This window comes from Corynebacterium sp. 5QC2CO, assembly GCF_024580435.1.
Taxonomy (GTDB): domain Bacteria; phylum Actinomycetota; class Actinomycetes; order Mycobacteriales; family Mycobacteriaceae; genus Corynebacterium; species Corynebacterium jeikeium_D.
Map to the genome: position 1 here is coordinate 170,327 of NZ_JANIKI010000001.1, position 57,671 is coordinate 227,997.

The 57,671-nt window shown below is 58.4% G+C and carries 46 protein-coding genes (2 of these 46 running past the window's edge); 27 read left to right on the plus strand and 19 right to left on the minus strand.

Annotation, left to right across the window (positions count from 1 at the left end):
- From typA to NQ014_RS00875, 7 genes are all read left to right on the plus strand, one after another.
- Nucleotides 1–111: the final stretch of a translational GTPase TypA gene (gene typA, locus NQ014_RS00845; protein WP_070429521.1), read on the plus strand. It extends 1,803 nt beyond the left edge of the window; only the last 111 of its 1,914 coding nucleotides appear in the window; the start codon falls outside the window, past its left edge; its stop codon occupies nucleotides 109–111.
- An 82-nt stretch (nucleotides 112–193) separates the two neighbouring features.
- Nucleotides 194–2,344 (plus strand): ABC transporter family substrate-binding protein, encoded by a 2,151-nt coding sequence (locus tag NQ014_RS00850; protein WP_257073101.1) that lies wholly within the window; start codon nucleotides 194–196, stop codon nucleotides 2,342–2,344.
- A gap of 8 nt (nucleotides 2,345–2,352) precedes the next feature.
- Entirely contained in the window at nucleotides 2,353–3,306 is a 954-nt protein-coding gene (mshB, locus tag NQ014_RS00855; RefSeq protein WP_257073102.1) for an N-acetyl-1-D-myo-inositol-2-amino-2-deoxy-alpha-D-glucopyranoside deacetylase, read from the plus strand.
- Nucleotides 3,299–3,820 carry a hypothetical protein gene (locus tag NQ014_RS00860; RefSeq protein ID WP_257073103.1) on the plus strand — a complete coding sequence of 174 codons (522 nt, stop codon included), beginning with the start codon at nucleotides 3,299–3,301 and terminating at the stop codon, nucleotides 3,818–3,820. Before mshB ends, NQ014_RS00860 begins: the two co-directional genes overlap by 8 nt.
- Nucleotides 3,821–4,064: 244 nt before the next feature.
- On the plus strand, nucleotides 4,065–4,388 hold the full coding sequence (fdxA, locus tag NQ014_RS00865; protein ID WP_005509435.1) for a ferredoxin: 324 nt from the start codon (nucleotides 4,065–4,067) through the stop codon (nucleotides 4,386–4,388).
- A 54-nt stretch (nucleotides 4,389–4,442) separates the two neighbouring features.
- Nucleotides 4,443–5,570: a succinyldiaminopimelate transaminase gene (gene dapC, locus NQ014_RS00870; protein WP_257073105.1), complete on the plus strand. Its 1,128-nt coding sequence runs from the start codon at nucleotides 4,443–4,445 to the stop codon at nucleotides 5,568–5,570.
- An 89-nt stretch (nucleotides 5,571–5,659) separates the two neighbouring features.
- Nucleotides 5,660–6,601, plus strand: a complete 942-nt coding sequence (locus tag NQ014_RS00875; RefSeq protein WP_257073106.1) for a pseudouridine synthase — start codon at nucleotides 5,660–5,662, stop codon at nucleotides 6,599–6,601.
- Here NQ014_RS00875 and dapD read toward each other — a convergent pair.
- The 3 genes from dapD to NQ014_RS00890 form a co-directional block, all read right to left on the minus strand.
- On the minus strand, nucleotides 6,598–7,569 hold the full coding sequence (gene dapD / locus NQ014_RS00880; protein ID WP_257073107.1) for a 2,3,4,5-tetrahydropyridine-2,6-dicarboxylate N-succinyltransferase: 972 nt from the start codon (nucleotides 7,567–7,569) through the stop codon (nucleotides 6,598–6,600). The two genes, NQ014_RS00875 and dapD, sit on opposite strands and share 4 nt — an antisense overlap.
- A gap of 116 nt (nucleotides 7,570–7,685) precedes the next feature.
- Nucleotides 7,686–9,089: an amino acid permease gene (locus NQ014_RS00885; RefSeq protein ID WP_373467691.1), complete on the minus strand. Its 1,404-nt coding sequence runs from the start codon at nucleotides 9,087–9,089 to the stop codon at nucleotides 7,686–7,688.
- Nucleotides 9,090–9,213: 124 nt separating this feature from the next.
- Nucleotides 9,214–10,206, minus strand: a complete 993-nt coding sequence (locus tag NQ014_RS00890; RefSeq protein WP_257073109.1) for a succinyltransferase — start codon at nucleotides 10,204–10,206, stop codon at nucleotides 9,214–9,216.
- Nucleotides 10,207–10,289: 83 nt separating this feature from the next.
- On the opposite strand from NQ014_RS00890, the gene NQ014_RS00895 reads away from it, so the two are divergent.
- From NQ014_RS00895 to NQ014_RS00920, 6 genes are all read left to right on the plus strand, one after another.
- The gene (locus NQ014_RS00895; protein WP_257073110.1) at nucleotides 10,290–11,180 is read left to right on the plus strand and encodes a hypothetical protein; all 891 of its coding nucleotides are present in this window, start codon (nucleotides 10,290–10,292) and stop codon (nucleotides 11,178–11,180) included.
- 5 nt (nucleotides 11,181–11,185) lie between these two features.
- Nucleotides 11,186–12,322: a succinyl-diaminopimelate desuccinylase gene (gene dapE, locus NQ014_RS00900; protein WP_257073111.1), complete on the plus strand. Its 1,137-nt coding sequence runs from the start codon at nucleotides 11,186–11,188 to the stop codon at nucleotides 12,320–12,322.
- Between the two features lie 69 nt (nucleotides 12,323–12,391).
- Nucleotides 12,392–13,219, plus strand: coding sequence for a TIGR00730 family Rossman fold protein (locus NQ014_RS00905; RefSeq protein WP_257073112.1), 828 nt, complete (start codon nucleotides 12,392–12,394; stop codon nucleotides 13,217–13,219).
- Between the two features lie 45 nt (nucleotides 13,220–13,264).
- Complete coding sequence (folP, locus tag NQ014_RS00910) at nucleotides 13,265–14,077, plus strand: dihydropteroate synthase (protein ID WP_257073355.1); 813 nt, start codon at nucleotides 13,265–13,267, stop codon at nucleotides 14,075–14,077.
- A 223-nt stretch (nucleotides 14,078–14,300) separates the two neighbouring features.
- Nucleotides 14,301–14,468 carry a DUF3117 domain-containing protein gene (locus tag NQ014_RS00915; protein WP_005509573.1) on the plus strand — a complete coding sequence of 56 codons (168 nt, stop codon included), beginning with the start codon at nucleotides 14,301–14,303 and terminating at the stop codon, nucleotides 14,466–14,468.
- A 305-nt stretch (nucleotides 14,469–14,773) separates the two neighbouring features.
- Entirely contained in the window at nucleotides 14,774–15,649 is an 876-nt protein-coding gene (locus tag NQ014_RS00920) for a methyltransferase domain-containing protein (protein WP_038629489.1), read from the plus strand.
- Between the two features lie 3 nt (nucleotides 15,650–15,652).
- Here the strand turns inward: NQ014_RS00920 and budA are convergent, their stop codons facing one another.
- The 3 genes from budA to glgA all read right to left on the minus strand — a co-directional run bounded on the left by budA (nucleotide 15,653) and on the right by glgA (nucleotide 19,455).
- Nucleotides 15,653–16,402 carry an acetolactate decarboxylase gene (gene budA, locus NQ014_RS00925; protein ID WP_038628349.1) on the minus strand — a complete coding sequence of 250 codons (750 nt, stop codon included), beginning with the start codon at nucleotides 16,400–16,402 and terminating at the stop codon, nucleotides 15,653–15,655.
- 130 nt (nucleotides 16,403–16,532) lie between these two features.
- On the minus strand, nucleotides 16,533–18,056 hold the full coding sequence (locus NQ014_RS00930) for a cellulase family glycosylhydrolase (RefSeq protein WP_257073115.1): 1,524 nt from the start codon (nucleotides 18,054–18,056) through the stop codon (nucleotides 16,533–16,535).
- 202 nt (nucleotides 18,057–18,258) lie between these two features.
- Entirely contained in the window at nucleotides 18,259–19,455 is a 1,197-nt protein-coding gene (gene glgA / locus NQ014_RS00935; RefSeq protein ID WP_257073116.1) for a glycogen synthase, read from the minus strand.
- Nucleotides 19,456–19,567: 112 nt separating this feature from the next.
- Here glgA and glgC point away from each other — a divergent pair, with 112 nt between their 5' ends.
- Complete coding sequence (gene glgC / locus NQ014_RS00940; protein WP_042388575.1) at nucleotides 19,568–20,785, plus strand: glucose-1-phosphate adenylyltransferase; 1,218 nt, start codon at nucleotides 19,568–19,570, stop codon at nucleotides 20,783–20,785.
- A gap of 293 nt (nucleotides 20,786–21,078) precedes the next feature.
- Here the strand turns inward: glgC and NQ014_RS00945 are convergent, their stop codons facing one another.
- Nucleotides 21,079–21,753 carry a class I SAM-dependent methyltransferase gene (locus tag NQ014_RS00945; protein ID WP_257073118.1) on the minus strand — a complete coding sequence of 225 codons (675 nt, stop codon included), beginning with the start codon at nucleotides 21,751–21,753 and terminating at the stop codon, nucleotides 21,079–21,081.
- A 158-nt stretch (nucleotides 21,754–21,911) separates the two neighbouring features.
- Here NQ014_RS00945 and sigE point away from each other — a divergent pair, with 158 nt between their 5' ends.
- The 4 genes from sigE (at nucleotide 21,912) to tatB (ending at nucleotide 25,033) form a co-directional block, all read left to right on the plus strand.
- Nucleotides 21,912–22,565 (plus strand): RNA polymerase sigma factor SigE, encoded by a 654-nt coding sequence (gene sigE, locus NQ014_RS00950; RefSeq protein WP_257073119.1) that lies wholly within the window; start codon nucleotides 21,912–21,914, stop codon nucleotides 22,563–22,565.
- 78 nt (nucleotides 22,566–22,643) lie between these two features.
- A complete protein-coding gene (locus tag NQ014_RS00955; RefSeq protein ID WP_016422410.1) occupies nucleotides 22,644–23,009 on the plus strand; it encodes an anti-sigma factor in 366 nt (121 codons plus the stop codon).
- Nucleotides 23,009–24,328 carry a trypsin-like peptidase domain-containing protein gene (locus tag NQ014_RS00960; RefSeq protein ID WP_257073120.1) on the plus strand — a complete coding sequence of 440 codons (1,320 nt, stop codon included), beginning with the start codon at nucleotides 23,009–23,011 and terminating at the stop codon, nucleotides 24,326–24,328. Before NQ014_RS00955 ends, NQ014_RS00960 begins: the two co-directional genes overlap by 1 nt.
- 111 nt (nucleotides 24,329–24,439) lie before the next feature.
- A complete protein-coding gene (tatB, locus tag NQ014_RS00965; RefSeq protein WP_257073121.1) occupies nucleotides 24,440–25,033 on the plus strand; it encodes a Sec-independent protein translocase protein TatB in 594 nt (197 codons plus the stop codon).
- Between the two features lie 244 nt (nucleotides 25,034–25,277).
- Here tatB and NQ014_RS00970 read toward each other — a convergent pair whose 3' ends face one another.
- The gene (locus NQ014_RS00970; protein ID WP_049190060.1) at nucleotides 25,278–26,411 is read right to left on the minus strand and encodes an Mrp/NBP35 family ATP-binding protein; all 1,134 of its coding nucleotides are present in this window, start codon (nucleotides 26,409–26,411) and stop codon (nucleotides 25,278–25,280) included.
- Between the two features lie 334 nt (nucleotides 26,412–26,745).
- Here NQ014_RS00970 and NQ014_RS00975 point away from each other — a divergent pair, with 334 nt between their 5' ends.
- Nucleotides 26,746–27,228, plus strand: coding sequence for a general stress protein (locus NQ014_RS00975; RefSeq protein ID WP_038628373.1), 483 nt, complete (start codon nucleotides 26,746–26,748; stop codon nucleotides 27,226–27,228).
- Nucleotides 27,229–27,271: 43 nt separating this feature from the next.
- On the opposite strand, the gene NQ014_RS00980 is transcribed toward NQ014_RS00975, so the two are convergent.
- The gene (locus tag NQ014_RS00980) at nucleotides 27,272–28,495 is read right to left on the minus strand and encodes a magnesium and cobalt transport protein CorA (RefSeq protein WP_257073123.1); all 1,224 of its coding nucleotides are present in this window, start codon (nucleotides 28,493–28,495) and stop codon (nucleotides 27,272–27,274) included.
- A gap of 43 nt (nucleotides 28,496–28,538) precedes the next feature.
- On the opposite strand from NQ014_RS00980, the gene NQ014_RS00985 reads away from it, so the two are divergent.
- Nucleotides 28,539–29,294 carry a hypothetical protein gene (locus tag NQ014_RS00985; protein WP_257073124.1) on the plus strand — a complete coding sequence of 252 codons (756 nt, stop codon included), beginning with the start codon at nucleotides 28,539–28,541 and terminating at the stop codon, nucleotides 29,292–29,294.
- Nucleotides 29,295–29,682: 388 nt separating this feature from the next.
- On the opposite strand, the gene NQ014_RS00990 is transcribed toward NQ014_RS00985, so the two are convergent.
- The 3 genes from NQ014_RS00990 to NQ014_RS01000 all read right to left on the minus strand — a co-directional run bounded on the left by NQ014_RS00990 (nucleotide 29,683) and on the right by NQ014_RS01000 (nucleotide 38,242).
- Nucleotides 29,683–33,351 carry a multifunctional oxoglutarate decarboxylase/oxoglutarate dehydrogenase thiamine pyrophosphate-binding subunit/dihydrolipoyllysine-residue succinyltransferase subunit gene (locus NQ014_RS00990; RefSeq protein ID WP_257073125.1) on the minus strand — a complete coding sequence of 1,223 codons (3,669 nt, stop codon included), beginning with the start codon at nucleotides 33,349–33,351 and terminating at the stop codon, nucleotides 29,683–29,685.
- 103 nt (nucleotides 33,352–33,454) lie between these two features.
- Nucleotides 33,455–37,270 (minus strand): ABC transporter ATP-binding protein, encoded by a 3,816-nt coding sequence (locus NQ014_RS00995; RefSeq protein ID WP_257073127.1) that lies wholly within the window; start codon nucleotides 37,268–37,270, stop codon nucleotides 33,455–33,457.
- A 105-nt stretch (nucleotides 37,271–37,375) separates the two neighbouring features.
- Nucleotides 37,376–38,242 (minus strand): hypothetical protein, encoded by an 867-nt coding sequence (locus NQ014_RS01000; protein WP_038628387.1) that lies wholly within the window; start codon nucleotides 38,240–38,242, stop codon nucleotides 37,376–37,378.
- A 129-nt stretch (nucleotides 38,243–38,371) separates the two neighbouring features.
- Here NQ014_RS01000 and NQ014_RS01005 point away from each other — a divergent pair, with 129 nt between their 5' ends.
- Together NQ014_RS01005 and NQ014_RS01010 are read left to right on the plus strand one after the other, a co-directional pair.
- Nucleotides 38,372–39,193, plus strand: a complete 822-nt coding sequence (locus NQ014_RS01005) for a (2Fe-2S)-binding protein (protein WP_257073129.1) — start codon at nucleotides 38,372–38,374, stop codon at nucleotides 39,191–39,193.
- Between the two features lie 198 nt (nucleotides 39,194–39,391).
- Nucleotides 39,392–40,222: a hypothetical protein gene (locus tag NQ014_RS01010; protein WP_070601567.1), complete on the plus strand. Its 831-nt coding sequence runs from the start codon at nucleotides 39,392–39,394 to the stop codon at nucleotides 40,220–40,222.
- A 28-nt stretch (nucleotides 40,223–40,250) separates the two neighbouring features.
- Here NQ014_RS01010 and NQ014_RS01015 read toward each other — a convergent pair whose 3' ends face one another.
- Nucleotides 40,251–40,805: a hypothetical protein gene (locus tag NQ014_RS01015; protein ID WP_257073130.1), complete on the minus strand. Its 555-nt coding sequence runs from the start codon at nucleotides 40,803–40,805 to the stop codon at nucleotides 40,251–40,253.
- A 298-nt stretch (nucleotides 40,806–41,103) separates the two neighbouring features.
- Between NQ014_RS01015 and NQ014_RS01020 the strand changes: the two genes are divergently transcribed.
- Nucleotides 41,104–42,165: a hypothetical protein gene (locus NQ014_RS01020; protein WP_049194128.1), complete on the plus strand. Its 1,062-nt coding sequence runs from the start codon at nucleotides 41,104–41,106 to the stop codon at nucleotides 42,163–42,165.
- Between the two features lie 255 nt (nucleotides 42,166–42,420).
- Nucleotides 42,421–43,560, plus strand: a complete 1,140-nt coding sequence (locus NQ014_RS01025; protein WP_257073131.1) for a S1 family peptidase — start codon at nucleotides 42,421–42,423, stop codon at nucleotides 43,558–43,560.
- Nucleotides 43,561–43,657: 97 nt separating this feature from the next.
- Here the strand turns inward: NQ014_RS01025 and NQ014_RS01030 are convergent, their stop codons facing one another.
- Both NQ014_RS01030 and NQ014_RS01035 read right to left on the minus strand, forming a co-directional pair.
- The gene (locus NQ014_RS01030; RefSeq protein ID WP_257073132.1) at nucleotides 43,658–46,546 is read right to left on the minus strand and encodes a DUF3427 domain-containing protein; all 2,889 of its coding nucleotides are present in this window, start codon (nucleotides 46,544–46,546) and stop codon (nucleotides 43,658–43,660) included.
- Between the two features lie 41 nt (nucleotides 46,547–46,587).
- Nucleotides 46,588–46,980 carry a (deoxy)nucleoside triphosphate pyrophosphohydrolase gene (locus NQ014_RS01035; RefSeq protein WP_149420935.1) on the minus strand — a complete coding sequence of 131 codons (393 nt, stop codon included), beginning with the start codon at nucleotides 46,978–46,980 and terminating at the stop codon, nucleotides 46,588–46,590.
- A 120-nt stretch (nucleotides 46,981–47,100) separates the two neighbouring features.
- Here NQ014_RS01035 and NQ014_RS01040 point away from each other — a divergent pair, with 120 nt between their 5' ends.
- Nucleotides 47,101–48,483 carry an MFS transporter gene (locus NQ014_RS01040; protein ID WP_257073133.1) on the plus strand — a complete coding sequence of 461 codons (1,383 nt, stop codon included), beginning with the start codon at nucleotides 47,101–47,103 and terminating at the stop codon, nucleotides 48,481–48,483.
- On the opposite strand, the gene NQ014_RS01045 is transcribed toward NQ014_RS01040, so the two are convergent.
- Nucleotides 48,480–49,412, minus strand: a complete 933-nt coding sequence (locus NQ014_RS01045) for a bile acid:sodium symporter family protein (RefSeq protein ID WP_257073134.1) — start codon at nucleotides 49,410–49,412, stop codon at nucleotides 48,480–48,482. The two genes, NQ014_RS01040 and NQ014_RS01045, sit on opposite strands and share 4 nt — an antisense overlap.
- A gap of 638 nt (nucleotides 49,413–50,050) precedes the next feature.
- Here NQ014_RS01045 and NQ014_RS01050 point away from each other — a divergent pair.
- A complete protein-coding gene (locus NQ014_RS01050; protein ID WP_373467689.1) occupies nucleotides 50,051–52,285 on the plus strand; it encodes a DEAD/DEAH box helicase in 2,235 nt (744 codons plus the stop codon).
- A 174-nt stretch (nucleotides 52,286–52,459) separates the two neighbouring features.
- Here the strand turns inward: NQ014_RS01050 and NQ014_RS01055 are convergent, their stop codons facing one another.
- From NQ014_RS01055 to putP, 3 genes are all read right to left on the minus strand, one after another.
- Entirely contained in the window at nucleotides 52,460–52,960 is a 501-nt protein-coding gene (locus NQ014_RS01055; protein WP_257073136.1) for a DUF2269 domain-containing protein, read from the minus strand.
- 108 nt (nucleotides 52,961–53,068) lie between these two features.
- A complete protein-coding gene (locus tag NQ014_RS01060; RefSeq protein WP_257073138.1) occupies nucleotides 53,069–53,710 on the minus strand; it encodes an HNH endonuclease family protein in 642 nt (213 codons plus the stop codon).
- A gap of 97 nt (nucleotides 53,711–53,807) precedes the next feature.
- On the minus strand, nucleotides 53,808–55,331 hold the full coding sequence (putP, locus tag NQ014_RS01065) for a sodium/proline symporter PutP (RefSeq protein WP_101687640.1): 1,524 nt from the start codon (nucleotides 55,329–55,331) through the stop codon (nucleotides 53,808–53,810).
- 579 nt (nucleotides 55,332–55,910) lie between these two features.
- Between putP and NQ014_RS01070 the strand changes: the two genes are divergently transcribed.
- On the plus strand, nucleotides 55,911–57,671 hold the 5' portion of the coding sequence (locus NQ014_RS01070; RefSeq protein ID WP_257073141.1) for a DEAD/DEAH box helicase. It continues 1,479 nt past the right edge of the window; 1,761 of the gene's 3,240 nt are visible here — the first part of the coding sequence; its start codon is at nucleotides 55,911–55,913; the stop codon falls past the right edge of the window.

Genomic DNA, 57,671 nt, shown 5'->3' on the forward strand with positions numbered 1-57,671 from the left:
GACGAGTGTGTTGAGGTCACCCCGGAGGGCATTCGCGTACGCAAGCAGATCCTCAGCGCCACCGATCGCGCACGCGCTCGTTCCCGCGCGAAGGCCATGAATAAGAAGTAATTCGGGTTGCTAAGGGGCTGGGCCATCTGAAAACCAGTCTCGGGGTAACTGACTCGGCCAGGTGTCGAGTAATCTCGTGAATATGTTTATTCGCAGCCGTCGTCACGCAGCTTCTCGTCGATTTTTCGTAGCATCGACACTCTGCGTGACGGCGGCTTTGGCGTCTTCGTGCATGGCTCGCCCCTCGGACGCTCCGACTGTGCCAGGGCAGCAGGAAGCGCCGGTGCAACAGGAAGACACCGCTGACCAGGCCCAAAAGATGCGTGAAGTCACGGTCGGTGTCGACGAGTTTGTCGAAGGCTTCAATCCGCATTTGCTTGCCGACGTCTCCCCGGTGACCAGCCTGGTAGCGCGACTGACACTGCCCAGTGTTTTCACCCCTGCGCCGGTTGAGGGCGAGGCTGGTGACGCTACTGTCTCCGCGCAAGCTCCCGGAGTGGTGGATAATGCTGCCAGTGCTCGCTCGGCAGGTGCTCCCCAGTGGCTGCTCAACTCCGACTTGCTGGATTCCGTGCAGGTCATCGAGAGTGATGACAGCAAAGACGGTGACGCCAGAAACGGAGCTGGAAACGGGAAAGCGGCCGATGTTGACATCACGGATCCGACGGTAGCGGCAGAGCATGTCCGCTACCGCATTCGAAAAGGGGCGCAGTGGAGCGATGGCACGCCAATCAGTGGCGAGGACTTCCGCTACCTATTTTCCCAAGTCACGTCCACGCCAGGATCGCTGGATACGGCGACTTATGAGCTGATTAAATCCATTGATGTCTCCGACGGTGGCCGTCAGATTGATGTGACGTTCACTCAGCCGATTACGCATTGGCAGCGCCTGTTTGCACATCTCTTGCCAGCGCATTTGATGCGGTCGAACACTGATGGTTTTTCCGAAGGGCTGGCCAGCCGTTTCCCGGCCTCCGGTGGGCAGTACACCGTCGAGTCGATGGATGTCGGCCGCAACATCATTCGACTGGTTCGAAATGACCGCTACTGGGGTGAGCAGCCCGCAGCCTCGGAGGTTATTACGCTGCGTGCCATGCGTAGTGCCATCGATGGTGCGGAGCAACTGCGTTCGAAGCAGGTCCAGGCCGTGCAGGTCCGTCCGACGGAGACGTCTGAGCTGACGTACGGTCTAGTCCCCGGTGTTGCTGAGTTCTTCCATGAGCCCAACCGGGAACTGGTTTTCAGCACCAATCTCACGTCAAGCAGGCTTGCCGACGAGTCCGTCCGCCGGGCCATTCTGAGCACCATCAACGTTGCAGAGGTCTCAGAGGTGGCCACCGGACGCCGAATTGCGGGTGGTTCTGGTGACGGTGGTGACCAGGAGCAATCTGAGGCACCACAGGCCGGTTTTACTGAGGACAATCCGCTACGAATCGGCATCATTAGCGACGGTATAGCGGCACGCGCTGCGGCTTTTGCGGTCGCTGACCAGTTGACTGCAGATGGTATCCCCGCCACCGTTGTTTCGTATTCTCCGGCGGACATGCTGCGGTCTTCGTTGCCCTACGGAACTGTCGACGCTGTGGTGGCATGGTCAGAGCAGCCCAATTCCGTCCAGGCGGCCCGGGAACGCTATGCGTGTACGGAAGGCTCGGTCAGTTCGCTACCGCCGAAGGACCTGGACGAAGCAGGCGCAGAGTCGGCTGCCGAGTCTGAGTCAGAGGCCGAGTCTGAGTCTGAGGGCGTTGACAGTTCGACAAAACCTGCGCCAAGTGAAGACCGGGAAAAGAGCGCTGAAGAGCAGAGCTCGCTGGACGGGACAACATCGTCTGAGCAGTCCACATCTTCTACCTCAGCGGAACCGGCTGATCTCAGCGAAGTACCTGTTGCTCCGAAATCGGCTGCTCGGAGCGAGAATCTCTCCGGCCTTTGTGACCCGCAGGTTGATGAGCTGCTCGCTCCCGACAGTTCTGCGTTGCCCGCTGAACTTGCCGATATCATTGCTGGTCACAGTATCGAGCTGACCTTGGTGAAAGACGGCTTGCTGACGGTGGTCAGTCCGGAAATTACAATTACCGGACGGAAGGACTCTTCGCAGTGGACTGATGACCCAGTGTTGGGCCGCCTCGGTGTTCTGGGCGAGGTTCGCCGAGTCGCGACGCAAAGCGGGACTCGAGAATCGTCTGAGAATTCTCAACCGGGAGATAGTCCGAGCGAAGATACTGAGCAGGACGGTTCGGGTCAGAACCAAGAAGTCCGCGATAACGCTGACCAGGAGAACAAGGGGAAGTAAGAAAGCCCGTGAAGTTACTTTTTGTTCACGCACATCCAGATGACGAGTCCATTTGGACAGGTGGTTTGATTGCGGCTGCCGCGCGCTCCGGAGCGTCGGTAAGTGTAGTGACCTGCACGATGGGCGAGCTGGGAGAGGTCATCGGCGCGCCGTACCAGGGGCTAGTTGCTGATGAAGCCGACCAGTTGGGAGGTTTCCGCGTCGCCGAGTTGCGCTCGGCGCTGCGTGCGCTGGGAGCCAATGGTCCGGACAATGTGCCGCATTTCCTCGGTGGTGCCGGGCGTTGGCGTGATTCCGGTATGGCAGGGGACAAGGGCAATGAGCATCCGCGTGCGTTCGTGAACTCAGGTGATGAGGCGGTAGCCCAGCTTCGCACCATCCTCGATGAGCTGCAGCCAGATCTGGTCATTACTTACGATGCCGATGGTGGCTATGGGCACCCGGACCACATTCGCGCACACGATATCACTGTCGCGGCGTGCGGAAATCGCTTTCCGACGCTGTGGGCGGTCACCGATCGTGAGGCAATGGCGGCGGGACTGGATGCCATTACCGTGGTGCCGGAGACCTGGCAGGCGTGCGATGTCGACGACTTCGCTACCGTGACCGGCCATTTCGAGGTTCAGCTGGATGATGCCGCTGTGGCTGCCAAGGTTGAGGCCATGCGCGCGCATGCGACACAAGTGTGGTTCGCCGATGGTTCCGTTAGCGAGATCAATCCTGATGCTGTCTATGGGCAGACCGACGGCTCTGGTCGTGCGCGAGCCGTCTGGGCGTTTTCCAATTTGCTGTGTCAGCCGGTGACACCGACTGAGGCATACCGTTTTGGTACGGCGACCGCTGCGTCCCTGGAAGAGCTGGGGGAGCTGGTGAATATCCAATTACCGCCAGAGCCGGTAGCGAGCGTCGACTCTGTACCGAGCGTGGATCTGGAAGCGGAGGGGAGTGCGGACGATGAGTAACCCTCAGCCTCACGAAAGCGAAGACTTGATTAACGCTGCTGGCGGAAAGCTGAAAAACGAGCGCTTGAGTATTGAAAAGCGCACGTTTGGAGATGAGCGCTATTGGGGCGATCCGGAACGTTCGCAGCCACGCGAGAACTTCCATCAGGGTGAAGTCACGGTAGCGCTGGTCTGGCTGTCGCTGGCTGCGCTGGCAGCGCTGGTGATTGAGGTAGTTTTCCTCGGAGCGTGGATTACCATCGGCTCGGTTGCTATTCCGTTGCCGTGGACTATTCCATTGGCCTATATTGCCAATCTGGTTATCACCAATACAGCGTTGCTGTGGACTCGTGATCGCTCTAAAGCTGCGATTCCGACTGTCATCTGGGTGCTGGGCTTTGCAGGCATTTTGCTGTGGGCAGTGCTGCCCTTCGGTGGTGATTTGGCAATGGGGCAGTGGTTGCGAACAGTTCTGCTGCTTGTTTGCGGTGTGCTGGGCGGTGCCTGGCCACTGCGCCATCTGCGGGCACTCTAACGGAAACTGCGGCGGAACCTACAGTCGATGCTGCAGGAGACGGTGGGGAACTGATGCAGGGCAGGCCTGCATGAATGTGGCCCTTTCTGGAGCCAGTTGAAAACAACACCTACGTTAGGTGTAGACTCCAATCTGAATATACCGCTCTGTCTATTTTGCTCTGTTTCTCGTCGGAACGGCATAATCGACAGATAGCGAAAGCCTCATCCCATATCTTGTGAGAAAGGTTCTTAAACCTAAAATCATGACTTACATCATTGCCCAGCCATGTGTTGACGTCCTCGACCGTGCCTGTGTTGAAGAGTGCCCGGTTGACTGCATTTACGAGGGCAAGCGCATGCTCTACATTCACCCTGATGAGTGCGTTGACTGCGGCGCTTGTGAACCGGTCTGCCCAGTCGAGGCCATCTTCTACGAGGACGATGTTCCGGATGAGTGGGTTGAATTCATCGATGCGAATGTCGACTGGTTCGATGAGCTGGGTTCCCCGGGCGGTGCCGCCAAGCTCGGCCCGCAGGACTTCGATGTGCCATTCGTGGCAGCTCTGCCGCCGCAGGCGGAAGACTAAACCCACAGAGGACTAAACCCATTTCTTTTCCCGGGAAGGACTTCATCACCGCCCATGTCAGCTGCCCGCAAGCGCGTAACTCCCGGTTCTCTTTTGCCTCAGTTTCCGTGGGATTCCCTCACGCAGGCGAAAGCCACTGCGGCTGCGCATGAAGAGGGCATGGTCAATCTCTCGGTCGGCACACCAGTCGATGAAGTCGCTCCGATAATTCGGCAGGGCCTTTCCGAAGGCGCTGCCGCACCGGGTTACCCTCAGACCGTCGGCACGCCTGAGCTACGCGCTGCGATTGTTGCAGCGATGGCGCGGCGCTACGGCGTGACGGGACTGGAGTCAGCGGTCAGCGGTGGCAATGTGCTTCCAGTCATCGGCACTAAGGAAGCGATTGGCTGGCTTCCCTTCCTCCTCGGCGTAGGCGCGGGGCATACCGTCGTCATCCCCGAGCTGGCATATCCCACCTATGAGGTCGGCGTTCGCATCGCAGGCGCTGAGCTGCTGCGTGCGGACTCGCTGACGCAAATCGGCCCCGCCTCGCCGACGCTGATGTTCATCAATTCCCCGGGCAACCCCAACGGCAAGGTCCTCGGTGTTGAACACCTGCGCAAGGTGGTTGAGTGGGCGCGTTCTCGGGACGTCATCGTCGCCTCTGACGAGTGCTACCTAGGGCTCGGTTGGACTGAACAGCCAGTCAGTATTCTCGACCCGCGAGTGTGCGACGGTGATTTCACCAATCTGCTGGCTATCCACTCGCTGTCCAAGACGTCGAACATGGCGTCGTACCGCACCGGCTGGTTCGCCGGCGATGCGGACCTCATCGCCGAGCTGGTTTCCGTGCGCCGCCACATGGGGCTGATGATGCCGGGACCCATCCAGCACGCCACGATCGCCGGGCTTAACGACGACTCCCACGAGGCCGAACAAAAGCAGCGCTACAGTGACCGCCGTGAGATTCTGCATGATGCACTGGTAGCCGCAGGTTTTCGTATCGATGACTCCGAGGGTGGGCTCTATCTGTGGGCTACTCGCGGAGAAGACTGCTGGCAGACGGTTGATTGGCTGGCCGAACGCGGTATTTTGGTCGCGCCGGGTAGCTTCTATGGCCCCAAGGGTGCGCAGCACGTGCGGGTGGGGCTCACAGCGACGCTCAACGACATCGAAGTGGCTGCGGCGCGCATTCGCGGCTAGCCCGGCCAGATATGCTGGCCCGATTAGGCCAAATGCCGCAAACGGTGCCGACATCGGGATAGGCCAAGACATAAAAAAGGGAGTGTGCCGTGGGACGTGCCGCAGGCAACCGAGATGCTTGGTGGGGCCTTGAGAAGAACCGTCAGGCAGCACAAGTCGATGCCGCCGCTCACGAGCGCGAGGAGTACATCCCCTTTGAGCCGGCAATTGTGGCCGACACCGATGAGTTTCTGGTCGTAGACAAGCCGCCTTTTCTGCCCGCGACCCCCAATGGCCGCATCGTGGCCAATACCGTGCAGGAGCGCCTGCGACGTAGCCTCGGGGAACCGGAGATAGTGGCCGTTCACCGTCTGGATCTGCTGACCAGTGGGCTGATGTTGCTTTCCCGGAATCCGGCTACCCGTGCGCGTTACCAGCAGCTTTTCCAAAACCAGGAAATCACTAAAGAATACGAATGTCTCACCGTGATGCCCGATGATTGGCATGTGGGGGAAACCCGGGATGTCACGCTTCTGCTCGATCCCAACCCTGCGGGACGCGGAGTAAAAGTCGTGGAGACCGACCATTCCGCTCGCGCTGCCGCGAAGAATCCCAAGTTCAAGCTCGCACGCACAACCGTGACTTTCCTCGGCCCGGTAGCAGCGGACATCGGCGATGTGCTGGCGAGCAGCCGTGGCGGTGGTGCGGCCAGCGCCAGCATTCCGCTGCACGCGGTCGGCTGTGGTTGCGGGCATTGCGGCAGCCGCATGCAGGTGGGGCACTGGCGGCTACAGCCCCATACGGGCCGCACGCATCAGCTGCGGGCGACGATGGACTGGCTAGGCTATCCCATTCTCGGTGAGGACACCTATGGCCGGGAATCGGGGGCGCAGGGGCCGTCGGCAAGCGTGGGCAGCGCGCCAAAGTACACGCCGCAGTTGCGATTGACGGCGACCGCGCTGGCCTTTGTCGACCCCGTCACTGATGAGCGGCGTGCCTACCGGAGCGCGCGGAATATCGCGGCCCCTGCAGACGTGCCGACCACCCTTTAGTTAGCGTGCAGCTCCGCGCTGAGCTTCACCTTTTCGGCAGCCCACGGCACAACCTCGACTGCACCAGAGAGCGAGTTGCGGCGGAAGAGCATATTCGATCCGCCCGAGAGCTCGCGGGCCTTGAGCGTCTTCTTCACGCCGTCTAGGGCAACGTGGCACTTGGTGCCGGCAGTGATGTAGAGCCCGGCTTCGAGTACGCAGTCATCGCCGAGCGAGATTCCGAGTCCAGCGTTCGCACCGAGTAGGCATCGCTTGCCGACGGACACAACTTCCTTACCTCCACCGGATAGTGTGCCCATGATGGACGCACCACCGCCGATATCGGAGCCGTCGTCGACGACGACCCCCTGAGAGATACGGCCTTCCACCATGGAGTGTCCAAGCGTGCCTGCGTTGAAGTTGACGAAGCCCTCGTGCATGACTGTGGTGCCCTCTGCGAGATGGGCTCCAAGGCGCACGCGGTCAGCGTCACCGATGCGAACTCCGGTGGGAGTGACGTAGTCGACCATGCGGGGGAATTTATCGATGGAGTAGACGGTGACAGGTCCGCGGCGTGACAGCTTGGCTCGGGTTACCTCGAAGCCTTCGACAGCACAGGGGCCAAAATTCGTCCACACCACATTGTTGAGCTTGCCGAAGATGCCGTCCAGGTTGATGCTGTTGGGGGTGGCCAGGCGGTGGGACAGCAGATGGAGACGCAGGTAGGCATCGATGGTGTCGACTGGTGCGTCATCGAGTGAAGCGATGGTAGCTGTGACCACACGGCGGGTGGTGCCACGGTCCGCATCGGCTACGGCCAGGTCTGCGAGGTAGATGAAATCTTCGGGCAGCGCGTCGGCGTCGATGGTTCCGGTCGTTGTGGAGGTTGTCACACGCTCTTCGATGAGCTTGGGGGCGGGAAACCAGACGTCGAGAACAGTATCGTTGTTAAAAGTGGCAATGCCGGTAGCTTGTGCTCCAAATTTCATGGAAAACAGGCTACCGGCATATCCCTATCTATGAAAAGTGTTCCGCAAATGTGTAGCAAGGAAATGTTCGGATAGGGGTAGCAGGGTGGTTAGGCCCTGCAGTCAGTTGCTAACGGCTAGTTGCTATCGCTGGACTCGAGAGCCTCGCGGGCCGCGGTGCGGCTCTTCTTAGTCAGTGCAGAGAGCACCGCGAGGAACGCAGTGACACACACAACGGCGATAACCTGCTGGCGAGCACCAGGATCGGTGAGCATGCCAACAGCGAGGCCCAGGATTAGGATGACCGCTACCCAGGACAGTGCCGGGTAAGCCCACATGCGAACGGAAAGCTCGTTGTTGGCCTCCATCTGCGGGCGCAACTTAATCTCAGACAGGGCGATGACCAGCCAGATCACCAGCAAGCAGCCGCCGACAGCGTTCAGCAGGAAGACCAGGACACTCGAGCCGTCGAAGACAACCTGCAGGCCAACGGAGACGAAGGCGAAGACCATCGACATGATGACCGCACGGTTCGGAACTGCGCCCTCATTGGTGTGGGCGAAGAAGCGCGGTGCCTCACCGCGGGTGGACATCGAGTAGACCAGGCGAGAGGTTGCGTAAATCTGAGCGTTGAACGCGGACAGCAGCGCCAGAACGATAATGGCCTCCATGAAGCCAACGGCACCCGGAATGTTCGCCTGCTTCAGAACCTGGGTGAACGGCGACTCAGCTGCGGAGTCAGCGCCGTCAATCTGGGAGTACGGCAACAGCAGGATGATGACGGTCACGCAGCCCAGGTAGAACACAGAGATGCGGAAGATTACCGAGCGGACAGCAGCAGCGATGGAGCGCTGCGGATCTTCAGCCTCAGCAGCGGCAATTGTGACAATCTCGATACCGCCGAAGGCGAAGGCCACGGCCAACAGACCAGCGGCAATGCCGGACACGCCATTCGGGAGGAATCCGGACTCGGCAATATGCGTCGTACCGACGAAGCTGGTGCCTGGCAGCAGACCGAAGAAAAGAAGAACGCCAATGACCAGGAACGCGATAATCACCGCGACCTTGATGAACGCGAACCAGAACTCGAACTCGCCGAAACCGCGCACATTCGCCAAATTCACTACAGCGAAGAAGACAACACAGATCAGGCCTGGAATCCAGCCCGGAATACCGAACCACGCACCCATGATGGCACCGGCACCGGTAATTTCAGCGCCGAGCACCATGATGAGCATGAACCAGTAGAGCCAGCCGAGGACAAAGCCAGCCGAGGAACCAAAGGCCATCTCGGCATAGGTGGAGAAGCTACCCGGTGTCGGGCGGGCAGCGGCCATCTCGCCGAGCATCTGCATGACGAGGACGACAATGAAGCCAGCGATGACATAGGAAACTAGAACACCCGGGCCAGCTGCCTTAATGCCGACGCCCGTACCAAGGAAAAGACCGGCACCGATTGCGGAGCCAAGACCCATCATGGTCAGGTGTCGAACCTGCAGCCCCTTGCCCAGCTGAGCTGTCTCGCCGGAGGTGGAGGTAATTTGCGATTCGGTCATGTCGCAAACATTACCTCGCTGATAACAGGGGCAATAACCGTATTACGGGTTTACCCCCATTCACCGTTTCGGGGCCAATTAATGTGCCTTTAAGAGCACCTAAAGTAGGTTATCCGGCCAGCTCATCCGGCACGTCGGCAAGCTGGGCGAAAGCAGCGGCACCTTCGTCGTTGCCCGGGCGTTCCGTGCGGCGGACGCACACCGCCGAGTGGTCCGGGTGATGGTAGAAGTGCATGTTGTCGCGGCCCGAGATTTCCCATGCCTGAATGCGGCGGTTCTCCGCGGGGACATCGATGGGCGTATCGGGGGCAATGAGGATGCTTCGGTCAATAATGCAGTCATTACCAAGGCTGACGCCGACGGTGCCGGCCGCGATATCGATGTGGCAGCGCTCGCCAACCGTGAGTGGCTCACGCTGACCGGAATCATCATGAGCGGCAATGATGGAGGCCGACAGCCCCACCTTCGTGTGCGCGCCAATGACGACACCGGAGGATAGACGTCCCTCAATCTTGCATGGGCCCAGAGTGCCCGAGTTCAGCGAGACAAATCCCTCGCGCAGTACGGACGTGCCCGGCGCCAGATAAGCGCCCAACCGCACGCGCTCGGCCTCTGCAATGCGGACACCGGCGGGTAGCACATAATCGACCATGCGCGGCATGCGGTCGATGGCGTAAACGTGAATCAGACCGCGGACGCGCAAGTGGGTACGCAGTTGCTCGAAGTTGTCCGGCAGACATGGCCCCTTGTTGGTCCACGCCACTACATGGAGCAACTCGTAGAGGCCCTTGGTGTTTAGCTGGTGCGGCTTGACCAGGCGGTGAGAGAGCAAATGCAAGCGCAGGTAGGCATCGTGCGGGTCGACAGCAGGCTTGGACAAATCCTCAATGGACGTGCGCACTGCCACCTGCTCCACGCGGCGATCCTCGTCCAAAATCACCTGACGAAGCAGCTGTGGGGTCAAATCAGCGGCGCCGAGCCGGTGAGTGCTCGATTCTACGACCTCATCGCTCAACTGAGGTGCGGGAAACCAAGTATCGAGAACTGTACCGTCCATTGCGATGTTGGCGATTCCCGTAGCGACAGCACCAGATGTAATCATGATTCTTAATATTAGTATCCCTTTAAGGAATCTTCGCGGAAGGATGAACTATGCCCCTAGCTGGCCTTGAAAGCACACAGAAAATGAAGCAGTGGTTCTTAGTTAGCCTCATCATTGCTGTCAGTGTGCTCGGACTCGGCTTCGTCCTGTCCCTGCCGGTGGTCTTCTATGTCGGATTCGCACTGCTGAGTGCTTGGATTCTTGCCGTAGCCAGCTTCTTTGGTTTCGTTTTGCCGCCGCGAGCAATGCCAATTGGCGCAGTCGGTGTGGCTATTGCCGCAGTGGTTGCGCTCATCGCGCCGAACCGTCTTGTGCTGGTTATCGCAGTTGCCATCGCGGTGGGGCTCGGCGGTGGCATGTTTGCCCGCCTTTTACTGGAGCGCAAGAACCGCGATCAGCAGGCACGCATCGATGCCCTGCCGATGTGGGAGCGCGACGAGCTGGGCGATGTCGCCGAAACGCTTCGTCCTGCTTATCGACGAGACGTCGATCCCACTCCAGTGCAGCTGCCACATGCAACGGCCAAGATCGTCGCGGCCGTCTGCAAGCCACTGGCCGGTTCTACGGTGATTGTCAGCACGAATGAGCTGCGTCCGGTGATTGCGGTCTATGGCTCCCGTGTGGCTGTGGTCTATGGACCCGGCGCGGGCGTTGTCGAGGAAGAAAGCGGCAACGGAGAGGTGACCGATAATGCGGGGGAGGAGCGGGCGCTGGGGTCGTCGGCAAGCGAAACTCCGGAGGAAATCATTGCCCAAACTCTCCCGGATGGAGCGAAAACCCTGGTCTTTGAGGTGGCTGATGGGCTTAAGCGACCTGCGGAGGGGAGAGTTGGTGTGACCTCCGCCGAACCGCATGAGCTGGCGCTGTTCCTCGGCGGTGGCGCGCCTGCCAATGGGGATGCGATCAATGGTCGTGCGGCGCATATTCATCACAAAATTCTGGTTTCGCTGGCGCACAATGGTTTGTACGCTTAATTGATGTGAAATCGAAGTTAAATCTGCTCCAAGATCCTGTAGACCTCACGGCGGCACTGGTGGACATCGAATCGGTGTCCCACAATGAGACCGCGATAGCGGATGCCGTCGAGGTGGCATTGCGTGAGGTCGCGCAGGCAGATAAGTCGATTGAGGTCCTGCGCATCGATAACAACGTGATTGCGCGGACCCATCGTGGATTGCCGCAGCGTGTGATTCTGGCCGGGCACCTGGATACGGTGCCGACTGCGGACAATGTGCCCTCGACGCGTGGGGTAGACGCGCAGGGAAGAGACACGCTCTTTGGCTGCGGAACTGTGGACATGAAAAGCGGTGACGCGGTCTACCTGCATGCTTTTGCGACGCTGGCGGCAAGCCAGGAGCTGCAGCGCGACCTGACGCTCATCATGTACGAATGCGAAGAAATCGCCGCGGAGTTCAACGGGTTGCGGCACTTGAGTGAGTCGCATCCGGAGCTTCTGACTGGCGATGTCGCTCTGCTGGGCGAGCCCAGCGGCAATGTCATCGAAGCCGGTTGCCAGGGCTCTATTCGCCTGCGTTTGACCACTCACGGCACACGTGCGCACTCGGCTCGGGCGTGGCTCGGCGACAATGCCGTGCACAAGTTAGCGCCGGTGCTGTCGAGGATTGCCGCCTATGAGCCGCAGACTGTGGACATCGACGGTTTGGCCTACCGCGAAGGGCTCAACGTCGTCTGGCTGGAGGCAGGGGTTGCCACCAATACGCTTCCCGACGAGGCGGTGCTGCGAGTCAACTTCCGATTCGCGCCCAACCGCAGCGCCGATGAGGCCATGGCACACTTCCGCGAGGTGCTGGGACTCGACGAGTTTGCGGCCGAGGAGCTCACCGTCGATGTCGAGGATGCGAGCCCTGGGGCACTGCCGGGACTGCATGCGGCTGCTGCGAAGGAGTTGGTTGCGGTCGCAGGCGACGTCGTAAAGCCCAAGTTTGGGTGGACCGATGTGGCGCGTTTTTCGGCGCTCGGCATTCCTGCGGTGAACTTTGGCCCGGGTGACCCGGCGTACTGCCACAAGAAGGACGAGCAGATTCCGGTCGAGTGCATTACGGCGCTGTGGGAGGACCTGCGGCGGTACTTGACCACCGCGCCGGTGGCTGAGTGAGCCTAGAGTCACACCCTGCCCTCGCTGAGCGGGTGCGCGTATGTCATTGCTGGCATACATTGTGAGGTTATGAAACCTGTACGTACTCCGTCCCCAGCTAAGCGCCGTGCACTCCGCGGCCCAATCGCGATTCGACAGGCGGGCGAACCGCAGGCGTCTACGACCGACCGCAGGCTGTTGTCACACAATCCGAACACGGACTGGCTGCACAACGACACCTGGCGTGTGCTGCGCATTCAGTCGGAGTTCGTTGACGGCTTTGGTGCGTTGGCGGAGATTCCGCCGGCGGTGACGGTGTATGGTTCGGCACGTTTGCCAGAGGACAGCCCGTACTACCAGTGGGGCTTCGACCTGGGCAAGGCGCTGGCGGAGGCGGGTTACGCGACCATCACTGGCGGCGGCCCGGGCATCATGGAAGCCGCCAACCGCGGCTGCTACGACGCCGACGGCCTGTCCATTGGGCTGGGCATTGAGCTGCCGCACGAGCAGCACTTGAATGACTGGGTCGACCTGGGCATGAACTTCCGCTACTTCTTCGTGCGCAAGACCATGTTCCTGAAGTACTCGCAGGCGTTTATTTGTCTGCCGGGTGGATTCGGCACGCTCGATGAACTCTTTGAGTCACTGGTGATGGTGCAGACCGAGAAGGTGGAAAATCACCCAATCGTGCTGCTGGGCACTGAGTTCTGGTCGGGGCTGGTCGATTGGATGCGCGAGAAACTCGTGGCCATGGAGCTGATTTCTCCGACTGATATGGACCTTTTCCTGGTCACCGACTCCATTGAAGAAGCAGTCGAGTACATCGAGGCCGCGCACGAAAAATTGATGGAAGAGTGTGAGCCAACCTCTGACGTTCCCGAAAAGCTCTGCCGAGTCCGTCGCTTCAGCGAGAGGTAAGACGCTGTGCAGAGTTTTTATCAGGACTCCGCGGTGCCGACGGTGATGGCCATCGTCAATCGCACCCCGGATTCCTTCTATGACCGTGGCGCAACGGCTGCGGAGGAGGCCGCGCTCGCTCGCGTCGACGAAGTTGTTGCGGCAGGCGCGGGCATTGTTGACATCGGCGGCGTCAAGGCCGGTATCGGTGCGAAAGTAACTGTTGCCGAGGAGATCGAGCGCGTGGTGCCGACCATCGCGAAGGTCCGCGAACGCTATCCTGACCTGCACATTAGCGTCGACACCTGGCGCGCCGAAGTCGGGGAGGCCGCCATCAACGCTGGTGCCAACCTCATCAACGACACTTGGGCAGGCCATGACCCGGAGCTGCTGGAAGTCGCAGGCGCCCACGGGATGGGTTACGTTTGCTCGCACACTGGTGGGGCGCTGCCACGCACCAATCCGATTCGCGTGCGTTACGACGACGTCGTGGACGATGTCATCTCAGAAACCGGCAAGCTCGCCCAGAGGGCAGTGGACGCTGGCGTGCCGGAGGACCGCATCCTCATCGATCCCACCCACGACTTTGGCAAGAACACCTACCACGGCCTCGAGCTTCTGCGGCGCTGCCATGAGCTCGTGGCTACAGGCTGGCCGGTGCTCATGGCGCTGTCGAATAAGGACTTCGTCGGTGAGACTTTGGACCGCCCGGTCGAGCAGCGTGTGCCCGGCACCTTGGCTGCGACCGCCCATGCGGCAGCTGCCGGTGTTGCGGTGTTCCGTTCGCATCAGGTGTCCGAAACTCTTGATGTTTGCCGTATGACTCTGGCTATTTCCGGTGATTTTGCGCCACTGCATCCGGTGCGTGGGCTGGTGTAAGGGGCGTAGTTTGAGGCGCTTCACCCATGCCGCTGCGTGAAACAAAGGACTATGATGAAGAGAAGTAGTCGAAAATGCCGACAGGGATTCTAAACCGGGATCTTGAGCCGGGGTCTTAGACCGAGGTCTTGAACCGGGATTGTCAATCTCCTGGCTACCACAGCCGAGCTGGGGTGGCTGGTCGTCTCCTGCATCGACATTGTCTTAGAACGAAGGAGTTCACATGGCAGCAATGAAGCCGCGTACCGGTGATGGTCCGCTGGAGGCAGTTAAAGAGGGCAAGAAGATTGTAATGCGCGTCCCCGCAGATGGTGGTGGGCGCCTGGTGGTGGAACTGTCCCCGGAGGAAGCCAAGGAGCTCGGTGCAGAGCTTGTAGCAGTAGTGGAGTAGCAGAGTAGTGGGGTAGTGGCCGGGTAGGGGCGAGCCTGTCCGGTTTTAACCCAGCGGCGACCTACACAGGTGGTGTAGGTCGCCTTTTCTTTTTCAGGTGATAACGGCTCGAATGAGGGTTTATGAACAAAAAGTACGGGCTGCAAATGTGAAACTGTGGGAGTTTATGACACTTTCAAGCCAGTTTTCGGGCAATTTTTGTCATAAACGTAGTCAGTAACTCGCATTGGAGTTACTTGGCTGAGCTCGTCACGGGCTAAGATAGTGAAAATTATTTTTCTAGCTCAGTTTGAGGAGTGACCGACGTGCTAGCTGACATCATTGATGTGCTTGCTGACCCCATCGATGGCACTGATTTGAAGTTTGGTGATGCCGAACGAATGACTCTGAAGTCCGAATCCGGACATAGCTATGATGTCGCCCGCCAGGGTTACGTTACGCTCGCCGGTGGGGCTGGTCTGCGCTACACCGGCGATGACGCCAAGATGATTACCGCCCGCGAGGAGTTCCTCTCTGGTGGCCACTATGCTCCATTCGTTGAGGCAGTTACAGGCAACGTCCAGGACGTGCTTGACGACGCCAACGTGTCCGAAGCCGCCAGCCCAGTCATCTGCGAAGTCGGTGCGGGCACTGGTTATTACCTCGCACACACGCTGGACAGCATTCCCAATTCCCGGGGCGTGGGCATCGACGTCTCAGTGCCGGCCGCCAAGCACCTGGCCAAGAGTCACCCGCGGCTCGGTGCGGTTGTGGCCGATGCGTGGGCGCGTTTGCCGCTGCGTGATGGTTCCATCGATGCGCTTACGGTTGTCTTCGCACCTCGCAACGCGGAGGAGTTCGCTCGCGTGCTCAAGCCGGGCGGCCAGGTCGTGGTTCTGACTGCCACTACTGGTCATCTGGGCGAGCTTCGTGAGCCGCTGGGCATCATCGATGTCGAGCGCGGCAAGGTCGAGCGCATGATTTCCCAGGCAGAGGGGCACCTCGTGCCTGTCGGTGACCCGGAGCTGGTGGAGTTCGGTATGAACCTCAACCAGAGTGCAATCGCCGCGCAGATCGGTATGAGCCCGTCGGCACGTCATATTCACCCGGAGGTGCTGCAGGAACGCATTGCAGCGCTACCTGCAGAGATGCACGTCACCGCCCGTGCCTACGTCACCCGTCTGGGTCGCCCGGGCGACTAGCGCCTACTCCTTGACCTCGGTTTTGTGAATCTGTTCATCCAGGTCATCCGGATCCAGGTCAGCATCCGAGAATTCCGCCGTTAGCGGAAGGCGAAGCTGCAGGTCAGTGCCCGGGCACAACTCGATAGTGCCCGAGCGCAGCTTAAAGTCCAGCACATGCCCGCCGCCGGTGCCGCCTTCCGCAAGGAAGTGCACGTGACAGCCGGGCACCGAAATTCCCTTCTCGTACACCGGCGTGCGGAAGCCCGCAATCGTGCCCCGCAGGTTCTCGAAATCAACCGACGCGTCTTCTTCCGTCGCATCAACCATCTTCTGGTACGGCTTTTCCTGCTTTACGACGGTTCGAGTCTTCACCCACTCAAATTCGCCGGTAATCCGCAGTGCGTACATAAAATTTTGGCTCGGCACCAGGGAATCGATGATGGGGCTAATTTCCTTGCGAGTCAGGTTTTCCGGCGCATCCATCACCGTGTGGGGAACGAAGTTGGTGACCACCGTGTAGGGGCTGCGCTGATCCATGGTGGCCCGGGTCGCGGAGCCGTCGTGACGCACCTGCCAGCAGACACCGTCGAGGATTACCATTTCGCCATCGAGACCGTCGAAGGTGCCGATGCCGAAGTTTCCATGACCAAGGATTTCGCCAATGGTCATCTCGCCGTCGTAGATGCCATCGAGCAGTGCGGACATCAGTGAGTTTTGGAAAATTGTGTGTCGGACCGTTGGAAAATTCTCGTGAGTGGTCATGGAAGCCATTATATGATCGATTTTTGTAGCCCAAGCTGGGGTGGGTTGTCGGTCCGATGGTGGGAGAGGACCCGGCGGTACGAAAAACGCCCTGCGGAAAAATCCACAGGGCGTGATTTGGTGAATCGAGGGGTTGGTTCTACTTCGGCTGGATGGTGACTGACACGTGGTCAGCAGTGGAGAGGATATGAACCGTCTGGCCATCGGCAGCGACAGTGGCGTGGCCACCTTCGACATTCACTGTGAACCCATTCGGGAAGTTGATTGAGGGCACAACGAGCTCGCTGGTGGAACCGGGTGCGAAAACTCCGGTGCCGTCGACGCGGCTATTGTTCCAGCTGGCCTTGTAGACATGGGTGTCGCGGTTCCAGTCGGTAGCTTGCGGGGTGCCTGCGACCGCTCGCAGGTGTGGAGCGGCGAGAATGGTCATCTTGTCGCGGTTGAAGGCATCGGCACCTACAGGTCCTGGAACCTTCGGGTCGAAGACCATGCCCTGTTCCTTCTGGTTCTGCGTCGTCGGGTCGTCGCATCCACAGTAGGACCAGTATTGCCAGCCGACCATGTGGCGCCGGGCAAGCGAAATTACGCCATTGAGGGTATCGGCATCGTCAGTGGCACCGAACTCGGACAGTAGTGTGGCCGAGCCGTTACCGGACGAGACGATTTCCGCATTGTCGAAGGTACGACCATCGAAGAAGTCACAGCCCGTGTAGGTGTTGAACAGGGCATTCGTGGTGCAGTAGACATGCCAGCTGAGGGCCGTACCAGCGGTTTCAGGAACCTCCGGGGCTGCCGGATTCGTGTTCAATCCGGTGTTCCACATGGAGTAGGGCTCGTAGTGGACAATAGCGTCCGGGTCCTTGTCGACAATCTGATCGGCAGCCTTCTGGTGCAGTTCATCGAGCTTTTCCTTAGCCGGGCCGCAGTCGCCGAGAGCCAGATAGCACAGTGGGTATGCCGAGCCTGGCCACGGTTCATTTATGATGTCGTAGCCCATCAGTCCCGGCATGTCGCCAAGGCGTTTGGCGACATGGCCCCACATGGCTGCGTAACGCTCCTGCAACCCAACGCCGCCTGGCCCTTCGCGGTTATTCAGGAAGTTGTCGTATGCCCTAATGAGGCCGATATTGAGGGCCTGGTTAGCGGGGAAGCCAACCTTCAAGAGGCTGGGAACGCCGTCGTCAATGACAGCCCAATCCGGGGCAAATTCGCCTTCGAACTTCTCGTTGTACATGTCCTGGTGAGTATCGACCAAGACCGCGATTCCACGCTCGGTGAGCATAGAGATAGTGCGGGCAATGGAATCCAGGTATTCGTCGTTGTACTCGCCGGGCTTTGGCTCTACTGCTTTCCATATAATGCCGACTCGCATGGAGTCGAAGCCCTGCTGCACGAGCCAGTCAGCATCGTCCTCGTTAAAGCCTCCGGCCTCGGGGGTGTAAGGATCGTGCTTGTAGACGATGTTCGACCCCTGAGTGAGGAAAGCTCGGCCGTCACCATCGGTAAACCAGCGACCGGACTGCCCAAGGGGACCACGCTCGGTGATGGTAGCGGTACTAGGGGATGGTGCTACTTCTGTAGCGAGCGCCTGATGCGGTACTGCACCCGCTAGCGCTATGGCAATGGCGGCACCAGCTGCTGCCACCTTCTTAGTGAATCTCATACTCAGTATGCTATTGACCAGTAATGATAAATTCAGCCAAAACTCAAATTAGGTTTAGAAAAGTGGGCAAAGGCATAAATAAATGTCATGAACGGGGTTAGTAAAAAGGCTAAGAAAGGCCCACCGCTTCCTTCTCAGAAGCGATGGGCCTTATGAGGAGACTCCGTCCACCGCGCAGCCGTGGCGTCTTGCAGACAGCCAGCTACATCAAAGACTTATAGACCTCGACGGTGTGCTGAGCGATGTTCTCCCAGCTAAACACATCTTCAGCGCGCTTCTTACCCGCCTGGCCAACCTTGGCAGCGCGGTCACGGTCGGCGACCATGTTGTTGACAGCGGCAGCGATGCCTCGTTCGAAGCCCTCCGGATCGGACTCGTCGTAGTGAACCAGAGTGCCGGTTTCACCATCGACGACAACCTCCGGAATGCCGCCGACATCAGAGGCGACAACGGCGGTGCCACAGGCCATAGCCTCGAGGTTAACGATGCCCAGCGGCTCGTAGATGGACGGGCAGACGAACGAATCCGCGGCCGTCAGGATCTCCTGGATCTTCTCCTTCGGCAGCATGTCCTGCACCCAGAAAATGCCATCGCGCTTCTCCTGGAGATCATGGACGAGCTGCTCAGTCTCCTTCGCGATTTCCGGGGTGTCCGGAGCGCCGGCGCACAGAACGAGCTGCACACCGTCGTCGAAAAGCGATGCGGCCTTGACCAGGTGAGCGACACCCTTCTGGCGGGTGATGCGGCCGACGAACGCAACCATTGGGCGAGACGGGTCAACGCCGAGCTCCTCCAGGACAGACCAGCCGTTCTGCTCCTTGGACTCTTCCCACGTCGGCCGCGGGTACCACAGCTCGGTGTCGATACCGTTCAGGACAACGTGAACCTTGTCGGGGGAGATGCGCGGGTAGGCGTCCAGGATGGCGTCCTTCATGCGCGCGGACACAGCAATGACAGCGTCTGCGTACTCCATAGCATTGCGCTCGGACCAGCTGGAAACGTCGTAACCGCCGCCGAGCTGCTCGCGCTTCCATGGGCGGTGCGGCTCCAGTGAGTGCGCGGTCGCCACATGCGGAATGCCCTTGAGCAGGCCAGTGAGGTGACCGCCCAGGCCTGAGTACCAGGTGTGAGAGTGGACGACATCAATGTCGGTTGCCGCGGCGGCATTTGCCATGCGCAACCCCGTGGACAGCGTCTTAATCGAGGCGTTGGCATCCTTCAACTCCGGGTCAACGCCGTGGACATATACATCCGCCTCTTCGCGAGGAGCACCCATGCAGTGCACATCGACGTCAACGCCGTCGAGGCCGCGCATGAAACGAGTCAGTTCAGTTACGTGAACACCTGCTCCGCCGTAAATCTCCGGAGGGTATTCCTTGGTCATCATGGCAACACGCATAGTTCCAGCGTAACCAGATTTGACAATTTCCGTCGCTTGATATGCCTGGGTGTGGGTAGCGGGGAGGGGAGACTGGCAGCGAGGAACGTAAATCGCATATAGGTTGGTTGGTGTGAGGAGTCAACCACATGTTTTGTCCATTGTCCTTGCCGGTGGCGAAGGCAAGCGTCTCTTTCCGCTGACGGAAGACCGCGCTAAGCCCGCCGTGCCTTTCGGCGGTAGCTATCGGCTTATCGACTTCGTGCTGTCGAACCTGGTCAACGCAGGTTTCCTGAAGATCTGTGTGCTGACCCAGTACAAGTCCCACTCGCTCGACCGTCACATTTCGCAGGCGTGGCAGCTGTCCGGCATCACCGGCCAGTACGTCACCCCGGTGCCGGCTCAGCAGCGTCTGGGTAAGCGCTGGTTCACCGGTTCGGCGGACGCGATCCTGCAGTCGCTGAACCTGGTTTACGACGAGGATCCGGAGTACGTCATCGTCTTCGGTGCCGACCACGTCTATCGCATGGATCCGCAGCAGATGCTGGAGGCCCACATCGAGTCTGGCGCTGGCGTGACCGTCGCTGGTATCCGCGTCCCGCGTTCTGAGGCCAGCGCATTCGGTGTCATCGATGCCGATGACAACAACCGAATCACCGAGTTCCTGGAGAAGCCGGCTGATCCGCCCGGCACCCCGGATGACCCGAACTCGACGTTCGCGTCGATGGGTAACTACATCTTCACTACCTCCGCGCTTATCGACGCTATTAAGCGTGACTCGGAAGATGAAAACTCCGACCATGACATGGGCGGAAACATTATTCCGATGCTGGTAGAGGAGGGCGAAGCTTTCGTCTGGGACTTCAAGGACAGCTATGTTCCGGGTGAGACCGAACGTGACAAGGGCTACTGGCGTGACGTCGGTACCATCGATGCCTTCTACGAGGCCAACATGGACCTGATTTCCGTCCACCCGGTGTTTAACCTCTACAACAAGAAGTGGCCAATCCACACCTTCTCGGAGGAGAACCTGCCTCCGGCCAAGTTTGTCCAGGGCGGTATTGCTCAGGCTTCGATGGTCGGTGCCGGTTCGATTGTCTCCGGTGGTACGGTCCGCAACTCGGTGATTAGCACCAACGTTGTGGTCGAGGACGGCGCGACGGTGGAGGGCTCGGTTCTCTTCCCAGGCGTTCGCGTCGGCCGGGGAGCAGTGGTTCGCCACGCGATTTTGGACAAGAACGTTGTAGTTTCCGACGGCGCCATTATCGGTGTCGATCCGGAGAAGGACGCAGAGCGCTTCAAGGTCAGCGCTGGTGGCGTTGTGGCCGTTGGTAAGAACCAGGTTATCTAGACTGTCTGAGTCCGACCGGCTGAAAAGGCACGTACCGTGGGGTACGTGCCTTTTTCTTCTAACCCTTTTTGTTACCTAGTTGCTACCTAGCCCCAAAACTGGCAACCCCAAAAATCACGGGCTGCAAATGTGAAACTGTGTGAGTTTATGACACTTTCAAGCCATTTTTCGGGCCATTTTTGTCATAAACGCAGTCAGTAACTCGGCTCGACCCGCCGCCACCAGTCATAAACGCAGTCAGTAAGTCGCAGTGGCCCACCGCTGCCGCTAGCCGGCCGGCCAACAGTAAAAAACTACTTCTTCACCAGTACAGTGGTGCCAGCTGCTAGGGGGAGGCGCATCACGTAAGCGTCGTCAAGCTGGAGCATGTATTCGTCGGCTTCGCGGGCAGCGACGGTGTCACGGTCAGTGCGTGACGAGTCAGCAACAGTGCCGTCGAGGAGCGCGCCGGTCAGGACGAGCGCGCCACCGGAGCGAAGCAGCGGCCAGGCCTTTTCCTGGGCGGCGCGGAGGATTGCCGGGGCGACGTCCAAGTAGACCAAGTCGTAGGAGTCGGCGGCCAGTCGATCCATGACCTCCAGTGGCTGCGAGGGCAGGAAGCGCTGTCGGTTGGGGCGGATGCCTGCGGCTCGGAAAGCGGACTTTGCCAGAGACTGGTGCTCGAGCTCCGGGTCGATGCAGGTGAGAACGCCGTCATCGCCGAGGCCGGCGGCCAGGTGCAAACCGACTACGCCTGCCGCAGGCGATGCGATGACAGCGGCGGGGTGACCGTCGCGGCGGGCACTGGTCAGAGCTATGAGCGAGGTCAAAGCGGCGCCGGTCATCGTATCGGGGACGGCAACTCCGTATTCGCGAGCGCTCTCTCGGGCGCTTTCAAGGGCCTCGGAGACTACGGTCGTGTTGTTGACGTGCTGTGCAATAGCGTCACGTGCGGATAGCGGGGTAGCAGAAGAACTCGTTTCGGACACGCTCTATAGCGTAGGAAAAAACTCCGCCCAGGGCAGCGGGGCGCGCCGGTCAGTGCCGGACTAGGTGGGTAAACAAGCCTCAAATTTGTCTGGACTCTCAAACTATTTTCAGGGTAAGATCACTACAAACCTAAGGTTGGTAAGGAACACTGAACCTCATGTCCGAACGAGTCAAGTCCGAACGAGTCAGCGCAGGCTCCAACCGCGAGGACGCCCCGTCCGCTGACGTAACTGAGCAACTGTCCGGCACCGCGGCTTTTGACGCAGGTGTGGGGGAGATGCCGTCGTGGTCGGAGCTGGTCCAGGCTCACGCGGATAGTGTTTACGGGCTCGCATATCGGTTGACCGGTAACCAGCAGGACGCGGAAGACCTGACGCAGGAGACATTCATGCGTGTGTTCCGCTCGCTGAAGTCATACCGTCCCGGCACTTTTGAAGGCTGGCTGCATCGGATTACCACTAACCTGTTTTTGGATATGGTCCGGCACCGGCAGGTCATCCGGATGGAGGCGTTGCCGGAGAACTACGACCGTGTCCCGGGCACGCTGAAGACGCCGGAGCAGGCCGTCGATGACGCGATGCTCGACCCGGATTTGGAAATTGCACTGGCTGAGCTGCAGCCGGACTATCGCGCAGTGGTTGTCCTCTGCGATGTGGTGGGGCTGACCTACGAGGAAATTGCCAGCACCCTTGGGCTCAAGATGGGCACCGTGCGTTCGCGCATTCACCGCGCACGTTCCAGCTTGCGGGCGACGTTGGAGCGCCTGGAGAAGGAGCGGCAGGAGCTGCCGGAGTCGGTCACCGCAGGCTAGATTTCCCGCACTCAATCCGCGGGAGCGGCTATTGTGGGGCTAGTTAATTAGGTGTGATTTCTGGAGGTGCTGCAGTCTGTGATTCAGCAGGGCGATGACAAGCGTTTTTTGTCAACGGAGCATCTCGGCACCGAGGCAATCGCCGCTTTTGTTGACGGCGAGTTGTCGGTCGTAGCTGAGCGTCGTGCGCAGGCGCACCTGATGGCATGCCCGGAGTGTCGCCGGGAGGTCGCGAAGCAGCGGCAGGCGGCCAAGCGTCTGCGTGATAGCGCGCCCTTGCACATTCCAGCTGAGCTGCGCGCACGTATTGCTGATTTCGCAGGCAGTTGCGAGGACTCAGAGCCCCATCGGTCGGCGCGGCATCTCGCGCACCGTCCGCCGGAGTCGCTGAGTGCCGCGTTGGAGCAGATCGTTCGCGGTTTTCGTAAAGGTGGTAGTCACTAGTGGGCAAACATCGCTCTTTCGATGATTCCGCGTTTGCCCCGGACTCCGATCGTGCCGCCGCAACTGGCGGGTTACAGCGTGCACCAGGGCAAAAGCTTGACGATGACCCCAGTGCCACCGCCCAAGAGTATTCGCCGTGGCAGGATTCGTCGTCACGCATGACGACGGGGCGTCCAGCCCGCAAACCCGAAGCGAAAAAGAAGCCTCGCCCGAAGACGGCTCCCCGCGTCAGCGCGCGGGAAGTGATTTTTGGCCGCGAGGTGCCGTGGCGTGTGATCGCGGCATCATCGGCCGTGGTGCTGCTCATTGGCGGTGTTGGCGGCTTTGTTGGCGGTTGGGCTGGCAAGACTTTCCGGTCGGACTACCAGCGTGTGGAGCTGCAGCAGATTGAGGGGCGTCCGGGCAACGGTGATTTGACTGAAATCGGCAAGGTGGCGGAGGCTCTTCGTCCCGCGGTGGTGTCGATTGCGGTCAGTGCCGGTGAGGTCTCGGGCGTGGGCTCGGGGTTTGTCATTGATGGTGACGGTCATATTTTGACGAATAACCACGTCGTTTCGGCGGTGGCGGACCGGCAGGATATGCAGGTCTCCGTAACGTTTTGGGACGGCGGAAAGCTGAAAGAGGTGCCGGCCAAGATTATTGGCCGTGACCCGAAGACCGATCTCGCCGTAATTAAGGTTGAAGATGTTGCGGGGCTGACTGTGGCGCAGCTTGGTGATTCCAACGCGGTTGCGGTCGGCGACACAGTGATTGCGATGGGCTCGCCGCAGGGCCTGGGCGGAACGGTGACTTCCGGTATTGTCTCAGCTCTTAATCGCCCGGTGCGCTTGTCCGCTGAGGGGACTGATACGGATGGCTACGCCGATGCGATTCAGACCGATGCGTCGATTAACCCGGGTAATTCGGGTGGTCCGCTGGTGGATATCCGCGGTGCGATCGTCGGTATTAATACGGTGATTTTTAGTAGCTCGGGTGGCTCGCAGGGCTTGGGCTTTGCGATTCCAATCAATTCAGCCGTTGCCATCGCTGAGCAGCTCATTGCCGGTGAGCGGCCGGTTCATCCGGGGATCGGCGTGACAGCGCGCACGGTTTCCAATGGCGCACTGACTGGTGCTGAGATTGCCAGCATCCTGCCGGGAGGTGTTGCCGACCGGGAAGGCATGCAGGAAGGCGACGTGATTACGGCTGTGGGAGACCGCGCGGTATCGTCCGCAGATGAGCTCACGGTGGCGCTGTGGACTGTTGGCGCTGGTAATGAGGCGGTATTGAAGATCGTTCGTCACGGAGCCGAGCTGGAGGCGAAGATCACGCCGGAGTAGGGTGGCGCTGGTTTCGGCCGGTTTCGGCTGGTTTCTGCGGATTTAGCAGATTTGGTGGATTTGGCCGCGCAATGCTGCATGCGAGGTGCACTGTAACTAAGGTGGTATAACGTGTTTTCTAATGTTGGCTGGGGCGAGATTCTTGTCCTCTTTATCCTCGGACTAATTCTCATCGGACCTGAGCGGTTGCCGAAGGTAATTGAGGACGTCCGCGCATTGCTTCTGGCTGCGCGCACCGCAATCAATGACGCACGCGATAACCTTTCGGACGAGTTCGGCGAAGACTTCGACGATCTTCGCAAGCCTCTGCAGGAGCTCAACGATCTCCGTCGTCTCAACCCGAAGACCGCCATCACCAGGACGCTTTTCGACGGCGATGACACCTACCTGGACATGCTCTCCGGTAAGCCCGCAGCGGGTGGTGGCGGAACTGGTGCAGCCGGAGCCGCAGGAGCGGCAGGAGCGGCCGGGGCTGCGGGTCAGCAGTACCAGCAGTCCAATACGAACCAGCCAGTGCAGCCGGCTCCGTCGCAGCAGCCGCTCCCGCAGTCGGCTCAGCAGCCAGCCCAGCAGCCGGGAACTTGGCAGGATCCAGTTGCCCAGGCCCGCCAACAGCAAGCGCAGCAAGCACAGCAGCCGCAACAGCCGCAACAACCTCAGCAGCCCCGTGGGGTGCAGGCCTGGGTCGACGACGACAACCTATAGAGGTTGCAAACCGTTCCCGACCGCAAGTTACTGACTAGGTTTATGACACTTTGAGCACAAATTTTGCCACGAAAGTGTCATAAACCTAGTCAGTAAGTGCATGCAGCCGCTTTGGTGGATGCACCACCGAAAACACCCACAACACATACGCCCCAGACACCGCAGCCGCAAAAGCAGACGCCCCCTTCCCGGCACCGAAAATACCGGGGAGGGGGCGTCGCTGTGATCGTCGTAAAGCGAAGGCCTACTTCGGAGTCACGCCCAAGCCGAGCGACTTGCCTGCGAGCGACTCGCGACGAACAACCAGCTTGTCAGCGATGGCGTTCAGGGCCTCGCCCGCGCCCGAATCCGGCTTGGACAGGACAATCGGAGTGCCCTTGTCGCCGCCCTCGCGGAGCTCGGTGTCCAGAGGTACCTGGCCGAGCAGCTCGACCTTTCCGCCGGTAATCTGGGTAAGACGACGGGCAACGGTCTCGCCGCCGCCTGTGCCGAAGACCTCCATCTTGGAGCCGTCGGGCATTTCCATCCAGCTCATGTTCTCGATGACACCGGCGATGCGCTGGCGGGTCTGCAGCGAAATGGTGCCGGCGCGCTCTGCGACCTCGGCGGCGGCCATCTGCGGGGTAGTAACAATCAGCAGCTCAGCGTTCGGCACGAGCTGCGCCACGGAGATGGCGATGTCGCCGGTTCCCGGGGGCAGGTCGAAAAGCAGGACGTCCAGGTCGCCCCAGAACACGTCCGCGAGGAACTGCTGGATTGCGCGGTGCAGCATTGGCCCACGCCAGACAACCGGTGCGTTGTCGTCGACGAAGTGTCCGATAGAAATCAGTGACACGCCGTGCGCCTGCGGAGGCATGATCATGTCGTCGACCTGGTGTGGCTTTTCCTCGGAGCCCATCATGTGCGGAATGGAGTGTCCGTAGACGTCGGCATCGAGGACACCGACAGACAGGCCCTTCGCGGCCAGCGCGGCGGCGAGGTTCACGGTCACGGAGGACTTACCGACGCCACCCTTACCGGAGGCGACGGCGAACACGCGGGTGCGGGAGTCCGGCTGGGCGAATGGGATCACCGGCTCGGAGGCGGTGCCGCGGACGGCGTTGCGGAACTCGCGGCGCTGCTCGTCATTCATCACATCGGTGGTGACGGTGACGTTGCCAACGCCCTCGATACCGTTCAGCGCCTCTTCGGTGCGCTCGATGATGGTGTTTTTCATGGGGCAACCGGCAATGGTGAGGTAAATCTCCACGGCCACGTCGTTGTTGTCCGCCACCGAGATGGACTTGACCATGCCAATCTCGGTAATCGGGCGACGTACCTCAGGATCTTCGACCTGCGCCAGGGCGGTGCGAACTTCAGCTTCAGTAATCGTAGACATTATGTAGTGAATCTTATCGTGAGACCCCGCCAGACAAAGAACTACTGACAAAATCAGTAGTTTGCCGCTTTACGACGGTCACAGCGACCAACCCCTCCGGCAAGCGCGGTGGCGGTGGAATGGGTGGTGGACCAGACGGCGGAACAATTGCCAACCGTCAGACGTTGTCCTTGATAGAACGCTTTATAGCGATAGTTTTAGCAATATTTTCAGCAACTGAGTCACCAATTGCTGTGACAACAATTACTGTGACAACAACTGCAAGGGAACGGTGAAAGTACCGATGGCAAATGGGGAAGCGAACAGCGGTTGGGGGAGCGGCCGGGAACAGAGCATGAAGTCCCGGTTGCCTCAGCGGCAGGTGCCCGAGGGGTGGCCGGTGGGCAGCTTCACCAACTACGCCGATGCTCAGGCTGCAGTGGATTCGCTCAGTGACCGCGATGAGTTCCCGGTTTCCGACCTCACCATCGTCGGCGTTGACCTAATGCAGGTGGAGCGCGTGGTGGGCAGGCTGACCTGGCCGAAGGTTCTCGGCGGCGGCGCGCTGTACGGCCTATGGATGGGCCTGTTCTTCGGCCTTATTCTGGGGCTTTTCCAGGAAGATTGGGTTAGCCCGTTGATTGTTGGCCTCGGTATGGGCGCCATCTTTGGCATCGTGCTGGCCGCAGTCCCATACGCCATGCAAAACGGCAAGCGGGATTTTTCCACCACCACGGAGATTGTTGCTCGTCGCTACGACGTCTTGTGCAACCCCCGCAATGCCGAGCGCGCCCGTGACCTGCTTGCGCAGCGGGCGCTCGGCGGGAACCGCGGGTAGGTTGTTGTACTCGTCGTAAAGCGTTGCCTGCCAGAAGCGGAAACTACAGCCACTTGTTGCGGCGCAGGAGCCACACCAAAAACGCCACGATGATGAACATGATGGCGAGGACGATGAAGTAGCCGTACTTCCAGTGCAGCTCGGGCATGTGGTCAAAGTTCATGCCGTAGATGCCGGCCAGGGCGGTCGGGACGGCGAGAATAGCCGCGTACGCCGAGATGGTACGCATATCCTGGTTCTGCTGCAGCTGGATTTTCACGGCGGCGGCGTCGATGAGGGCGGAGAGTCGTTCGTCGAGTCCGGAGACGAGGTCCGCGGCGGCGAGCTGGTGGTCGAGAACATCGGAAAGATAACGGCTGACGTCCTTAGGCATGATGTCTTCCCGCAGATTCATCAGGGAGCGCAGCGCCGGTGTCAGCGGATCGATCGCGTGGCGCATCTCCAGAATCTCTCGTTTGAGGATGTAAATGTCCTCAATATCCGAATCCAAGTGCGGCTCGAAGACTTCGTCTTCCATGATCTCCACGCGATCTTCCAGCTGCATCGCGATGCGCAGGTACGCATCGACGAGGTTGTCCGTCAGCGCCCACAGCACGCCTGCGGGGCCGTAGTCGATAGCGTCAGTGGTGTTCTCCACGCGTGCGCTAATGCGCTGCATATCCGAGCTCGGCATGCCCATGCGAATGGTGATGACGTACTCCTGGCCGATGACGATCATCAGCTGGCCAGAGCGAATGATCTCATTTTCGTCATCCGCGAGACCTTCCGGGGAGTAGTGAATCGAGCGAATAACAAAAACCACGTGATCATCGTGGATCTCAATCTTGGGACGCTGGCGGTTAGTCAGTGCGTCCTCCACCGTCAGCTCATCCAGCCCGTAAAGCTCGGCGATGGCGTCCATCTGTGTCGCGTTGGGGCGCGACAACGACAGCCACGTGAAGCCCTCACCAAAATTCCGTACCTCGGACAGCCCGGAGAAATGGTCGTAGGTGCCGGGCAAACGCTTGCCGCCGATGTAGACGCCACAATCGCGCAGGGCATCGCGCACCGCCCCCGACTGTCCTGTTCCTATGCTTGACGACGAGCCGTTGGTGCGCGTCACCTTCGAGACAGCCGACTTCGCTGCGGATTTAGCCGCATTCGTCGCCCGAGCGGTTTTACCGGGTTTTGCTGTGGCCGACGGTGTTGAGCCTTTATTTGTCGAGTTAGTTCGCGGATTGCGAGCTTTCGCCGAAGCGCTATTGTTGCGGCTATTCGTATCACCCATTCTGGGAGACCTCACAATCCGTTCGTAGGTTACGCTGGTGTCGATGATTGATTTTAGACGTGCGAGCGGCGAGCTCCACTATTGCACTGGCTCAATGGGGAACAGGGGTAGCTCCAAGGCTGCTGTGTGCACTTTTGCTGCCCTGGCGTTGGTCGCTGGGACAGCGGGGTTCGGCCTTTCCGCGTGTTCTGATTTGGATCCGCAGATGCCTGTTCCTCCCGAGCAGGAGGCGGTAGTAACTATCGGGGCAGACCTGCGCAACCCCGAGCAAGCAGCTCTCGCGTACGTGTATGCGCAAAGCTTTGAGAGGGTAGGGCGCCAAGCGGAGGTCGTCGGTATTCGCGATGCTGAGGACCGGTTGCGGGCCGTACGCAATGAAGCGGTTCTGGTCTCTTTCGGGTGCACCGGTGAGCTGCTCGGCCTGAGCGATTCCGCGTCCGCGGCTTCGCTGGCTGAGGAGTACGCCGATGACTCCACCCCGGACAAGCAGTTCAGTGGCGAGTGGCGAGACCGTGTTTACGACGCATTTTCGCGGTCGTTGCCGGGTGAAGTTATGGCCACCGACGCGGGCATAGCACAGGGCTGCGCAGATGTGTCAGCTGACAATGCTGGGGCTGACTTGCCGCAGTGGATCGTGCCTTTCTACGTCAAGCCAGCGTTGGACCGGAACGATCGAGTCCGAGTGCTCAATGAGATTGCTGGTTCTTTGAGCACTGAGGACCTAAAGCTGATGACCCGAGCTGTGGCTGGTGGCGCGAGCCCTGAGTTGGTCGCTCAGGATTGGCTGGATAAGGCGTAGTCGGAGGCTTGGTTTGCTTTCCAGAGGACACGAAACAGGCCCTCGAAGCCCCATATATGCAGGTCAGATGAAAGAAAGCGGCCCACTCCCCAACAATTACGGGCTGCGCATGTGAATACGGGCTGCAAATGTGAAACTGTGCGAGTTCATGACACTTTCAGGCAATTTTTCAGGCCGTTTTTGACATAAACGCAGTCAGTAACTCGCATTGAGGACTAAGTAGTAAATGGTGCCCACCGTTCGACACACTGAGCGGACACACTTTTGTCTATTAACCTCTGTCTACTGTGCGTCTGGCAATTGCCACGCAACAAGAAAGGGGCTCCAACCGTTCGGTTGGAGCCCCTTAGCGTTTACACGCGAACTGGTGAAAACCAGTCAATGAGACTTACTGGAGAGCCTCTTCCAGCAGAGCCTTCTCCTCAATCTGGTGGACCTTAGCCACACCAGTTGCGGTGGAAGACTGTGCACGGCGGGAAACGCGGGTCAGCTTCGGCATATCCGGCAGAACCTCTGGGAGATTCAGTGCCAGGAACGGCCACGGACCCTGGTTAGCCGGCTCATCCTGAACCCAACGGACTTCCTCAAGATCCGGGTAGGACTCGAAGAGGTCGCGGAGGCGGTTGTGCGGCAGCGGGTGCAGCATCTCCAGGCGAGCGATTGCGAGATCGTCGCGCTTGTCCTTCTTGCGCTTCTTCTCCAGCTCCCAGTAAATCTTGCCGGAGCAGAGCAGCAGGGTCTTGATGCCGGACTTGTCCTTGGACTCGAAGTTCGGGTCATCGATGACCGAGCGGAACTTGTTCGGGTTGGTGAAGTCCTCGACAGCAGACGCTGCCATCTTGTTGCGCAGCATCGACTTCGGCGAAAACACAACCAGCGGACGGTGCAGGTCGGACAGGACGTGGCGACGTAGCAGGTGGAAGTAGTTAGCCGGCTCGGACGGCTGAGCAACGGTGTAGGAGCCCTCGGCTGCGAGCTGCAGGAAGCGCTCGATACGTGCCGAAGAGTGGTCCGGGCCCATGCCCTCGTAGCCGTGCGGCAGCAGCAGGATCAGCTTGGAGGTCTGACCCCACTTAGCCTCACCAGAGGAAACGTACTGGTCAATGGTGGTCTGAGCACCATTGGCGAAGTCACCGAACTGTGCTTCCCAGAACACTGCTGCGTCCGGGTTACCCAGGGTGTAGCCGTACTCGAAGCCCATGCCTGCGTACTCGGTCAGAGCCGAGTTGTAGATCATGAAGCGACCGCCGTTCTTGGACTTACCGTAGGCATCGATCGGGTTGTATTCCGAACCGTCCTCGGAGTCAATCAGAACTGCGTGGCGAGAGGTGAAGGTACCGCGACGGACATCCTCACCTGCGAAGCGGACATCGATGCCAGCACCGGTTAAGGAGCCGATTGCCAGCAGCTCAGCCATACCCCAGTCGATGCCGCCTTCCTGCGTCATCTGGGCGCGCTTCTTAGCGACCGGCGCAACACGCGGGTGAACCTTGAAGCCCTCAGGAAGGTTGACGTACGACTGACCAATCTCGACAATCTCAGCCTTGTCGATGCCGGTCTTCAGACCGTGCGGTAGCGGCTGGGAGCCTGCAATACCGGACTGGTCACCCGGCTTTGCGTCCTGAGCTGCGCGGACTTCGTTGAAGACCGCCTCCATTTGATCGTGGAAGTCTCGGCGCACTGCCTCGTACTCTTCCTCGGAGATGTCACCGCGACCGATGAGGTCCTCGGTGTACTGAGCGCGGACGCTTTCCTTCTCGTCGATGATCTTATACATCAGAGGCTGAGTCATGGACGGGTCATCGGCCTCGTTGTGGCCGCGCTTGCGGTAGCAGACCAGGTCGATGAAGACGTCCTTGCCGTAGCGGTTACGGTACTCAACAGCCAGCTGGCCGACCCAGACGACAGCCTCCGGGTCGTCACCGTTGACGTGGAAGACCGGGCAGCCGTATGCCTTGGCGATGTCGGTTGCGTAGTAGGAGGAGCGACCGGAGTCCGGTGAAGTGGTGAAGCCAATCTGGTTGTTCACCACGATGTGGACGGTACCGCCGACCTTGTAACCACGCAGGGACATTAGGTTCAGGGTCTCCTGGACAATGCCCAGGCCAGCGAAGGAAGCGTCGCCGTGCAGCAGCAGCGGCATGACGGAGTAGCCTTCTTCGCCCTTGTTAATCTTGTCCTGGCGTGCACGAGCAAGACCCTCAACGACCGGGTTGACGGCCTCGAGGTGGGACGGGTTCGCAGTCAGGGTGACATCAATCTCGCCCTCGCCGAACATCTGGATGTGACGGCCAGTAGTACCCAGGTGGTACTTGACGTCACCAGAACCGCCGACCTGAGCCGGGTCGATGTTGCCCTCGAACTCGGTAAAGATCTGGCGCAGTGGCTTGCCGACGATGTTTGCGAGCACATTCAGTCGACCGCGGTGTGGCATACCGATGACGACCTCATCTAGGCCAGCACCAGCAGCGGTGTCGATGGCGGAGTCCATCAGCGGAATCAGCGACTCTGCACCCTCAAGGGAGAACCGCTTCTGACCGACGTACTTGGTCTGCAGGAAGTTCTCGAATGCCTCAGCGGCGTTCAGTTTCTGCAGGATGTACTTCTGCTCAGCGTGGGACGGCTTTGGCTGGCCACCCTCAATGCGCTCTTCCAGCCACTCGCGCTCTTCGCGGTCGAGAATGTGAGCGTATTCGGAGCCGACCTTGAGGCAGTATGCGTTCTGCAGGCGAGAGAGAACCTCGCGCAGCGTCATCGTTTCCTTGCCGCCGAAACCACCGACGTTGAAGGTACGGTCCAGATCCCACAGGGTCAGACCGTGTTCTTCAATATCGAGGTCAGCGTGGTTCGGAGCGGAAGTATTCGGCTGGTCAGAACGCAGCGGGTCGATATCCGCCAGCAGGTGACCGCGGGAGCGGTAGGCCTCAATCAGACGCATAACGCGGGTGTTCTTGTCGATACCCGTGTTCGGCAGGTCCTGTGCCCAACGGATTGGGGTGTATGGGACGCGCATGGTCTGGAAGATGTGGTCCCAGAACTTGTCGTCGACAAGCAGGTTGCTCATCGTACGCAGGAACTCACCGGACTCTGCACCCTGGATAATGCGGTGATCGTAAGTAGAGGTGATGGTCACCAGCTTGCCGATGCCCATCTCTGCCAGACGGTCAGCGGAAGCACCAGCGAACTCAGCCGGGTAATCCATGGAACCGACACCGATAATCGCGCCCTGGCCCTTGGTCAGGCGCGGGACGGAGTGACGAGTACCGATGCCGCCCGGGTTGGTCAGGGAAATGGTGACACCCTGGAAGTCCTTACCGGTCAGCTTGCCGTGGCGAGCACGAACGACGATGTCCTCGTAGGCGTCGACGAACTGCTTGAAGGTCAGGGTCTCACACTCACGGATAGCGGCAACTACGAGCGAACGCGAGCCGTCCTTAGCCGGCATATCAATGGCCAGGCCGAGGTTAATGTGTTCCGGGGTAACCAGAACCGGCTTGCCGTCAACCACCTTGTAGTTGTTGTTCATGTCCGGGTGGAGCATGACAGCCTTCACCATGGCGTAACCAATGATGTGGGTGAAGGAGATCTTGCCGCCGCGGGCGCGTGCCAGATGATTGTTAACCAGGGTGCGGTTTTCAAACATCAGACGTGCCGGCATATCGCGAACCGACGTAGCGGTCGGCATCTCCAGGGAGACATCCATGTTCTTAGCGATAGCCCGTGCGACGCCCTTCAGAGGCTCCTCTCCGGATTCAACAGCCGAAACCTTGGCTGCTGCATCCATTGGGGACTTCTTTGGCTTCGGGGACGCCGGCTTGTTCGGGGTCTTAGTGGGTTCGACCCCCTTGGATTCACGACGTCCGGTTGCCTTAGCTTCCTCCTTCGTGGCTGCTGCTGGCTTTGCCATATTGGAAAGGTCCTCGCCCTTTTGGGACGGGGTGTGGGTTGCGAAGAATTCGCGCCATTCCTGACCCACAGACTGTGGATCCTTCTGGAATTGCTGGTACATCTCGTCGACCAGCCATTCGTTCTGGCCGAAGCTCATGTCGCTGCTCACGGCAGGTACTCGCCTCTTTTCGTCTTAGTTTTACTAACTCACGTTTATTCTAATTAGCGCAAGCGTCAAAGTGTCATTCAAGGATAACGAAAATTCTGAATTACTACACCGTCGCGCTCCCCATATGGTACTTGCTCCAGAGCTCTGCGTATTGGCCACCCGCCGCTAGAAGTTCATCATGGGAGCCGTCTTCGACAATACGCCCGTGGTCAAGTACCAAAATCCGGTTGGCCCGAGCCGCCGTAGCCAGGCGGTGGGCCACAATAATTGCCGAGCGTTGACGCGACGCACGGTCAGTGGCTTCAAGGATTGCCGACTCTGTTGCAGGGTCGAGTGTCGCGGTGGCTTCGTCGAGAAGCAGCAGTTCAGGACGCATCATTTCGGCACGAGCGAGTGCGATGAGCTGGCGCTGTCCGGAGGAGAGCCCTCGGCCATCTGGGCCGACGGGGTGGTGGAAGCCACCGGGCAGGCTGGCAATGGTGCTGAGGGCACCGACGTTTTTCGCGGCCTGCTGAATTTCAGCATGACTGCTGTCCGGTAGACCGTAGGAAATATTTGTTGCTACTGTCCCCGAAAACAGGTGTGATTCTTGGGGGACATAGCCGAGGGTGCGTCGCCAATCGTTAAGAGGGAACTCGCGGATGTCAGTTTCGGAGGCTCGCACCACGCCGCCAACTGGGTCGTAGAAACGGGCAAACAACTTAATGATTGTCGATTTTCCGGCGCCGGTGGATCCGACAATTGCGACTGTTTCTCCGGCAGGAATCTGTAAATCGAGAGCATCGAGAACCTGCGGGCGTTCGTGCTCGGAGTTGGCGGCGGGGTAGGAGAAAGTCACCTTGTCTAAGCGGAGGTCGCCAGCAGCTGCGCGGGACGCGCCGTCAGTAGTGCCGTGATCTGGCATGGGGGCGGTCTGTAGGAGATCATCAATGCGATTGAGGCCGACCTTCGCCTGCTGGTAGCCGTCGAAAACATGGGACAGCTGCTGAATCGGGCCAAAGAGCATTCCCAGGTACAGCGTGAAGGCGACGAGTACGCCGGGCGTCGTAGTTCCCGAAGCAACCTGTTGGGCGCCGACAGCCAATACCGCGGCTGTTGCCAACTCAGAGACGAAGTTGATGCCGGGGAAGAATAGAGCCACGGCCAGCTGCGCTCGCTGACGAATTGCGCGGTACTTATCGGATTCCTCGGCAAAGGAAGATTCGATATCGGCGACGCGGTGGTACATCTGAATCTCGCGAAGCCCACCAATGGTCTCCTGAAAATCAGCGTTGACCAAGGAGAGCTGCTCGCGTGCAGCCTTGTATAGGCGCGAGGAGATTCGGCGGAATACCAGGGTGGCCACCACAATGATGGGAAGCGATGCCAACGCCACCGCGGCGAGTGACACCTGTGTGGCAAGCAACAGCGCCGTGACACCGAGCAGAGTAAACGCGGCGATTGCCCCTTCTGCCAGTCCCGTTTGCAGGAAAGAGGAGAGCGCATCGATGTCGGTTGTCATCCTCGTCATGATGGCGCCCGAGCGATTGGCCTCGAAGTAGTTAATGCCAAGCGACTGCAGGTGACGGTAGCAGCGCACACGCAGGGCATAGAGCAGCCGCTCACCAGTGCGCGCAGTAATAACAGCATTTGTGGCTACGGCAAGCCAACTGATGAGGACCGTCGCCAAGCCACCTGCGGCGCAGGCCCACAGCACGGCCTCATTGTGCTCACTGATGCCGTGGTCAATGGCGTAACGCACGAGCATGGGGAACGCCAGATCGGCGACGGCAATGAGGGCGAGCAGCGCAATGACACTTATAAATAGGCCACGGACATAGGAGAGCAGCCGGCGCAGAGAAAAAAGCTCGGAGTTGTCGAGTGCCGCAGCGGGCACACGCGGTTTTTCGGTAGCGGGTGGGAGGTTTCGCACGCGCTCGAGTAGCTCCGGCGTCGCAGGAGCATTGGCGAGAGCCGCCCCCATGCCACCACGACCGCCGCCGCGGCCACCGGGGCCACCGGGACCACCTGGACCGCCTCCGGCTCGGCCGACCCCGCGGCTCATTTGAGAAGTGGCACCCCCGGAAAGCTGCGCAGCGGAGGTCGGTGCGGATTCGTCGGGCCAGAGTTCCTCGGGGCTGGGGTCCTCACTGCCAATGGGGTCGAGAACAAGGTTTTCGATTTCGGGGTAGGCGCTCTGGTCGATGTCCATCAGCTCGGTGAAGCGCGGATGAGAAGTAATCAGTTCGGCCTTGGTACCAATGCCAGTGATGGCACCGTCTTCGAAAATGGCGATGTGGTCCGCCTGCTCGAGAGTGGAAGATCGATGCGCCACGATGACGATAGTCGTTTCCGCCAGCTGCGAGGTCAGCGCGTTGAAGATTTCTAACTCTGTTGCAGCATCGATTGCTGAGGTCGCGTCGTCGAGAACCAAAACTCGAGGACGGGCGAGGAATGCCCGTGCTAACGCGACGCGTTGAGCTTGTCCGCCGGAGAGATTATGCCCGCGCTCGCCGATGGCTGTGTCCCACCCCTGAGGCAGGTCGTCGACGAAGTTGACCTGGGCGGCGGTCGCTGCGGCGATAATCTCTTCCTGGGACGCCGCGGGATTGGCGAATGCGATGTTCTCACGCAACGTGCCCGCAAATAGATAAGGAGTGTCCGGAACGACAGTAATAGCGTCATATACGTCGCTGGAGAGAATGCGCGCGGTATCTGTGGATGTGCCGTGGCTGGGCGCATCGATAGTGATAGTTCCCGAATCCGGCAGATAGTGACGGCCGAGTAACTCCGTGGCGATAGTCTTTCCGGACCCCGGTGGGCCAATCAACGCTAAGGTCGCCCCTGGCGCGACGGAGAATGAGACATCGTCGATAAGCGTGCGTCCGCCACGGCTGTGGGTGACGTGGTTGAAGCTGATGCCAACGGGGCCGTCGGGGAGGGGGAGCGCGTCGGTGGGTTCGGGGTTGTCTGGTCGGGCGTCGATGACATCGGAAATGCGGTCGATGCTTGCCGACGTCAGCTGTATCGAGATGACCATGTTGGAGACCAGACGCGACAGGGCAGTCAGGCTGGTGAGATACGTGGCAAAAGCTACGAACGTGCCTAGGGTGATGTGTCCGTTAATCGCGAGCCAGCCACCGACCGCGATATTTCCGACGAGGGACAGTTGCGGCAACGACTGCAGCGCCGGTTGGAATCGAGCGCTGAGTTTTGCCGCTCGCAGGCGTAGGGAATAGAGCAGCGACGAGTTACACTCCATCTTCGCAACTTCGTTGTCACCCTGCGCAAACGCCTTGACAACGCGGATGCCGGAAACGGTTTCCTCGACTTGTCCGGCAATCTCGCCTGTTTGCTGTTGGGCAGCCCAGGTTGCGGCATGGAGTTTGTCACGCGAATTCACCGCAATGTAGACAATCGCTGGCACGACGGCGAGGCCGACCAGTGTCAGGGGCAGCGAGAGGGCGAGCATGATGCCGATAGTGATAAACAGCTTGACGACGGACCCCAGCGTCAACGGCAACATCGCCAGTAGTCCGGCCACTGCCTGGAGGTCGGAAATTGACCGCGATACAACCTGGCCGGTGTTGACTCGGTCTTGTGCTGGACCATCGAGGTTTTGTAGGGAGCGAAGGATCTTTAGTCGCAGGTCGTGCTGAACATCAATGGAGAGTTTGCCGGAGAAGAATCTGCGCCCCACCTGGGCGACGAAGCGTACTAACGCGATGGCCAGAAATACGGAAATGACTGCCTGCAGGGGAGTTAGAGAAGGCAGTAGGCGCGCGGGGACACCGCCATCGGAAGAGCCCGTTGCCACATCAATGGCATCTCTAGTGAGAAGCGGAAGTACGGACTCCAGCCCGACAACGATTAGCGCTGCAACAATGACACCATAGAGCGGTAGTGGCCTGTGAAGAGACTGTTTCCACAAGAACTTCATGGGAGAGGTTCTGAGGGGTTTGCTCTGGGTCATGGGGGTACCGCTCTTCCATTGAAAAACGTCGCTGAAGGGTAAGTCGCTGAAGGGTAATCGGGGTAAGAGGAACTACTTATTCTTCTTTTTCTTCGGCCACTTCAGCGCCGAGGGAATAGAGAACCTCGATGACTTTGAGTCCTTCTTCGAGTCCTCCGAGGTGTTGGATTTAGCCGGTAGCTTTCGTTCAAAGTCCGACCAATCCTGGGGAAGCGGGCCCAGAGATGCGCGAGTGGAGCTGATAAGAATGCCACCGAGCTTGCGGTTGGCGGAGGCCCCAACCACGGCGCCAATTCCAAATGGCAAAATCTTACCGATGATGGCCAGGCGAGCGTTCTTCATCAAGCGCTTGCGTGCCTCGCGAATCAGCAGGCGGTTTGCTGCACCCAGCTGCGGAACGCCAAGCCGTGGCAGTAGAGAATTTACGGAAGTTTTGGTCTGCTTCCGCAGCGATTCCTCGCCAAGCAGAGAGGCCATAATAGCTGTCCCCTCAGAACCACTCATGGCCGCAAGAATCAGCGTGCGACGGCGTTGCGGATCGGTGATGTCAATATTGCGCAGTGTTGCTGAAGCCAGTGTGTACCAGGCTGATGCTTCCAGAAACAGCAGCGATTCACCGGTAACCGCAGCCAAGCCCGTAATCATGCCGACGCCGGGAAGAACCGCACTGCCGCCGGCGGCACCACCGGTGCCAGTGACCAGGTTGAGGTAGTGGGAATCAATACGTTCCTGCACCTGCGCCGGAGTTTCATCTTTTTTGCGCTTGTGTAGGGAACTGACGTACCCGGTGATGGCAGACGACTGCCAGCTCATGGTCTTATCCAGGGTTTGGATAAGAAGGGTTCCCAGTTTTCCGGCATCACGTTCGATCGCTTCGGGGGTTGAGTTCACCGCATCAGTTACTGTGCGAGTTGAATCCTTCTTCGTCTTTTGAAACAAAGTAGTAGACCTCCTAAACGGGTCCGTTGAGAGCCATATGCCCATATAAACACTACTGAGCTGTGGGGAAATTCCGTAGTCGGTGGAAAAATAGACAGGTGTACGGCGATTAACACAGTCGATAGAAGGATGAGACTGGTGAACGATGTCACGCGGGGTGCCGCATTGCCTCCCGAGTACTCCCAGCTTTTGGCGGACTTTCCTCGGTTTTCCGCAGATGTCACGCCTCACGACGGCGCTGCGGAGTGGCACCTTTCTACCGAAGCTGTAGCCGCCGGAATTGAGGCTGGGAGAAAGCTGTTTCCCATGCCCGAGGTTGAGGTGGATACCCGTTTCCAGGCCCAGTTGTGGTGGTGGTCCATGTGCGGAGCATTGGTAGGGCCATCGCTGGCATGCGTGTTGGTGTCCGATCGAGTTCCAGTGTGGCAGTGGTCTTCTTGGCTCACATTTCTTCGAGATGACTACTGGGTTGGTTTCCAAGCTCAACAGTTTGAAAGCATTTCCGCTGAGGATGCGGATGAGCTGAAGGATTCCGGCGAAGCACTGGCTCATTTCTTGGAGCCGTTGGCTCAGGTTGTTGGAGAAGTCGGGGAAATCAAGCCTGCCCCTCTTTGGGCCGTGGCTGCCGATGCCGTAGCTAACGCCGCAATATCCGCCGGTAATGAGCTGATGGAGCCCTGGCGTGGAGCGCTTATTGGCAAACATGTCGTTGAGGGAATACAGCGAGTACATCGGGTCCCTCTTCCTCGTTTCATGGATTCCTGCGAAGGCGAAGTGCACCCCTGGGATGAAGCTGCTGCTGAGGCGGGAGAAGAACCGGACTTCGATGTAGTTACTCACCTGGAGAGAGCTACTTGCTGCATGATTTATCACAGCCCAGACGCCGACCTGTGTGTCTCGTGTCCGAAACGTTCGCGTGAGGAACGCCATCAACTCTGGGCACGCTACTGAGCGCTCTGTTTTCGAGAATTGACAGCTAGCTTGCTGCCCCTCGACCGGCCGCGTTGGCGGCTTTGATGCGACAAGCGCACTGCCGGCGTGATCTTTCGCAGCAATTGCCGGGGGCATGAGCCGCCCCATGATTGCGCGTTTGTCGCTACGATTGGCTGCGGGTAGAGGCCAATTATCTTTCAAGGGAGGATTCCACCCATGAGCTTTTTCGAGCAGATTGCTGCGGCACTGGACCGCGAGGGCATTGAAAGCCGTGTCAACGATGACACCCTCTTCGTTCCCATTACCTCTGACCTGGAGGTTCAGTTCGTCACCATTGATGAGGACATCCCGGCTGCTGAAGTTTACGTAGCCGCTGCCGATGTGGATGATGAGGACGACGAGTTCGAAGCTGTTCTGGTCTCCGCTGTATTCTCCGTCGAAGACGCCGTCGCGGCAGTCGCCCACCATGTAGCTACTGACCAGGTTGTTGGCCTGCTGCGCACTCTGCTCGATGGCGATGATGACCGCATTGCTGACTTGGAGTTTGAACAGGACCCCGAAGAGGCAACCTTGGTCACCTCCGAAGTTGGTACCTCCTCGTTGGTTCAGGTTTTGGTAACTGCCCACAACAACGAGCCCAGCGCACACGTCCGCTTCATCTCCCAGGACGCAAACTTGGACGACATCGTCGACCAGGCCATCGCGGAGTTCTGGGACTCGGACACTGAAACGGTTCTCACCGATGATGACCGTCGCAAGATGTTCGCTGACCTCTACTCTGATATCCAGACCTTGCGCAATGAGGTCCTGACGCTGGGCACCTTCAAGGACTTTGACAAGCTGATGGATGTCCTTGCGCTCGTGGTAGACCGCGCAGAGGAATGGGAAGATCAGCTGGCACCCGTCGATGATGGGTATGCGGAGTACATCTACTCTGATCACGTTGCCTCCTTGGACGAGGATGATGACGACGAGGACGATGATGACCTCTACGACGATGGCGACTATGACGACGAGGATGACGAAGAAGGCGACGACAGCGAGTAGCCGTACTGTGGCAGCACTGTGACCAGTGCTAAGCCGCTGAAGGGCGAGAAGAAAAGAGCTCGGTAGGACACGGCAGTGGCCGCGCGTCCCTGGTGCCAATCCAGCTATAACGGCGCCCGGGGAGTGCGAGGTCAGTGCCGTTTTCGTGTATCTTGCTGCAGTCTCGCGCACGATGGAGAGCCTCAGCCACAGCCCGAGTACGTCGGCGGTTTTCTTCCCGCGTCCGATTCGAACCGCCAATTCCGCGGAGGACTACCTCCGATGAGGATTCCACCTTGACGGAAACGGAGTACATGAACATGGGGTCATCCTTCAGGATGAAGTATTCCGCGTGCACGTCGGCAAGCTGGGAGACCAGTGCGCGAGGAAGCGCTATCCGTGACGCGCGGACGGTGACCACAGGCCCGTCGGGAAGCGAGAAGGTGTGATCTAGCGCGCCGGGCGAATGCCTACGGCCGATGGTGGGGTGGCAGAGGATTGTGCGGATGAGGTCGAGGTCTTCGAAACATTCTGCACGGTAGGTAGCGGATAGTCGGGGAAGAGCTAGGCGGCGATGAATGGGAAACTCGTCTGCTGTGTTCATGGCTCACAAGTTATCGAACACCCCGGACTCACATTTTCGAACATATAGAACTAATGTTCGAGATATGTTTAGCATCAATTGGCTACCCAAGTGGGGGTAGTCAATTGGCTAGGTGCCTGGTGTTATTGCAGGGACATGTGGGGTTGTGGAAACGATTCGATAACGACTTTTGTAAAAGTCCAAGAGTCTGAGAAAACGCTATTTCTGGGGGTGGGGTGGTGGATTAGTGTGGGGGATGGTCCTAAAGGAAAACTAAAAATTTGAAAGATTCGTCTCAATGAAGCACGCAAGAAGTCGAATGGCGGTATCGGCTTTCGCAGCACTTTTGTCCTTGGCAGCCCCGGTCGCGGCACATGCTGTCGTGGTTGGCCCGGGTGACCCGATTCGAACTCCCATGGAGGGAAGCCCGTGGGATGGGCACCGAAATGTCAACTCGCCGATGTGTTCGGCGGGTGTTCCTGGGACGGTGACGGACCGCAATGGGGAAAAGCATCGGGTCATGTTGACCGCAGGGCACTGTGTGAATGATGCTCCGGATGTGGGTCTGCCAATCGTTACCGGTGAGGTGTATGTGCCAACCACCGAAGGCGATAAGCGCATTGGTACGACAGGTGCTCACCGTTGGGAAGTGCCGCAGGAAGATGTCGGACTGGAGTCGTTGCCGGCGGCCTTTAATGGTGCAGACTATGGAGTAATCAACCTTGATCCGGACGTAGAAACTACCGGCGCAAGTTACTCCATCGATGAAAATGGTCAGAGCTACGGGGAGCCTGTAGCGATGACTGGCATTCAAGACAATGAAGATCTGCCGCGTGGCGAGGTCTCCTTCGATAATTTTGGCAAACCTATCTGTAAGGACGGCATGCGTACTGGACGTGCCTGTGGCTATCAGGTATTTCGGGCTCGAAACGGCATTTGGACGGTTGGTATTGGCGTTGACCATGGTGACTCCGGCGGAAATGCCTATGATCCGACCACTAACGAAGTTATTGGCGTAAATTCGATGACCTTCGGTCCGGTCTCGCGTGTGATGCCCGCGGATATTGCCATTCAGGAGGCCTACGGCATTCCCGATGGTCAGGTAAATGACCACTTCGAGGTATCGGATTCCACGGCTCAGCGCGACTCCTCCTACCGCACCCTCAATGAGGATATGGCGGCGGATCAGGAGTATGCCCGGGCGCAGGATTCGCAGGCTTCGCAGGAAGCTTCTGTACCGCAGTTAGCTGATCTTGTGGACCAGCTGCCGCAGTCACCGCAGCTCCCTGAACTGCCACAATCGCCCCAATTGCCACAATCGTCACAGCCGTTTGAGCTGCCTCAATTGGCAGAAATTCAGCTTCCAAGCTTTGAGGGCTAGCACCAGTCTGAGAATCTGACAAAAATCACCCCCGAACCGTTAAGAGAGCCAGAATCATCCAAGGCGGATGGTTCTGGCTCTTGCATTGCTGTTGAACAAACCTTTTGATGTGTAATGCGCGTGCCGTGAAGGCGAATGAACGGTTCCTCGACTGAGAATTTCACCCTAGGTTCCATTTTTGGAGAGCTTTGTAAAGGTGTCCCTAATACACTGAGTGGGACAAGTTTTCTGTACAGAAATGGAGTATCGCACACTATGGCCAGTTCAAAGAAGGTCGCCACACTCACGGCTGCACTGTCGGTAGCTGCGGGTGGCTTTGTGCCCGGAATCGCGGTAGCTGAGGCTGCACCGGCAAACTCGGATGTTGTCATCGGCCCGGGCTCGCCGTTGCGAATGCCGTTCCCGAGCAGCAAGAACATCGACGGACGGCATGTTCAGTCCCCGATGTGCTCTCTGGGAGTTCCCGGCACCGTTGTGGATCAGAATGGCGTTTCGCATCGTGTCATCATGACTGCCGGTCACTGTGTTGTGGCGAAGGATACTGAAACCGGCGAAGAGGTCACCGGCCAGTTCTTCATCCCAACCAAGGACGGCGACAAGCTGGTCAACAAGGACTACATGGGCACCGATATCATGCCGGAAGAGGGTGACTTCGACGAAAACACCACTATGCCGGAGTTCTTCAACGACCTCTTCAATAGCGGTGACTACGGCATCATTGAGGTTCAGGACGACATCAAGACCACCTCTATGTCCCACTCTGTTGATGAGTTCGGCAACGTCCACGGCGAGCCGGTTCAGATCGTCGGTATCGAGGACAAGCGCACTCTCGAGCCGATGGAGATTTCTGTCGACAACTTCGGTGAGCCTGTGTGCACCGACGGTTCCCGTACCGGCCGTGGCTGCGGCTTCCAGGTCTTCCGAGTCCGCAATGGTGTCTGGGCTATCGCTCCGATTGACCACGGCGATTCGGGCGGAAACGCTTTCAACCCGGAGACTCGCGAGGCCATTGGCGTTAACTCCATGGGCATCGGCCCGCTGAGTCGCTTCCAGCCGATTGACGTTGCTCTTGAAGAGCAGTACGACATCCCGGACGGCCAGGTCAACGAGCGCTTCAAGGTAGAGACCTCCACTGAACCGCAGTCCGAGTTCCGCACGATTGACGAGGACTCCCAGTACACCAAGCAGCACGTCCCACAGGAAGAGCCGGAGCTGGGCCCGATTGGCGAGCTGCTCCCAGAGGGCGTCGAGGTCCCGCCGGAGATTGCCGACATCATCTCGGAGAGCCCGTCTCTCCCGGAGCTGCCGATTCCTGAGCTGTCGGGTGCGACCGCTCAGGCAACGCAGTCTGTCAGCAACATTTCCTCGCAGGCGAACCTGCCGAGCCTGTTCTAATCAGGTCACCGCAGTCTCGTAGATAGGGCGTTCGCTTTACGACGCTCCGTTCAACCCCCTATTCCGCCACAGTGGCGGGGTAGGGGTTTGGCTTTCGTTAGTCAATCGGCTTTGCGTGAAGGTACTCGAAGAATGTGTCGGGAACGGGATGTTCAAGGTGAAGCTTCATTGTGACAACATTCGAGTCTTTCCCCTTAACCCCCTTCATTTTTGCTTGCTGGGGATCACTTGGAGTGGCTTCGCCAAGGTAGGTGAATCCTTCATCTGGTAAATCATCCCTGCGTACAAACAAATGGATAGGGAATTTATGTTGGATGATGCTCTGGACTTCCTGACTCTTTAGCGTCCTATTTGAACGTGTAAACCAACGCATCGTCGAATGGTCAATGAATTCATCCTCGTATGCGATGCGAGGAGCAAGCCCCTTGTGCTTTCGGTAGTTTACAAAGATTGGAATCGTCTGCGAGTGGGAATCAATCTTATAGCCATTTAGCGTGCCTGATTGATCCGACCGAAGCCTCAAAAGACGAGAAACATCCTTTCTGGAATAGCGTTGATTGCGGCGAAGTACACCCGTGAAATAATCATTTTCGCGGGACAGGAAAAGACCAGTTTGAATGATGTCATCCACATGCTCTCGAAAGCTGTTTGGATATGACGAATCCCACTTGTTGTATAAAGTCAAAAATTCCTCAGTCAGACTGTAACGTGAGGTTTCGTCATCGTACCGGACCAATCTAATTTCTTCGTAGGCCCGCTTCGGGTAAAACTCGAGGTTGAGTACTCGTTCGACAACAGAGAGATCCAGCTCGCTGTGAGAAACAGCCCTTGTGTCGAGTAATTCTGAAAACTCTTCACGTGTGATGGAACCATGCTTAATAAGCTGGTCAAGTAGAAGTAACTCTTGGGGTTGCTTTCCGGGAAGTAGCTCGCGGGACAAAAACTTCAAGTATTCACTCTGCTTATCCGTTGGTCCTGTTGCTGCTTTGTCCACCTGGTGCAGGAGTTCCCAATAATTCTTGGTACGCCTGGTCGAGATGACTGTAGGGTCAACGAGATTGAATCGAGCAAAATCCATTAGTCGTGGTACACGATTCAGTCGGTACTGGAGAAGTTGAATATCCTTTTTAAATTCAGCAATCGTGTCCACCGAGGCTGTATCGATGGCTTTAAGGATCTTCTCCTTGGCAATTTCATCAAAGCTCACAGTGGAGCCCGATGGGATATTCGAGGGATCAACGACTTTGCTCTTGAGCTTCGACTTATTTCTAGATGAATCTCCGAAAAGAGCCATCGGGATCATGTAATTGTTCTTGTAGTTTCCAATGAAATCAATTACTCGGAGATGGTCTTTTCCTGGGGCTTTGCGAAGGCCACGGCCCAGCTGCTGGGTAAAAATGATGTTTGATTCGGTGCCGCGCAGCATCACTACTTGATTTACTGCCGGAATGTCGATGCCCTCGTTGAAAATATCAACGGTGATGATGTAGTCGAGTTCGCCGGCAGATAACTCCGCTACGACAGCATTTCGTGTCGAGATTGAGTCTTCACCTAGAAGCACCTTCGTCCGTAGCTGCCGGCCAAAGAGCTGCTTTTGGTTGAGCTGCTCCGATAGCGCTTTCGCTTCGCCTTTCCGACTGCAAAACATGAGCCCCTTAACTCTCTCAGGAAACCCGTAGACACGGAGCTTCTCCAGGAGATAGTCGATACGATCTTCAGCGACGAGAGCATCGATGGATGCAGTCTTATCACCGATCGCTCGAACTCCATCATCAAAATCGGTGACACCGAAATAATGGAATGGTGCGAGCATGTCGGCTTCAAGAGCGGCTTGCAGTCGGATTTCGTAAGGAACGTTGAAATCAAAGAGGCGAAAGATGTCCCCTGAATCTGGACGCTCGGGAGTTGCGGTCAAGCCGAGGACAAACTCACTGTTGAAGTATTCAAAAACTGGCTTGTAGGAATTAGCAGCGCCACGATGAACCTCATCAATAATGATGAAGTCAAAGGCATCTGGAGAAAAGGTTTTGTAAGTCGATTGGGAATACAAGGATTGAACTGAGGCAAAAAGGTATCGTGCATCAGTTTCTTTTTTCCCACCAACCAAGAGTCCAAAGTCGGCCTCCGTAAGCTCAGAACCGGAGTAGGCAAGTACCTTTTGGAACTCACTCTTAGTCTTTTCCAGAATCTGTTCCCGGTGGGCAACGAACAAGACGCGCTTGGCCTGTGCTTCTTTAACTGCTAGTGCAGCAAGGATCGTCTTCCCCGTGCCGGTAGCGGAAATTATGAGGCCTTTCCGCTCGCCTGACTGCCTCAAGTCAGCGATATTCGACAGCGCTACCTGCTGCATTTGATTGGCGATAACTGGGCCCTCGGGCAGCAACTTTGTGTGCGTGTTTTTCGAAACTGGAGGTACGCGGTTCTGTTCGTACTCATCGACCCATTGATGAGTTAGTGGGATGCAACGGTTACGTTGCATATCAATGGCCGTCTCAATTTGGAATGTGATATCACCATTCTGGTGACTGGAAAAGTGCAGATTCCACTCTTCGTTTTCCTGGAGCGCCTTTTGCGTCAAATTTGTGCTGCCGACGATGGCTGAAAGCTCAACCTCTTTGTAAAAGAGGTATCCCTTTGGATGAAAACCCCGGTGATGATCCTCAGGGTAGATGTAGATGTTCAGTCCCTCAATTTCGAGTAGTTCTCTGAACATCGATGGTGAATTGAAATCAAGGTAGTTCGACGTGATGATCGTCATTGGGCCAGAAAACTGAAGGAGATCCTCCTTCAGCATGGCAAGGGCGGCCGGAGAAATAAATGCTACTGAAAATATGAAACTCGTAGCGGTGCGTAGCTCCTCGCGGAGCGCATTGTACATAGTGGCCGACTCATCGTTGCGAATGAGTCGGGGATTGTATTTTTTGTCGGCAACGATGTTCTTATCGATGAAGCCGTAGCGTAGGTCTCCGACCAGGGAATTCATCATTGTTTTAGCATACTAAATGCACGTTGCGTCGCTTGTATTGATTACTGTTCGTTTACAAGAATGTCGACTGTAGGGATGTCCGCTGGCGCCCAATCAACGGAATAAAGTTCGACCGGTTCTAACCAACGATATTCAGTGTGCTCCGTTAGCTTGATTTCGGGAGAAGAAACGGAACAAAAGTATGTCGCAAGTGAGATAACGGCGAAGTCATACTCATGGTCGACAGTGAGAATGTGGTTCCCGATCTCAGCGTCAAGTTTTAGCTCTTCTCTTAGTTCACGGGCTAGAGCCTCACGAGGGGACTCGCCTTCTTCGATCTTTCCACCGGGGAATTCCCAATAGTTTTCCATCGAGCGACCTGGGCCGCGTTGTGCGGCGAATATTTTTCCTTCGTAGGTAAGAACGGCACCTACAACTTCGATTCGTTTTTTCATCTCAACTCCGCGTTCTGTCATTGCGCCTCATTCTAGTAATCGTCACTGTTTGCAGATCGGGCTATGGTGAACTCTTGGGCCTCTTATGTTCTCTTTTGCACAGTAGAAAGGACCGTTACCTTGTCAGCTTCCCGTTCGCGCGACCTGCTTCGTCGTAAAGCAAAGTGCGAATCTCAGCCGGATATCGCATCGGAGGTGGGAAGCAAACCACAAGGTCTGAATCCTCGGCAGGGTGAATTAGACCGGACTAAACAGCCGATTCCGCGAGAGATTTGGATTCTGGTCAGCGCTGCGTTCATCATCGCGCTGGGCTTCGGGCTAATCGCGCCAATCTTGCCGCAGTACGCGCGCAGCTTCGATGTGGGTGTGTTCGCGGCCAGCTTCGTGGTCAGTTCATTCTCCATTTTCCGGCTAATCTTCGCGCCGGCATCGGGCTCACTAGTAGAGAAGCTCGGTTACCGGCGCACGTACCTAACCGGCATCAGTATCGTCGCGTTCTCGACTTTGCTCGTCGGTATTGCGCAGACATATTGGCAACTGCTGGCGTTTCGTGCACTCGGCGGCATCGGTTCGACGATGTTCACGGTCTCGGCAATGGGGCTGATTGTGCGGATTTCACCGCCGGAGATCCGCGGTAAGAGCTCGGCCGCCTACGGCACAGCCTTCCTGTTGGGCAATGTCTTTGGCCCAATCATTGGTGCTGCAATGGGCGCATGGGGCATGCGGGTGCCGTTCTTCATCTACGGTGGCGCGCTGATTGTGGCAACGATTGTGGTCGGCATGTCGCTGAGTGCAGAGCACCTTCGCCACGTAGTGCCAAAGCGCACGACTCCAGTGCTGAAGTTCTCCGAAGCAATCCGCGACTCGGCATATCGAAGCGCACTAGTCGGAGCTTTCGCCAACGGCTGGTCGAACTTCGGCGTGCGCGTCGCGATTGTCCCGCTGTTCGCTGCGGCAACGTTTTCCCATGTCGGTGCCCCAGAACCGGGCAGCGATGGGGCAGTAGCTGCCACTGCCACAGCTGGTTTCGCGCTGACGGCCTTCGCACTCGGCAATGTTACGGCACTGCAGTTTTCAGGTCGTTTGTCCGACCGCATCGGCCGTCGCCCTCTGCTCATCACGGGGCTATTTATCAACGGCGTGTTCACGGGCGCTATCGGATTTAGCAGCGGCGCCATTCCGCTACTGATTCTCTCCGTCCTTGCGGGCTTTGGCGCTGGCATGATTAATCCATCGCAGCAGGCTGTGCTTGCCGACGTCATCGGCGCCAACCGCCAAGGTGGAAAGGTGCTCGCCAATTTCCAAATGGCTCAGGACTTCGGAGCAATCTCCGGCCCGCTGATTGTCGGCGCAATCGTGGATGCCGCAGGATTCAAGGCCGGTTTCTTTGTTTGCGGTGTCATTTCGCTGGTCGCAATGGTGGGCTGGATCTTCGGGCGCGAGACTCTACCAGCCCACTCGTCGAACAGCGGAGCCAAAGAAGCCGAAGCGAAGACAGCTTAAGCAGAAGCGGATTTACTAGTTTCCTTGCCTTCATCGAGCTTTCGGCAAATAGCCACATAGATAGCGCCAGTGATGTTGTGCACCACAGCGGCCACCGCGCCGGGAAGCGCGGCCTCCGGGGTAAAGAACTTCGCTGCCATACCGGAGGACAGGCCAGCGGACTGTGTGCCGACCTCCACGGCCACCGTGCGCTTGCCCGCAGTCGGCATCCCGACCAGCTGGCCTGCAAAGAAGCCGAGCACGTAGCCCAGCACGTTGTGGATGATTACAGCCACAAACACAATGAGGCCAATGTGCGCCAGGCTCTCCGCATTCTTGGCCACGGCACCGAAGACCACGCCGCCGATACCGAGGATGGAAATCCACGGCAGAATCGGCAGGATTTTATTAATAAACGAGTCGGCCACAAAGCGAATGATCAGGCCACCAACCACAGGCAGGAGGACTGTCTGGCAGAGGCTCCACGCCATCCCGAGGCCGTCGACCTCCGTGTGCGCGTCGGCAAGCACGAGCATGAGAAACGGCGTCATGATTGGCGAAACTAGCGTCGACACACTGGTCATGGCGACGGACAGCGCGACATCACCGCGTGCCAAGTAAGCGATAACGTTCGATGAGGTGCCGCCTGGGACGGAGCCCAGCATCAGCAGGCCGACGGCGAGTGCCGGGTTGAGTCCGAGGGCTTCAGCCACGGCAATCGCCAGCAGCGGCATGATGACAAACTGCGCAATGACGCCGAAGAGAATCGCCAACGGGCGCTTAGCGACCTGCTTAAAGTCCGGGATGGTCAGGGTGAGGCCCATCGCGAACATGATGATCATCAGGAAGTACGTGATGTAATCCGTCAGCGGAGTAAACGGGGCGGGGAAGAAGAATGCCAGCGCCGAACCCGCCAAAATAAAGCCCGGAAACCCGAGAACTTCAATCATTGCCGAGAGCTTCGACGGCTCCTTATCCGCCTGCCCGCCATTCCCAGAAACCTCGTCAGTAGAATGTGGTTTTAGCGGGGACTGCCGGGGCGATGACGGCTGCGGTTCAGATGAATTACTATTGCTGGGCATTTTCGAGCGACCTTGGGTTTATACGTTGTGTAGTTGCAAAAGTCCGCCGAACGGTGGGTGTTCCACGGCGGAAAATAGCTGATATGTGTACAAACTTGTAGGGAAAATGTTAGCCACCTCACCCCAGGAAATTACAAAATAGGCACCCCGAAGTGGGTGCAATGCGCTCGCTTAACGACGGCCCCAGCGCCGGGGCCTCATCCAAGAAATCGACCGCCTAGTGTTGTGACCTTGCGGACAGGAAATGGTTTTTTGACCGACGGTGGCGTAGTCTGGGCAGTCGGTGTGAAATCCTGACGACAATGTCGCAGAGAATCTGGCAGCGGTATAAATTCGCTGGTGAAACGCTTGAAAGTGCATAGTGCATGATGGGCGCCCCTCCTCGGAAGTAAAAGCTGAATTGGGTTTGGGCGCAATTTTTCGAAGTATGTGCAAGAGAAGCGATGTCATCGCAATTCCGACGTGAGAGCACTGAAAAACAAGAACGTAAATTGGGCGGGTCATGTATGTGCGACCCAACTGTGAGTAATCAACTGTTGAATATTGAGTGTGCGGGCGAAAAGGCCCAGGAAGAGCCCCAAATGGCTAATAATGAAATGAATGGCAGCGTCGAGGAAAACCGCGAGGATCAGCGCGAAAACCGCGAGGACGCAATTGTGAAGGCCGAGGATGTAGTGGCCGAGGAAGCACCGGTGGTCGAAGAGAAGGCCGCCGAGGAAAAGACCGAAAAGTCCGAAAAGGCTGAGAAGAAGGCCGAAAAGAACAAAGACGACAACGGCGACGACGCCGTCGGCTTCGATGAGCTTGAGCTGCCAGATGACATTGTCAATGCAGTTCGCAAGGTTGGGTTTGAGACTCCGTCCCCAATTCAGGCTGCAACTATCCCGACGCTGATGAGCGGCCGCGACGTCGTCGGCCTGGCTCAGACTGGTACCGGTAAGACCGCGGCGTTTGCGCTGCCGATTCTGGCTCGCATTGATCGCTCCGTCCGCGCACCACAGGCTCTGGTGCTCGCTCCGACCCGTGAGCTGGCGCTGCAGGTTGCGGACTCCTTCCAGTCGTTTGCTGATCACCTGGGCAAGATTCAGGTCCTGCCAATCTACGGTGGTCAGTCCTATGGAGTGCAGCTGTCGGGTCTGCGTCGAGGTGCGCAGATTATCGTCGGCACGCCTGGTCGTGTCATTGACCACCTGGAGAAGGGCTCGCTGGACATTTCCGACCTGCGCTTCCTGGTGCTGGACGAGGCCGATGAGATGCTGCAGATGGGCTTCCAGGAGGATGTCGAGCGCATTCTTGCCGACACTCCGGATGACAAGCAGGTCGCGCTGTTCTCGGCTACCATGCCGGCCGCGATTCGTCGCCTGTCCAAGCAGTACCTGACGGAGCCGGAAGAGATTACCGTCAAGTCCCAGACTCGCACTGCGGACAACATTCGCCAGCGCTTCCTGATGGTCAGCCACCGCAACAAGCTGGACGCGCTGACCCGCATCCTCGAGGTCGAGGAATTCGAAGCGATGATTATGTTCGTGCGCACCAAGCACGAGACCGAGGAGCTCGCCGAGAAGCTGCGTGCCCGCGGATTCTCCGCTGCGGCCATCAACGGCGACATCCCGCAGACTCTGCGTGAGCGCACGATTGATCAGCTCAAGGACGGCCGCCTGGACATCCTGGTGGCAACCGATGTGGCTGCTCGTGGCCTGGACGTTGACCGCATTTCCCATGTGGTCAACTACGACATTCCGCACGACACCGAGTCCTACGTCCACCGCATCGGTCGTACCGGCCGCGCTGGTCGCTCCGGCGAGGCGCTGCTGTTTGTCACCCCGCGTGAGGGACGCCTGCTGCGCTCGATTGAGCGTGCAACCAAGTCGCAGCTGCACGAGATGAAGCTGCCGACCGTCGATGAGGTCAACGACTCTCGCAAGCAGAAGTTCGCTGATGACTTGACCGAGGCACTTGCTGATTCGCAGGTTCCAGTCTTCCGCGAGCTCATCGAGGAGTACGCAGAAGAGCACGACACCCCGCTGGTTGATATCGCTGCTGCTATCGCTGCGCAGGCACAGTCGGGCGACTTCCTGATGAAGGAGCCACCGCGTGGCCGTCGTAACGACCGTGACCGTGATCGTTTCGACCGCGACCGCAACCGTGGCCGCGATGGTCGCTCCCGTGGTGAGCGCGGTCAGGGTAAGCGCGCTGACCTGGTCGAATTCGACCGCGAGGGCACCGCAACCTACCGCATCAGCGTCGGTCGTCGCCAGCACGTCCGCCCGGGTGCCATTGTGGGCGCCATCGCCAACGAAGGTGGCCTGTCCTCCAAGGACTTCGGACACATCGACATCCGTGGCGACCACACTCTGGTTGAACTGCCGGCCAACCTGCCGCAAGAAGTCATCAACAACCTCTCCGATACCCGCATCTCCGGCCAGCTCATTGGGCTGAAGCTTGACGACGGCACCTCGGTCGACGACAGCGATAACTACCGCGGTGGCCGTGGTGGCTACCGTGGCGATCGTCGTGATGGCGGCCGCGGTCGCGGAGGATACCGTGGTGGTCGCGGTCGCGATGACCGTCGTGGTGGCGGACGTGGCCGTGGTGGCTACCGTGGCAACTTCGATGACGGTGACGATTTCGGTGGCCGTGGTCGCGGTCGGGACGATCGTCGTGGTGGCGGTCGCGGTCGTGGTGGTTACCGTGGTGACCGTGATGACCGTCGCGGTGGTTACCGAGGCGGACGCCGCTAAACCTGCTAGGTGAGGTGAGCGGGGGTGGTCGTCGTCAAGCGACTACCGACTACCGCTCTTGGCGCTGACCTAGAAAACAAAAAACTGCCGGTGCGCATGTACTTCCAAGCCCTAAAAAGTCGGGCCGAAACGTACAGGCGCACCGGCAGTTTTATTGTGTCTGAACGGTGAGCTCTAGATGAAGAACATCAGGATGCCGGCGACAACCCACAGCAGGGAGAAGATGCCGGAGAACATGGCCAGCTGGCTCTTCTGCTTGTCCCAGTCGAGCTCTTCAGCCTTCTTGCGACGCTCGATGAACTCCGGATCGCCAGCGTCCTCGTCTTCGTCAGCGATGCCGAGGCCGGCCATCATCAGACGCTGACGCGGAATGACCAGGAAGAACAGCAGTGCCCAGGCGATGATAGCCAGCAGGATTGCGGCGTGCATTGCCCCGGACTTCATGTAGGTCGACACATCGGTGAACATGACACCGAAGCCGAGCAGCGGCACGAGCAGCGACCACATGCCGTAGGTGCGCGAAATGGCGTGCATGGTGCGCGCGGCGCCGACCGTTCCAGCCTCTCCGCCGCGGGCTGCAAGCGCGAGCTTCGGGAACATCGAAATTGCGACAGTCACCGGTCCAAGCAGCAGAATTGCCGCCAGGACGTGAACCATAAGAACTACGTTTTGCACGTATTACCTTTCCACGACTGAATGTAGGCCTCGCGTTCAAGCGAGGAGTGGCCTGGATATTTCTTTATTAAGACCAGTCCTTAACTTAACGTGCTCGCACTATTTTCTCTATTTCGTGCCTTTCCTCGCGCGGATTCCACACACAGTGGCCATCGCCGTCCAGTCTGCCGACGATACGGGCAGGTCCCATTTAATGGCCACCGCTAAGTAACGATGCGAGTAGTCACACGCCTTCGCATCCTCGGGAAGCCATTCCGCCGGGCTGGCATCTCCTTTATCCCGGTTGACCGCGCTTCGCGTGGGCACGAGGTTGGTCTCGATATCGTTGGCAAATTGCCGACGCCTTTCGGAATCCCAGGCGTAGGCTCCGAAATCCCACGCCGCTGCCAACGGATAAATGTGGTCGATATCGACCTCATGCGCACCAACTGGGTCACCCGTGTAAGGGTCGGGGATTTCGCGCGGGGAGCCGTCGTCAAGCGAACATGCAGAGCCCCCGAACCACGCCGCCAACACTTTATGGCGTGTATTGCAATCGGCAGAACCTGCCCAAACGTCGAAGTGCTCGCGCTTGTATCCGGTGACGGTGGGGCGGTCGGCGACGACGCGCACGGTGCGCAGTTGCTTGACGACGGCTTCCGTCTCCGAGCCCGCGGGGGAGGAGGTGACGAGAACTCGCGTAAGCGCAAAGGATGAGACAAAGGCGGCAGTCAGGGAGGCGGCCAGGATGGCAAATAAAAAAGGGCGCATACCTAGTTGGGCGCGAAAAATACTTTTTCGGTTCCCTTGTAGGTATGCGCCGGGGCTAGCCTGCGGGGCTAGCGGAGGCCAAGCCTAGATCAAAGCGTTAGACCAGAGCCTGCTTTGCTGCGTGGTCGAACTCTTCCTTGATCTTCTCGTTCGGCTCCTTGGTAAGCAGCGTGACAATAATCATCACGACAGTTGCAGCGGCGAAGCCCGGTACAATCTCGTAGAGAGTGTCGCTGAGCGAGCTCATGCCCCATGCGAAGGAGACAACCGCACCGGTGATCATGCCGGCAGCAGCACCAGGGGTGTTCAGACGCGACCAGTAGAGGGCGGCCAGCAGAATCGGGCCGAATGCCGAGCCGAAGCCAGCCCACGCGAAGCCAACCAGATCCAGAATGGAGCTGTTCGGGTTAGCAGCGATGATTGCGGCGATGATGGCAATCAGCGCGACGGCGACGCGGGAGAGCGTCATGTAGGTCTTCGGACGCAGGGACTTGTTGACCGTTGCCTTGAACAGGTCCTCGATCAGCGCGGAGGAAGACACCAGCAGCTGCGAAGAAATGGTGGACATGATTGCTGCCAGCACTGCAGTCAGAATCAGGCCTGCAATCAGCGGGTGGAACAGGATGCGGGTCATGTCCAGGAAGATGGTTTCGTAGGAAGACGCATCAGTGACCGAAGCATCTGGGTTCGTAGCGAAGAAAACAGTTGCGGTCAGGGCCACGAGGACGGAGCCGAGCATGCACAGTGCCTGCCAGCCAACGCCCCAGCGGCGACCCTCAGTTGCGTCCTTTGCACTACGCAGAGCCATGAAGCGGACGATAATGTGCGGCTGGCCAAAGTAGCCCAGACCCCAGCCGAGGAGACCGATAATCGTGATTAGCGGAATGCCAGCGAACGGATCGAAGAAGGTCTCAACCGGCTGTCCCTCGCTGCCCGGGTACGGGTTGTTAGCAGCAAAGCTGAAGATGTCCGAGAAGGAGTTGCCGTTGTTAATCAGGTAGATAATGCCGACAGTCGGAACCGTCAGCAGCGCAATGAACATGATGATGCCCTGCACCGCGTCCGTGTAGGAGACAGCAAGGAAGCCGCCGAAAAGAGTGTAAGCGACAGTAATCCCCGCAACCAGCAGCATGCCGACGAGGTAGCTGCCACCGAACGTCGACTCCCAGTAGCGGCCACCTGCGACCATGCCCGAGGAGACGTAGAAGGTGAAGAACAGCAGAATAATCAGGCCTGCGGAAACGCGCAGTACCTTCGACGTATCGTGCAGACGGTTCTCCAGGAACGACGGCACGGTAATCGAGTTACGCGCAATCTTGGTGTAGCTACGCAGGCGCGGTGCGGTGAACTTCCAGTTCAACCATGCGCCTGCGACCAGGCCGATTGCAATCCAGGTCTGATTCAGGCCTGAAAGGTAAATCGCGCCGGGCAGACCCATTAGCAGCCAGCCGGACATGTCCGATGCACCCGCTGACAGTGCTGCGACGAACGGATGCAGACCGCGACCGCCAATCATGTATTCGTCATACTCTGCGGTCTTTTTCCATCCGGTCCAACCGATGTAGACCATCAACAGCAGATAAATGACTAGTGCGATGATGAACCATGTTTGTTGGTCCACAGGGCAACTCCTCATTATTTATTAGGCGTACAGTCGGACTCACGCACTGCCCAGCACGCCGGAAACCGTTTCCTAGCGCATCACTCAATTTCGTTTGAGCCAGTCCGCTTGACGACGTTCACAGCGTCGCAGCAACATCGAGCCAGAAAGTGGCCGACAGAAACAGCAGAACCTGCGATTCGCAATGAAACACAACTTCAGCTTCCGGGCTGTCTACGACAGTCAGCGGAGCCTACTGGCACATGCGAACCATGGCAGAACTATTGCACGAGTCACACATTTTTAATTCTTGTAGCTCATACGACGTTTGCATGTGATGCGCTGCATTGCAAGATAAGAAGCGTTGAAAAAGGTTTTAAAAATCGGTTAAGTGCGACAAATTACCTGGGAAAAGGGGTATTTGGGTAGAAGGCGACTAATTTTTGCAAGATACATAATTCGAACATGCGTGCTAATGTTGTGGTGTGGTGGAAAAGCTGATCCGGGGTGCGTGGCAGAATCTTCATTGAACAAATATCTGGTGGCGAAGCCGCCGGGTGATTAGACGGTGATGGCTGAGCAAGCAGTGGGGAGGAAGTAATGGGCCAAGTTGCTAAGTCAGCGGTGCCGTTGCTGCTGCACGCGGTCTGGAAGGATGATTCGGGTCTTCACCTGTGGGTGGAGCGGCCAGAGGGGCACCGGATTATTGCGGACGTGGATTTGCTGGAAGTTCCGGCGCATCAGCGTCGGCTTTTTGCAGTCCTGGACCGGGGGAGCCGAGCGCAACTGACGCTAAAACTGCGCACGCCGAAGGGCCGGGCTGTAGAGAAAGCGGTACCCACATGGGTGTTCCCGCCATGGGCTGCTGTGACAGCACTGGTGCAATTGCAGGAGGAAGTTTCCTCGGCGGCGATGGCACCGGATCTTAGGTTCTTTGTAGATGTTGTACAGGGATTGGATGCTTTCGCACGCTCTGGGCGGGCATTGGTGGCGCTGACGTGGGAAGACAATGAGTGGTGGCCGACGTGGCGGATGTCGGAGGGGTTGAGTGAGATTGCCTGGCAGAGTCAGGTCATTTCCCGTACACCACCGGTGTTGATTGATAACGGAGGTGCCACGGTGGCTGAGGATTTCATCAATAGGATGTTTCATTGGGTCACCAACGCGCTCCTGGCCGATTTGGATGAACCGGCAGAACAGCGTCAGAGTTTCGTGCGGTCGCTGTTGCAGTCGGAGTCCCTGGGGCGTGCGACGCCGGGGGTGGCGCAGTCGCTGGCAAAGTGGAGGCTGTCGGCAGATGGCGAGGATGTTCGCCTGCAGCTAATGGTGCAGGAACCCGTTGGTTTTGAGGGACAGCTGGAAGACTTGCCGGATGTGGATCTTCCGCAACTGTTGGAGTTGCGGGATCGAGCGGATGACGAAGGCGGCTCAGTAACTCGCTTCAACCCTCGTTCAGCTGCGGTGGAACATGAGACTCTGTGGCCATTGCGGATGTACTACCGCATCGGCGTCGCAGCTCCGGAGCGCCTGAACCCAGAAATGTGTCGCCGGTCCGTGTTGTCGCTGCTTCGCCCGCAGCTATTGGCTGCACAAGAGGCATTCCCAACGCTCAAATATGCGAAGGCAGCGGGCCACCCGGGCTTGGATCTGCTGCTGACCTCAGAGCAGCTGATAGAGCTTATGACTGATGGCATCTCGCAGCTGGCAAAGGTCGATATCGATGTGATGCTGCCGCCGAACTGGAAGTCGGTGGAGACCACCCTGCAGTTGCACACTGAAGTCGTCCAGTTAGACCCGACGGGGCCTGCTGGGCGCCGTTCGGAACCGAAACTCGGATTTGACCAACTGGTTGATTACGAGTGGAAGCTGGCCGTGGGGGATGCCGTACTGACGGAAGCGGAAATGCGTGAGCTCGCTGCATCGAGTACGGGGCTAGTGCATCTGCGAGACCATTGGGTGCACGCGAATCCAGAGGTAGCTAGAGAAGCCCTGAAGTTTTTGGTGGAACAGACCAAGGCCGGAGAGGAAACCGGTAAGGGGCAAGCCACCCTGAAAGAGTTGGTCTTCGACGGTGGCTTGGAGTCGCAAGCACCAGCAGCAGTGCCCGTCGCCCCTAGGGACCCTTCTTGGCTCAAGGCGTTGGTGTCGAAGTACTCAGACGGTTCTACGGCCCGCGCAGAGTCGGTCGAGGTGCCACCGAGTTTTGTCGGTGAGCTGCGAGAGTATCAACAGCGCGGTGTGGAGTGGCTGGCGGATATGTCTAACCGTGGCTTCGGCGTCATTCTCGCTGACGACATGGGGCTTGGTAAGACTGTACAAATTCTGGCGCTGTTGGAGTATGAGCGCTGCCGTCGTCAAGCG

Bases quoted from the DNA above. Each gene is read 5' to 3' on its own strand.
- NQ014_RS00850 (WP_257073101.1), top strand. From the start codon at position 194: ATGTTTATTCGCAGCCGTCGTCACGCAGCTTCTCGTCGATTTTTCGTA.
- NQ014_RS00860 (WP_257073103.1), top strand. From the start codon at position 3,299: ATGAGTAACCCTCAGCCTCACGAAAGCGAAGACTTGATTAACGCTGCT.
- fdxA (WP_005509435.1), top strand. From the start codon at position 4,065: ATGACTTACATCATTGCCCAGCCATGTGTTGACGTCCTCGACCGTGCC.
- dapC (WP_257073105.1), top strand. From the start codon at position 4,443: ATGTCAGCTGCCCGCAAGCGCGTAACTCCCGGTTCTCTTTTGCCTCAG.
- dapD (WP_257073107.1), bottom strand. From the start codon at position 7,569: ATGAAATTTGGAGCACAAGCTACCGGCATTGCCACTTTTAACAACGAT.
- NQ014_RS00890 (WP_257073109.1), bottom strand. From the start codon at position 10,206: ATGATTACATCTGGTGCTGTCGCTACGGGAATCGCCAACATCGCAATG.
- NQ014_RS00895 (WP_257073110.1), top strand. From the start codon at position 10,290: ATGAAGCAGTGGTTCTTAGTTAGCCTCATCATTGCTGTCAGTGTGCTC.
- NQ014_RS00905 (WP_257073112.1), top strand. From the start codon at position 12,392: ATGAAACCTGTACGTACTCCGTCCCCAGCTAAGCGCCGTGCACTCCGC.
- folP (WP_257073355.1), top strand. From the start codon at position 13,265: ATGGCCATCGTCAATCGCACCCCGGATTCCTTCTATGACCGTGGCGCA.
- NQ014_RS00915 (WP_005509573.1), top strand. From the start codon at position 14,301: ATGGCAGCAATGAAGCCGCGTACCGGTGATGGTCCGCTGGAGGCAGTT.
- budA (WP_038628349.1), bottom strand. From the start codon at position 16,402: ATGGCTTCCATGACCACTCACGAGAATTTTCCAACGGTCCGACACACA.
- NQ014_RS00930 (WP_257073115.1), bottom strand. From the start codon at position 18,056: ATGAGATTCACTAAGAAGGTGGCAGCAGCTGGTGCCGCCATTGCCATA.
- glgA (WP_257073116.1), bottom strand. From the start codon at position 19,455: ATGCGTGTTGCCATGATGACCAAGGAATACCCTCCGGAGATTTACGGC.
- sigE (WP_257073119.1), top strand. From the start codon at position 21,912: ATGTCCGAACGAGTCAAGTCCGAACGAGTCAGCGCAGGCTCCAACCGC.
- NQ014_RS00970 (WP_049190060.1), bottom strand. From the start codon at position 26,411: ATGTCTACGATTACTGAAGCTGAAGTTCGCACCGCCCTGGCGCAGGTC.
- NQ014_RS00975 (WP_038628373.1), top strand. From the start codon at position 26,746: ATGAAGTCCCGGTTGCCTCAGCGGCAGGTGCCCGAGGGGTGGCCGGTG.
- NQ014_RS00980 (WP_257073123.1), bottom strand. From the start codon at position 28,495: ATGGGTGATACGAATAGCCGCAACAATAGCGCTTCGGCGAAAGCTCGC.
- NQ014_RS00985 (WP_257073124.1), top strand. From the start codon at position 28,539: ATGATTGATTTTAGACGTGCGAGCGGCGAGCTCCACTATTGCACTGGC.
- NQ014_RS00995 (WP_257073127.1), bottom strand. From the start codon at position 37,270: ATGAAGTTCTTGTGGAAACAGTCTCTTCACAGGCCACTACCGCTCTAT.
- NQ014_RS01005 (WP_257073129.1), top strand. From the start codon at position 38,372: ATGAGACTGGTGAACGATGTCACGCGGGGTGCCGCATTGCCTCCCGAG.
- NQ014_RS01010 (WP_070601567.1), top strand. From the start codon at position 39,392: ATGAGCTTTTTCGAGCAGATTGCTGCGGCACTGGACCGCGAGGGCATT.
- NQ014_RS01015 (WP_257073130.1), bottom strand. From the start codon at position 40,805: ATGAACACAGCAGACGAGTTTCCCATTCATCGCCGCCTAGCTCTTCCC.
- NQ014_RS01020 (WP_049194128.1), top strand. From the start codon at position 41,104: ATGGCGGTATCGGCTTTCGCAGCACTTTTGTCCTTGGCAGCCCCGGTC.
- NQ014_RS01025 (WP_257073131.1), top strand. From the start codon at position 42,421: ATGGCCAGTTCAAAGAAGGTCGCCACACTCACGGCTGCACTGTCGGTA.
- NQ014_RS01030 (WP_257073132.1), bottom strand. From the start codon at position 46,546: ATGATGAATTCCCTGGTCGGAGACCTACGCTACGGCTTCATCGATAAG.
- NQ014_RS01035 (WP_149420935.1), bottom strand. From the start codon at position 46,980: ATGAAAAAACGAATCGAAGTTGTAGGTGCCGTTCTTACCTACGAAGGA.
- NQ014_RS01045 (WP_257073134.1), bottom strand. From the start codon at position 49,412: ATGATTGAAGTTCTCGGGTTTCCGGGCTTTATTTTGGCGGGTTCGGCG.
- NQ014_RS01050 (WP_373467689.1), top strand. From the start codon at position 50,051: ATGTGCGACCCAACTGTGAGTAATCAACTGTTGAATATTGAGTGTGCG.
- NQ014_RS01060 (WP_257073138.1), bottom strand. From the start codon at position 53,710: ATGCGCCCTTTTTTATTTGCCATCCTGGCCGCCTCCCTGACTGCCGCC.